Below are 57,671 nucleotides of genomic sequence, written 5' to 3' on the forward strand. Positions count from 1 at the left end.
AACAATGTAAAATATATATCACATCAAATATATAGTAAATAATCCGTGTAAAGCTTCATCATTGCAAAATACAAAGAAGGATGGGTCAATGAGCAAAATTTTAGATAAATATAATGATATAGAAGAAATAAAAGAAATGAGTATTGATCAACTCAATCTATTTTGTCAGGAAATTAGAGAATTTATAGTTATGAAAATTTTTAAAACAGGTGGACATCTTGCATCGAATCTTGGCATAGTTGAATTAACAATAAGTCTTTATAATATTTTTGATTTTAGAAAGGACAAACTCATATGGGATGTAGGCCATCAAACCTATGTTCATAAAATATTAACTGGGAGAGCGTCAGATTTTGATACTCTACGGCAATATCAAGGGCTAAGCGGATTTCCTAAAAGAGAAGAGAGCAATTTTGACATATTTGAAACCGGCCACAGTTCAACTTCTCTATCAGCTGCGCTAGGAATAGCAAGAGCTAGAAACTTAAATGGAGAAGTGTATGATGTTATAGCCGTAATTGGTGATGGTGCCCTTACTGGAGGAATGGCCTTTGAGGCTCTAAATGATATAGGGGGAGGTACGGCAAAGGTTATTATTATATTAAACGACAATCAAATGTCAATAAGTGAAAATGTTGGCGGAATTTCTTCATATTTATATAAAATAAGGCTTGCCCCAAAATATATAAAAATTAAGGGGGGAATAAAAACTACATTAAAAAAATTTACTCTTGGTAAGACTTTGGCGAAAGCTTTAAAAAAGCTCAAAAGTGGCATTAAAGAAATCATGATACCCAACATGCTATTTGAAGATATGGGAATTAAGTATATGGGACCAATCAACGGTCATGACATTAAAGAAATGAGTAAAGTTTTCAAGATGGCACGAGATAGTGAAGAATCAGTTCTAATTCATGTTATTACCACCAAAGGAAAAGGCGTTGAATTCGCCGAAAAAAATCCGGAGAAATTTCATGCGATTGGACCTTTTGATTGTAAAACCGGAGAAATGAATTCTATTACCGCAACAACTTATTCTGAAGCTTTTGGAGAAGAAGCAATTTCCTTAGCAAAAGCAGATAAAAGACTCGTAGCAATAACTGCTGCTATGAAATATGGAACTGGTCTTAATAAATTCTCTCTGGAATTCAAAGATCGTTTTTTTGATGTTGGTATAGCTGAACAACATGCTGTAACGATGGCTGCCGGCATGGCAAGCAATGGTCTTAAGCCTATTTTCGCAGTATACTCTACTTTTATTCAAAGAGCTTATGACCAGATTCTTCATGATGTTTGTTTACAAAAATTACCTGTTATATTTGCAATTGATAGAGCTGGTTTAGTTGGCGAAGATGGCAAGACCCATCAAGGAATATTTGACGTATCGTTTTTGTCGCATATTCCTAATTTAATTATTATTAATCCTAAAAATATATTAGAGCTAAAAAATATGTTAAGATGGAGTTTTTTTCAAAATGAGCCAATAGCAATCAGATATCCTAAAGGCAGTGATGACGCTTCTATTGAATTACCACCAATTATTACTATAAAAAAAGGCAAATGGCAAATATTATCAAATGAAGGAAACATAGTTATATTTGCGACTGGAAAAATGGTTCAACGTGCTATTCAAGTTAGAAATAAATTATTAGATATAGGTATAAACATTTCAATAGTAAATGCGTGTTTCATAAAACCAATTGATGAAGAATTAATTAATTATTTTGTTAATAAAGAGTATGATATTATAACTCTTGAAGATAATATTCTCCATGGTGGCTTTGGAGCAATGGTTTTAGAATACATCAACTCGCTTGATAAAAACACTAAAATATTAACATTGGGATTTAATGATAGTTTTATAGAACAAGGTAATGTAGATATATTATATAAATTATACGAACTTGATGTTGATGGAATTATTCATAATATTATAAAATTTAGCCATAAAGTATCTTTAGAAGGAGAAAAAATCTCAAAATCTGATCTTCTTTGAATAAAGTAATCTAGTTGCTTCATATCATAATATCAACTTCTAGTTATATACCTGTTTATGAAAGTTTGGGCATGATGGCACAGAGAGGAGTGCAAACAAAAACCTAGACTTCTTAAGGTTCTGAATCAGTATGTATTCACAAGGAGAAATATACTTCGAGGTCGTTTCAAAGCTTGTGTGAGTACAAAAAAACAATATCGAAATTTGATAGTAGGCAAGGCATTTTCGTAACACCATATAAACTTACTTAATGCTAAATGCGGATCCTTACAATGAGATTAAGATAGTTGAAGTGATTTACTCTACGTTCTGATCTTGAACTGTAAAAGATGGGCATATCACTTCTGATATTTTTATAATTTTGATTTTTTTACTACAATCATTTTTGGAGTTATCTCAAGTTTTCTGACTTCTGACACCCAAAGACCACAGCAAAAAATTACACTAAAAAAATCTTTTAATCCTATGCCAGACGGTCAACCCTATCATTATTAAGACCTAGGATATATTTGTCAGTTTCTTCAAAAAAGGACTATATTTCTTCTACACTCATGTCATAGACTACATTGTAGCTCTTGTTTATAAAATCTGTTGAGTACATATATAGCCGACTTAAAAGCAGACATTCTGCCGCCAATAGCTACTCTGGTTTCAGGTAGATCTTATTGTTGTCAATCTATTGCAAGCTCCTTTGTGATTATCGGATCAGTGATTTATTTTACAGGCAGAACTAATCAAACTTTACTATATATAGTCCTTCGTCATGTTTCAGAGTAATAAGCTACCAATATCCCTGGTAAAACAACTCCTAAATTTACTAATCAAGAATTATAAGGCACCTCCCGTCAGCAGTATGTTGGAGTCTTCAACTCAAAGTTAGATGAACGTTTAGAATACGTTCAAAAATCAAGATATTATATTATCAATAATAATAAATATTTTTTATCTAATTCATAACTCGGCATATGTGAGTTAAGGAAAACTAAAAAAAACACTACTTCTTAACATAGCCTTTCATTAAAAAGGAATTAAATAAACTTTTTTTAATTAATTCTGCCACTTCTATATTAGGTTCTGGTGTGAATGTTAAAGTTACCAATTTGTCATTTATTGTGAGCTTCAAAGAATTCTTTTTTAAATCATTATTTATTTCGTTCATAGCAATGCCTCCTACCTGCTAAACCGTGTGATCCGCCATAAACTCTGTCGGAATCTAATTTCTTAGATACAATCGTATAGATATGATTACTTATTTTTAGACAGATTATGCTACTCCAACTACTTAAAATCCAGAAGAATCCATGACTGACCAACCATTAATAAGAACTGCAAAGTTTTCCGGTAGCCTGTTAATAAAAATCAGGACATATTTTGCTTTCTATTTCTTCTCTCATTTAAATGTATTTTTATTAATTCTAAGATTTCCAATACAATGTCTATTTAAATTCATCTCACAAGAATGCGGCAGGACAATCTTGTCCTGCCACATGATCTCTAAAATGAATATTTCTACTTATTCTTCATTTCTGCGCTTTTATTCGACACAACATCCCAAAACGCAAAGAATCAATTGATTCTTCTATAGGGCGGCAACAGCAACGGCTATCGGTTAAACGGGCCTCATAGGAATTTCACCTCTCTCAGGATCTCTGCGAGCCGCCCCCATTGCGATGTCTGTGGCTGGACGGAAGTAGCGTTAGCACTGTCCATTTCATTGCGAAACAGTCCACCATAAACTGTTTTATGACCAGGCGTTCTCGCTCATCACCTTCGATGCCATCGGTTCGACGAATGTCTCTCACCCATCCGCAGGCAGTTCTGGCGCGCCCGTCAATGTCGCTGCCGCTTTTACACGGCTGGACAGATCATGTATTAATGCTGCCGGATATGAAGTTTTCAAGGAACAAAAGAAGGAATAGAAAAACCCCCTCACTTACTTCCACGTTCAGAGAGGGGGGTGAGCGGAACAATTTTTAATTTTCCATCAGTTTCTTTAGCTTGCAGATGATTCTTACTTTCCGGTCATGTATGGTTCTCTGTGCAATATCTGTTTCTCTAGATATCTGACGCTCGCTTTTACCTTTGAAAAACAACTCGTCTATTAATTCTTGCTCCTGTGGAGTAAGTAGTTTTAGGCAAGAAAACAGTTTTTCAATTAGCACTGCTTGGACTGCGACATCTTCAACGCTTATTTCCTCCGCTGCAAACTGATGATTTAAGTCCTTTAGCCGTTCAAAGGAATCCTCACGGCTTGGAATGAGGTTAATTGCACAGCTAACACGGTCAATGTGATAATGCTCCACCTTTAAGTCATACTGCTGGTACCCCATTTTGCGATCGCTTTTTTCCAATACCTCAATAACAGCATCACTTGCTTCCGGATACTTCTCTCTATAATTAATTCTTCTGATTCTTTTTGCCATAGGGCTTATCCTCCATTTCGTGATTTTAAAATCAAAGAATGAAGAATAAGCGGTGGTGATCTGCAGCGGGGTATATACAAAGTTCTATCAAAAGCGACTTTCGTGCTACCCTCTTTTGTAATATTAGGTCGCCAGAACTATTTTATTGTCGAAGCAAAAAAATCAGCACTACACCAGGTTAGATGCAGTACTGATTTATTAATATATTTAATTATTGGTGGTTGAAGTGTATGTACTGGGCTGTCTTTATCTCCACCTCAATAAACAGATGTTGGAATGAAGCATACAGATAACCTCTTATCTAGGCAATATGCAAAAACTGGTACCTACTTGTATAAAAGACGTTATAAAAGACAAAACCTGCCCTCAAATGAGGACAAGCGCCTTATAAATTTTTCTCACGGCTAGGCTATCATAGTGCAAGAAACACCTTAGACCCTCGGCTTTGCGCCCCCGTTTTTCAACAGGTTTGCCTTTAACATATTTTATTTTTAATAAAACTTTTTTTTATTATTACGACTACTTCTGTTCTAAATGGATCAGGGTATAATACGTATTGAACTCTGTAAAACCTGTCTTAATTACAATGTATTTGTTACAATCACAGGTATCCTTTGAGGAATCCATTTATAGCAAAGGAATACTTTTATTAATTTCTGTAACTGTATAAATTATAACATGTATACCCTGTGGAAACAATAGATGACAGCAATTAGTTTTATCGTTTAATTTACAAAACGTACCAAATATATCGTATTGGAGAATATTTTAAAAGAAATTCAACTAATAAATAAGGATAAATATATTCCTGATATATCTGTTATATTAATAATATATCTATACAATCCAATTGTTCTTTTTCTGTAAATATCTTTTCTTAGAGTGGGGAGTTCTCTTTCACGGCGCATCAAGAACCCTGGCACAGTCCATAAAAAAAGCAGAGTTTTCTCTTGGCGGAATGATGTATTTTAAGCCTATTGTGTACTTGCCTTTTTAATTAATTGGTATTTAACTAAAGTACTCATTAGAATATAGCGATTATATCATATAAAAAACTGCTTTTTATATTCTTGCAAGTTCCTTTTACATCATTTTCAGCTGTTCCATTTTTTAGTCTAGGGGGAAATCGTTATTAATATCCTATTATTGCGGGTTACTGTTCAAAAAATAGAGATTACTGCTCTTACCGCCGTTCTCCCGCCAGCGCTGCTCCTTTCGAAGGTAGCCGCTTTTCTCCAAATCTGACAATGCCCTCTTTACGGTGCTTCTGGAAAGATTCAGTTCTCTGGCAATGGTACCAATTGCTGGATAGCATTTGCGGCTCTTATCAGCCCTGTCATGGAGATATATGAATACGGATTTTGCCCGGTGAGGCAACTCGGATTGATACACAGATGTAAAATAGGCCATATTTTCACCTCCTGTCTGAATGTTGTTTTTGCTCCATGGGTTCTAAATTGATAGCAGGAATCGGCGTTTGTACTATTCCTCCCGAAGCTGATACCCTATCTTCTCTTTCTTCCGGCTCTGGTTCAAAAGCGGCATTTCGACGGTTTATTTCTTCCTCCACTTTACGGCGGTCGGCATACTTCACCTTTCTTGCGGATTGCTCCGCAATTTCATATGGCTTGCCGAAGGTAATACCCCATTCTAAGAACAGCTTAAGGCGGGTACGCATGGGATAGGCTCCGGTCTTGGTTACAATGAACCTTCCCTTTGGCATGGATTTCAGCTCATCCGGTGTCATCAATGGACGCTCAATCATCTGTAAGGACTGACTAGGGTCATTCTTTCCCCTGCTGACAGAACCGCTCATAACAGTCTGACTGCCGAGGGCCTTTGACAAAATCTGTGCCGATTCACTGTTAGGAGCAAAACCGCCGAACACTGTATCCTGGCAATTATCGGTTATAATAGCGGCACCTTCCTTGCCATAGTTTTTCTCCAGCTGCGCAAAGCTCTGGATTATGGCAACGATAGATACCCGTCGGGAGCGGCTGGCCGAGAACATCATCTCTGCCGACTCAATCTTGGGAATGGTTCCAATTTCATCTAAAAACATCATGACGCGGTTTGGCAGCTTACCGCCATACTCATCGGCTACAGAAAGAATTTCCCGATAAAGCTGCTGAACAATTAGACTGATTATAAAATACTTAGTGGAATCTTCTTCCGGCATGACGAGGAAAATGGCACTTTTCTGGGTGCAAAACCGTTCAGCATCTATAGCTGTGTCAAAGCATAAAATCTGTTCCAGTTCTGAATCTAAAAAGGCATTGAGCCGTGACAGTGCTGTGGATAGAACGCTCTGCATGGCCTGCTCTGCAGAGTTGAGTGCCGCGCCTGCAAACCACTTAGTTTTATGATCGTCAGGCAAATGCGCCATCAGAAGCTGAAACAACGTCCGGCCTTTGACACCGCTGGGCGCCAGCAAATCCTGAATAAGCTTAAACACGGATACGATATGCCGCTCCCTTGGCTCACAGAATTCGGCGATCAGCAGAATGACCGAGGTCAGAAGCCCTTCTGCTGCATCATAGAAGAAGGCATTTTGCCCTGCTGCTGCACTGTCAAAGCCTCCAGAATTGATAATGGTCTTGGCTGTAATCTTAGCGTACTTCTCTGCTCTTGCCTTGTACGTTATGCTTTCCGGGTGAGCAAGGTACAAATCCATATAGCGGTTGACCAGATGGAGCAGGTTATTGCCATCCGAACGGGTAGGATTTCGCAGGTCAATGACCGACACATGATAGCCGTAATAATCCTTGGCAATCCCTGCATAGTTTCGATAAAGGTCCCCCTTCGTGTCTGTAGTGATAAAGCTCATGCCGGAAGCACAGGCATATTCCAGATTTGGATAGAGAAAGTTGGCTGTTTTTCCGACGCCTGTCGCACCAATCATCAGACAGTGGATATCATCGTCATCTACCAGCGCATATCCGTGATGGGTTGACTTATCAAAGAGTGATGCTTTTCTCCAGCCTACAATCAACCCCTGTGCTTTGGGTAAGTTGTTTCCCTGACGCCATTTTTCCGGCTCATATCGAATTGGGGTATAGACCGTCTGAATTTCCTTTTTTGTTGCCCAGCGGGCCGTACCATGTTGACCATCACCTACAGTTTTAGATTTTATACCATTTAGGCTGTAATAACGGGCAAGCAGTGATAATGAAGCAAGTATACTAAACATTGTCGTGCCTACGACAATCAAGGTTACTATTTGTGACATCTGCATCGGTTGCCCTCCGTTTCATTGTAAAAGAAAACCGCCAAGGAAAGTTTTCAACTTCTTGACGGTTTCTGTGTTTTAGGTGATTCCTAATCACATGCTTAATCTCATATTCGCCTCTTTCTCCTGTTTTTGTTGTAACGCTTGAAACTCTAGTTCTATGAACATTTCAGTTCTGATACAGTTTAATGCCAAACGTAAGTATACTCCACCAAGCTGTTTCTGGTCAGTCTCCGTGCGGATACCAGAACTATCAATCATTTGGTTAATCTCAGTCATATCGCCCCGAATATCCTCCAGCCTGGAACGAAGCCCTCCCCTGTCTTTATGAACGCTGTAATTCGTTTGAAGTTTCTTCATAAGTTTATCCGTATTCACCGGATGTTCCATCTGACGGCACAGTTCCTTTGTTAACAGCAGGGAACACGCCGCCATATATTCTATACATTCTCTAACAGATTCTTCATTTTCCGGTATAATCTTTCCGGTACTTACCATTGGTTCCAAAGCTTGATAAGTATCTTTTAACAGATACCTGATATTCCGGCTAACACTGATTTTCTCGCATAATACAAGCAATTTCGCACATACCTGCGGAAAAAGTGTGATCTTTGGGTGTTCCTCAGAGGGAATTGGGGGCATCCCGTTTTTTGCTTTTAGATCCTCATTCCAGTCCTTGTTGATGGACTGAATTACGGTTACATCTATATAATTATATTCGGAAAGAATATCCTTCAATCGTGTATTTGCTTCGATTCCTGCTGCGTCATGATCCAGGCAAAGGAATACTTTTCTAAGCTCCGTGTTCTGTCGGAGCTGTTGGAGCAGTGCATGTTCTGTAACTCCATCTAGAGCAACATAGCTGTGTTCCTGCCAGTCCCTTGGATACAGGGTGATAAAAGACAGCATATCTACCGGTGCTTCAAAAACATAGATTCGGTCACTATTTCCGCTCCAGTGAAAACTAAATTTTGGATCACTTCCTTCTACATTGCCCTTATAAGAATCTCCTTTTGTATAGGTGCCGAGCTTATGAGCATGACGGGGTATACTGTTTTCGTCCATACCTACGAACACAGCATTATGATACTGGCTGTCCTCATAAATGAGCTTTTCATGGGCAAAAAATGATATTATCTCCCGGTCTATAAACCGCTGCTTGATGAGATATGCAAACACCCGTCGCATGTCGTAGTTTTCCTCCGGCAGCGCAAAAGCCTTGCGTGGAGGCGGGGCGCTTTTCTCTGTTTGGTTCCACTCCACGCCGGATTCCCCGCCCAGTAGGAAACATACCGCCTCCGGAAAGCTCATATCATAGAACTGCTGTACAAAATCAATGGCACATCCGCCTTCTTTGCGGGAATGGCGGAACCATTCGTTGCCCCGGACGGTTACACTGTCATATCGTTTCCAGCGCCATTCCCGTCCTGAACGAACCAGCTGTTCTCCCTGGCGCTGGAGGAAGTCCACCAGATCCACTGTATTAGCCTGATGTTTTTGTTCATCGGTAAAATATACATATGCCATCTGAAACACCTCCCTTATCAACGTTTACGTTTTCCACAGCGCATATGCCCATGCCGAGTGCAGAAAAAGGCCGCCCGCTTATGCACGGACGACCTTTGACATAATTGAACGGTTTGCACAGGCGGCAATTTCTTTTTCTGTCTCTGTGACTGCTTTCCCATGGAATACCATACCTCCTTTATTTTAGTAAATAGTGAGCTTTTGTTCATGATCATTCGGAGCGTGCCCCTGGGCAATCTTTTTTTGTCTCAGCTTTCTGCGCAGCTTACCTTCCGTTTGAATACCCGGACTACCAGAGAGTCTTTTAACTTCCTCCTGAAAAATCTGACTGATATGATGCAGTAACCTTGTTGTTGCCAAAAACATGGAGGGATTACGGAGGGAGTCCAAGTGGTCCAGGAAAAACTGCGCATAAATATTACCTTGTTCTGCTGAGAGAGTGAGCCATCGCACAGCAGCTTCCCTGTCGCGGGGAACCTCCTGTCCCAGCAGATACATTTTACCAAGCTGGTATTGGGCGTATTGATTTTCCTGTTCAGCAGATTTTGTCAGCCATTTTATGGCGGCAGCCATATCTTTTGGAACGCTTTCTTCCTGCAGATACAGATTTCCCAAGGCATACGCTGCATAAGAGTTATCCTGCTCTGCAGAGAGGGTAAATAAATCTACTGCCCTTTGTATGTTCTTTTCCATATAATTTCCGTCCCGATAGAGCTTTCCAAGAGCATACTGTGCAAGAGCATTGCCGTTGTCAGACGCTTTTGTCAGCCATCGAAGAGCTTTCTCTACGTTAGATTTACCGCAGTGCACATCCAGATAAATTTTTCCCAGCATATATTGTGCATTGACATTCCCCAGCCGAGCGGATTTTTCCAAATAGTAGATTGCCTCGTCCATGTCCTTTTGCGTTCCGGTTCCGGTGTAGAGCATCTGACCAAGGCGGTACTGAAGCTTATCATCACGGCTTTGTCGTTCCATTTGCTGAAAACCATGGAAAGATGCCTCAAAGTGCAGCTCCGCTTTCTCAGTATTCCGCGCTGTTCCAATTCCGTCCCGATACATCTTTGCCATCTCATAGTCTGCATAGGGCATTCCCTGTTTAGCAGAACTTTGGTACAGTTGAAACGCGGTATTTAAATTATGTTCTACGCCCCTTCCCCCATAATAGAGAACTCCCAAAGAATATTGAGCGTATTTATGGTTCTTGGTGGCTGCTTCCTTAAACCAGTTTGCCGCTTCCTCATAGTCCTGTTCCGTTCCAAGCCCTGCTGCATACAGCTTGCCAATGCGGTACTCTACATACCGATGTTCGTTTTTGGCTTCTATCGCCAGAAAAGCAGCAAGCGCCTTGGAGTACCAGACAAAAGCAGTATCTGTATTCATTTCCACACCTAGCCCGTCAGTAAACATCCGTCCCAAATCATGCATGGCAAGGGCATTTCCGTCCTCTGCTTCTAGCAAAAATAAGGGCAGAGCCTGTTCAAAGTCCGGCTCTGCGATATCCGTACCATAAAGATAGGTAAGGGCCTGTTTATAGCGGCTGTTCCATGCAATGTGTGGCTTTCTTGGCACTGTACCCAAGTCAGATGTCGGAGATATGTTATTAGAGAGTTCAGTGGATGATGATTCAGAGCGATGTCCAGCCCCGGATTCAAGCTCCAACGCTTTTATTTCCCCTTCTTCGTCTAAATCAAGAAAAACAGAATCGGCTTTTTCAATTGATTCTATATGATTCATGATAGCTGCTTCCTCTATAATGCTTTCTTCCTCTGGAAGCGGTTCGGCCTGTTCATCTCCTTCAAAAACGACCTCCTGATTGCACAACCTGACCGCCTCCGAAATTACCATATTTTTTATCTGCTTGAATTCCTTCTGCTGGGAAAGCGGCAGCGGCGCGGGAAGGTCATCCTTGTAAGTACGAAGCACCTCGTTCCGCAGCTTCTGCCATTGGGCATAGGCTGCCGACACACGTCCATCCTTCGCCAGCTCGTCAACAATCTGGTTTACCAGTTTCTTGACTGGTGCTTTTAGATAGCCATATTGCTTTTTGCCGGTGGTTCGCCGAAGCCGTTCCGCAAGCTGAGTCAACATATTTTCCAGCACCGGATTATCACAGTCCCCTGTCTGCATCTGCTTTAGAAGCTCCCCTAGGGTTTCCCGGCTCTGTACTGTCAGCGTTTTTCTTTGCTCGGTCTGCTCCGTATAAATCTGGAGTAGATCCTGCTGAAAGATTTCCCTTGCCAGACTGCTCCGCATAGTTTCAATTGCTGACTTAGTCACAAAACCCTCACGTGGATCGACCGAGTACACGATCATATGGCAGTGAGGGTGGTGTCCCTCATCGTGATAAGCAGCGTACCAGCGCAGGTTCGACGATGCGATTTTCATCTGTTCCGCAAAAATATTTCTTTGTTGGCGTAAGAGGGCAATCCACGCAGCGGCATTGTCGTAACCAAGCCGGGCCGCATCCTCCCGTCGCAGAGAAATAATAGGTGTCCAGATGTTGCCGGGGTGAGCTGCAACCTCCTGCGCTGTCTGTGATAGCGACAACGGGATATCCTCATCAGAGAACAGACCATGGGTATCTAACCGTTCAGCGTGGGGGCGTGTGGCAATATAGTTAACATACACTTCCTGATGCGCCAGCTGGAATAGGTTTTGATCCAATGCAGCCGAGATAAATTCAGAGGCGTTTTCCATAGTAGGATTCGCCAAATAGTCCTCATACTCAAACAGCCCTGTGGAATCCGGAAATCGATTAAGAATATCCGACACCAGAAACTTCTGCTTTTCTGTGGCAGGACGGTTTCGCATCCGCTCTGGAAGTTTTTCTACACCATCCCGCGTGGCAATGTAGGTTACCAGATTTTCTGCATGAGCTGCTGCGCTTTTTATATAACGGCATTTAAAAATAATCCTGGGCATGGTCAATCACGCTTTTGGAATTTAGCTACATCTTCAAATGTCACAGAACCAACCGAACGCTTCACGTCCTCCACACATTTACCCCTGAGCTTACGTAAAGTATTTTCATCGTAATCTGCATTGACGGCAAGAATGTTCATCATCATGCTCATTTCTACTGCCAGCTTGAACATCAACCTTGACATGCGGTTCTCCGAGGTATTTACAATCCCCGACATAGCAGAGGTAATGGCGGTGGGAAGATACTTCATTCCATCCTCTGCGGCAATATATCCACTGTAAAATCGGATTGCTTTTTCTATGAATTCACTTCGGCTCTTACAGTTATCTTTTATTAAAATCGCATCTATCCCTTTGATGGTATTAGGATAGAGCCAGAGCGGGATTCTGGTTTTTATTTCTTCGCTCATGGTTGACCTCCTTTGCTAAATATACGGGAACCTCCTGACAGGTGCACCCTTTTGAACGTCCACGACCCGCATTGCGGGGCGATGTTTTGGGCAGGCGGGCGCAAAGCGACCACCTGCCTTTAACCTGCATCATTTTCGCCCCCATGGTTCACCCCAGTTTTGGCAGTTCTGACTACTGCCAGGATTTTGGTGTTTACGGCGGCAACAGGGGCTTTTACTGTCTTATGGCGCAATACTCCGCTCCTGATAGATAAAGGCGGCACAGGGGCATACAGGCGGCAACCGGGGGGGACTCTTTCCTCCATGTTGTTACATGCTTTACTGAGTGGGTAAAATATTATCTTTTACCATTACATCTCCAGATGCATCCCCTGCTTCATTTCTCCATCAGATGCCATTGAGATACGTCCTGTTTCCGCATCATACCGATAAACCTCATTAGAAAGACGTTCTTCCTCATCAACCTGGCTTTGATTAACATCACATACAATATCCTTTAAATCCTCAATTTCTCTTTCCTTATCTTCACGAATTAAAACTAACTCATGGATGGATGAGGGAAGAATCAGATAGTTTCCGCCAAGTTCCTTTGAAGCTGCTTCCAATACATACGGACAGAACATATAAGATGCTCCCTGACTCTTTTTGCTGTTACTCAATACAAACATAAAGCTGTTTTCCATGCTGGCCTGACTCTCCTCTATTGGAGATCCCATCATATTCGCAATTACATAGTCCATGCTATGGAACTCATATGGCATAAGCTGTTTCATACTCTTTTCAGCCTGTTCATGCAGCATCTCTGAATCAATATTCCAGCACTTTAAATGATCATTATTAACTAGGACCGAACCGAAAATGCCTGCATCCTCTTCAATTAAATAGCGGTATACAACAGCCAGATCCTCTACTACCTGATGAGGGACAGCGGACAGCAGTTCCCGATTCTTATCAGCATTTATCGCACACATAAACAGGTTGTCTTTCAAATTTTCATAGTCAAAATTATGTATGCCAAGCTTCGGCGCTGTTTCCACTGACTTCAGATATTGTTCCGCAAGCTTTTTTAGGATTTCTTCCATACTGACACCCATGTTGTAAGATTGATAGGCATTATCTAAGTATATCTGCGGAGTAAGATCACTTCCAGGTATCCGTATACTCATTCCATATAACTGAATGCCATTATTTTTTAGCTGCTGACGAACCGATACCTCTTCATTTTTCCATTCCTCAGGCAGATATTTCTTGATATGCCGTTCTACTTCTTCCATAAATTCTTTATATTCCATTGTGCAAATCCTCCTGTTCTTTGTGGTTTTTACTTTTCACAGCTTTAACGGTTCTGACCAATTTCAATATTATAGGGATTAAAGCGTAAATTCCTATATATTGCCTGCTGATTCAATACGTTCCCGAACCTCTGCTGGAACATTCTTTTCATAGAGAGCCTTAAGCAAAGCCTCCATATCTTCATTTATTTCCGCGTTATTTCGATACTGCCGCAGAGCTTCCAATTTCTCTAGTTCGTAGTATATTTGGATTAGAGTTATTTTCATAATTAACCTCCATTTAAGTAAGCCAAGTTGGTGCATTCATCATAAACATCTTAAGCAACTGACTATGAATTTGAGCCAAGTTGGTGCAACCTTTTTTCTGGTTTAAACATCAGGATGCTATAAATCCTCAAATGCATTTATCAGACTGCCGGGAAGCTCCTCCAGCTGTGCTGCCACATCCTGCTCTTCTTGTGGGGGAGGAACTCTCAATGAGAGCTGATTTATTTCCTCTCGAACAGCATGCCGCACAATTTGTTCAATATGACTGTTTTGTTTAGCGGATAGAATACTGGACACCACAAATTCTGTTCGGTGACGGCTGGCCTGCTGCGTGAAAAGCCGCTCGGCTTCCTGGTGTCTGGGATCGTCCATATCAAAAGACAGATAGTATCGTTTTCGCATAGTCTTATCCCAGCAGGAGCTTGTACCCGTCCGCATTGGCAAACCGGTTCAGCATCGCAGCAATATTAATCTCATTTCCTCGCAGCCGGGATTCCAGCAGCTCCGCTCCGCCGCCTGCAAACACAGTAGGAAGCCTTAAATCCAAGCCTCGTTCCCGTAGAGCGTTCAGCAGTTCCTTGCAGTAGGCAGACACTTCATACTCCACTGTTTCTTCAATTTTCTTACGATCAGTGTGTTGAATTTTCCCTCGGATTGCGTCAGTGATTAAAGCATCCGAAAGCAGTATGCCACTTTTCTGCAGAGCGTCCTCAATGCGGCTGTAGAGGATGATCGTTCCCAAACGCAGACTAACACAGCTTGCACGCTCCAGCTTGAAATTATGGACTGTGAGAACATCCACCGTATAACCGCCGATGTCAACGAGGGTAATGCTTCTGTATTCCTGCAAACGAGGATAATACCGGCACAGTGCCGCATGTCCCTGGGCGAACACTTTACAGTCAGAAATACGACATCGGTATGCTGTACCTTCGAACTCAAAGGACACATTTTGTAGAAAATACCGCCGAAACGCATCTTTTTGTGTACCGTAGCTGTCGATGGGAAGCCCAACACCCAGCATAATATCTGTATCAGTTACACCAACACGTTTCATAGCTTCGGCAATAGCTGGCAGGGTGAGAATAAAAGTGTCCTGCTCCATTGTCTTATCCTGCTGAAAACGCAGACGTCGCTCTCCGATGGCGTAATAGCTGCCTTCATAGAACAGCTGGAGCTCCGGTGTTAAAAACTCCCGGTCACTTACAGTAAAACCGGAAGCATAAAGCATCCCTTCTGAGGATTTTGTATTGTAGTTTCCATTGTCTATTCCAAGCTTTATCATGGCAGGAACCTCCTTTTTCTTTTTCTACGGTTACAGTTACATCCCCATTGTCATACCCGGCGTTTCCCCCTGAGAGTCCTCTGATGGTGTTTCGGATGGCACGTGTTCTGTCTGTGTCTCTGCAGCTGCCTGCTCCCTCTGGCGGCGATTCTGACGGACAGGTCGTTCTGGTCGTTCTCTTGCAGGGGATGTATCCTGGCCTTCCTGCGGCGCAGGCATCTGCTCCATGTGGCTCTCCACATATTCCCGCACTTGCGCAGGAACTGCTTTTTCATAGGTTTTGTCCAGATAATCCTTCAGCTCCTGTTCAATGGTAAGCTCCTTTTTGTCCATGAAAAAACGGAGTGCTTCCAGTTTTTCCGACGGAAAAGATACCTTTAGTTCTGACATGCTCATTGCTTTTCCTCCTTTAATTTTTATTTCTATTTCCAGCAATCATGGTCTTCACTGTGCCGTATTTTTCGCATAAGGTCTTGCATACAGCACCTGTTTGTCTGCATCAAACAGGTCCCTATACACAACCCGACCTCTGGAAGATGAGGCGTCCACTACCTTGCTGTTGCCGGCATAGATGCCCACATGAGTAATATTGAGATAACGTCCGTTTACTTTGTGGCTCCAAAACACAAGATCACCTGGAGCAAGATCGGCTTTCGAAACGGTCAGACCATTGTTGACACAATATTTTCCCTGCTCGGCGGCGGTTCCAGGAAGATTAACCCTCAGCTGACGGTATATCCACTGTACGAGATAACTGCAGTCGGTATAACCTGCCTGACCGCGAAGCTCCTGTGAGTAGGGATCTCCCAGACGGGACAGCGCAAGCTGAAGAGCCTGGGAACCAGTTTCTCCGGCAGTCAGATCATAGGTGGGATTGACAAACTGTTCCGGCAGCCAATCCGACCACTGATCAAATCGGTCTCCTTCGCCTGCTGCGCTGGTTCCATACAAGGCCCGGTAATAAATTTCTGAGGCATTTTCCTGATTTTCGTAAGAAATCTTGCGTCCGAGTGTACTTTCTAAATTTTTACAAATTACTGGAAGGGAAGTAAGTGGCACCGCTGCGGTGTAGGTCTCCTCATGCTCCACTCCGTCCTCATCCGACCATGTACGAGTGCGTTCCTCATAGCGAACGAAGCAGTCGGTAAATAACTGATAATCAATCCCTCGCAAAGATTCAGCGCCGAAATACAGAGAATAAAAAATAGCCTTAACCTGTACAGAGTCAATGCTTCCATCCTCAATCATCAATGTTATTTCAGCAATAATCACCTCCAGCTCCGAAAAACTTTTACGCATGTCCTCAATATATTCTCGATAATCCTCCGGTACATGACCTGAAATAACTCCGTCATGAAAGGATAGCTGAACAGCGGCGTTGTTATGGTTCGCAGTTCCGGACAAAAGACTGGAAATCATGACAATAATGAGGATAAAAGGTGTTAAAATCGCGGCAATAAGAACACCCACCGCCTTCCAGGTTCGTTTATCTGCAACTGCCATAATTGCTGCCTTTGCCACTAGGGTAATCGTTACTGGACCAGCCATGGTCGCACCTCCTTTTCGTAAAAATACACACGGATTATCCCCAAAAGGCAGTAAAACTTATTTTTCACCACCACTTCTGTCCGAACAGATTCCCCTGCTGCGGCTCATACTGTTCCTGATCCTGTGCTAACTGAATCGATTTTTCCACTGCCTGTTCCAGAAAGTCCGTATCAAAACCAGCCGAATGATAACCTTCCAGAATGGTATTAAGATAATAATCCGAAGGGGCCCCAAACGGACGCCCATCATTCATGATATACACCATGGCTTTTACTGATCTGCCGCCCAACTCTACAGGAAACAGCTCCTTTCGGTAAAAATTTGGATATCCTTCATACCGATCAAGAGCAAGCTCGTCCTGGGGTCGAATTTTCCACAAGAGAACCGGAACCCTTGCACCGATAGAAGGTTCCACAGTTGCAACAGCACTACTGCGACTCCCCCGGAACAGCATCTCATAATCTTTCATTTCACTAGTGCCTATTACCTCGGCAGTAGGGCACCGATAAGCCATTTGAGTAAGGTTCAAATTACTGCCATAGGCAATATAAAAGGTATCTTTTTTCATTTAGGAATTCCTCCTTCTACATGGACATAGTAAGACCGGGGCTTTGCTCGTCTTCCCCGGCCTGATCTATTTCGTATTCTGTTACTGGTTCCGGTCGCGCCGAAACACCCTGCTCCTCCTCTAAATGCCGTTCTTTTTTCTGCCGTAATCGTTCTTTCTGCTGCTGGGCCTGTGCCGGGTCACGCCAGGCAATACAGCCATCCAGATGTTCCAACAGATGCAGCCTTGCGGTTTTGAATTCATCTCCAATAAGACCAAGGCGCAGAAGCCAAGTACGGAATGTATATTTTTCGTTGGTGGTTTGTGTCTTGGTTCGGCTGGCACAGCGCTGATTAAGGGCCTGTGCCGAAATCGCCATACATAGCTGAATGTACGCTTTGATCTTGCCGGCATGGGTAGTGCTGTTGAATAAACGGAACTCCACCGTACCCTTCTGGAATACACTGTGCAGATTTAAACAGTGGTAGCGGCTGTCATGGTAATGCTCATGGCTGCCATCCGTGCCGTTATACCAGATGCTGCTGACCTGATCCAGCGTTTTGGGTCTTCTAGCGTTTAGTTCCTCCAGAAAGCGGCTTTCTACCGGCTTACACCATCGGTGCTGTCTGTCAACAGTCACCTGCAGAGCCTTATAGATCATATCCTCCTTGGCTGCCATAATATTGGTGATATTCCGCAGCGTGTTAGCGTCAAAAGATGATGCGTCTATATGCACATGAATGCCGCAGGAGCTGTTGGTAATTGCACCAACCTCCCGAAGCTTGCGGATTAGCTCCTGTACCGTTTCAATGTCCTCCCAGCGACAGATAGGGCTAACCATCTCGGTTCTGTATTCACTTGGCGCGGAAACGATTTGACGTCCGGATTTTTTCTGTGCAGTAATACTGGAATCACTCATAAACTTCCATTTACGCCCCTGAGAATCCAACGCAGAATAGGTATCATAACAAGTGCCGTCGTAATGGCTGGCAGTTCCAAAATATTCGGTGGCAACCTTTGCTGCCTGTTCACGAGTCACGCCGGTCATCTCAATTTCAATGCCAAACCGCTGCTCCTTCATGTCCATGAGTCATACTCCCTTCGCCGTTTATTCCGGACGGTCATCAGCGACCGCCTGCATTTCCGAACAACTTTGCCTTATGCTCCGGTGCATGAACCATCAGGTTATAGCGCTCATTTCCGCATTTATAGAGGCACACACCCTGCTGGGGATAACGGATAAGCTCAAATTCAGATCTCTCCAGCTGAAGGGTATCCATGTAGAATTTTGCATCAATGGAGCCTGCATTAAAAAGAAACTGGTGAGTCGGGATGGAAAACAGTGGTTTGGTCAGCTCTCGGATATGCTCTACATTAAAATCCTCCAAATTCTGCGAGGCAAGAATGACGGCGCTTTCCTTTTTACGCACACGTTTCATGAAGTTGCGGATATATTCAATTGCTGGCAGGTTCGTCAGAAACAGATACAGTTCATCAATGCTGGCAGCGGTGTTCCCAGTGGTTAAAAGCTCATTGCTCATATAGGACAACACGTTGAACAGTAAGGCGTTTCGCAGATTTTTACTGGCATTCAGCACACCCTTAACACCAAAGGTTATAAAATCATTGCTGGTGATGTTGGTATGGCCGTTGAAAAACTTAGACTCCGCTCCTTTGCACATGGAATGGAGTCCAAGACAAATTTCCCGCAGAGAATCTGCTGTATAAAGCTGACGGTGACTTTCATCGAAGTTCTTGTATTCCGTTTCGATGAAGTCGTACAAATCAGAAAGGAGGGGGTAATCCGTATGCTTTAAACGGTCAAAATTGCTTCGATCGGTGATACCCCATTTCTCATAAAGCCTCCCCAGCATGATTTCAATTGTGTCAATTTCTCTGTCAGTAAAGTCCTTATAGGTACGAAAAAAATCCTTTAAAAAGCTGATGTGCTGACTGAGCTTGCTGCTCTGCCGGAATGCCTGGGGTGCCTCTGTATCTTTTGGGTCGCCGGTTTCATCCCAGCTTTTTGGCTCCAATACATTGATAATGAATTCGCCAGACATGAGGTCAATGAAGCAGCCACCGAGATTGAGGGTCAGATCCTCGTACTCCATTTCGGGATCTAGTCCAATAATGTGCATGCCGGATTCCCTCAGGTTACACAGAATGAGTTTAAGAAGGTAGCTTTTGCCTTGTCCTGAATTTCCAAGAATGAGGATATTAGCATTGGTTTTGTCATCAGCACGGCGGTTAAAATCCGCCAGTATGTTACTGCCGAATTTATCCCGACCAAGATAGAAGCCGTTGGGATCGGTCTTGCCGGAATAATTAAATGGATACAGGTTTGCGACCGAGCTGGCAGGAAGCACCCGTTCAAACTGATCTCCGAACACGTTATAGCCGGAGGGCATGGCACACTGGAATCCCTGCTGTTGGCGCAGCATCAGGCGGTCCACGTTGAGCTTGCTCCGTATGAGTTCGGTTAAAACCTCCGTCTGTAAGAGCTTCAGCTGGTCATAGTCATTGGAAGTTAGTTCTATATACACAGCGACATGAAGCAGTGGTTCCCGGCTCCGATGCATCTGTGCTACGATAGTGGCAACGTCCTGCAGATTACTTTCCGCTGTGACCGTCTGCTGTAAATCCTGCGTACTGGTACTTTGCATACGATTTTTGTTTGCAGCATTTGAGATGATTTTCTTTTCCTCTACCGGGGTAACATGACGGGTATAGAGGTGCAGCGTCACGCCGTCCTTTTCACCAAGATGACGGAGTATAGCCTGTTCATCAGTGGCAGTTGGGTATTCACGAAGTGCCCACACACAGCGGTAAGTGTTGCCGCAAATAAAATGTTCCGTATTAAATTTGACCACCGTGGGCGCGATCATATCAAGAAACTCCTGAATTCGAATATCCTTCTGCGATATACTCTCAGGATTGCTTTTTTTCGACATAAGCAAGCTCCTTTCGTTTGAACTAACTAAAAAAAACCGCCACTAAAAAGTGACGGCTTGCTGTTGAAGAATATTTAATTGTTAACTAGAAAGACCCCCATTATTACTGGAGGTCTTTCTAGTTAAAGTTGTTGTTGCTGTGTTTGTTCCTGTGAAATTGCCATTCCAAGATAGCGGTCAAGCTGCTCTACCTCTAGGGATGCAATCATATTGGAAAATGGTTTTATATCCCGTTCTACTGCATAAGCTTCCAGAACATTAAAATATTCCAGACGGTTTTCCTTTGCGATAGATATTGGCAAAAAGCCATGAGCCATCAGTTGATAGTTCATGATTAATCTAGAGGTTCTTCCATTTCCATCAGCAAACGGATGTATTCTCACAAATTCAGCATGTGTCCAGGCTGCAAGCTCAATTACATTTTCTATTGCTGTATCCTGCAAATCCATATAAAATGCTTTTACCTGACGATACATCTCGTTAGGGCTTGGTGGAGTATGAGAGGCACCAGAAATATAAACATCTACGTTCCGATATATTCCTCCAATCATAATATTTTCCATTAAATTAGCATGTAAGTCCTTAATAATATGCTCGTCCAAAGGCTTCTTTTCTGAAATACAGTCTTTTACATACTGATAGGCTTTATTATGATTGATGACCTCATAAATTTCTCGAAGTTTTTTTCCTCCTACGGACAGCCCTTCCTCCAATACCACCTTAGTTTCCAGAAGGGTAAGTGTGTTCCCTTCAATCGCTGTAGAATTATGCGTATATTGTAGTTCAAATTGCTGTGCGTAGCTTTTTACCGTTATTTCAGGGAGTGAATCTTTAATTTGTTCGTAGTCATCTCTCTTTTGAAGTAATACTTTATAATCCAAGCTATCCACTCCTTTCTTCTCTATTCCTAATATGATATTTTACCATGTTTTGGTTATTTATTCAATGCAAGACTAAGATATTAATCACCAAGTATCACCCAACGCTCACCGTCATAATCCTCAAATTTTTCGGTTGTAACATTCTGTTCAAAATAGACTGCCAGTAATCGCTTAATATCTTCCTTGCCAGCTCGTTGTGCAATGAATCCCTGCTCCCGCAAAATTTTCTCTATGCGATTTAAATAAGGGAAAACCTCACTTTCCTTTTCGTTACAAAGCCGTATGATGACGAGGAATTCCCGCGCTGTTGCCATCTGCACCTGTATTCGGTCAAGATGAAGAAGATCCAACTCCAGCAGCTTCCGCACAGCCAGTTTGTCCTCTTGCTCCATACGGCTTCGCAAAAATCGCTTATTATCCTCGTAGCTCTCCCGGCTATTGAGACAAAGGAACTCTAACTCAGCAAAGCCTTTGAGAACAGTCATCAACGCATATATACGAGCTGATATACTTTCTTCTGATAAAACAGAAATATTCGTGGGCTTAATCATAAAATACACCAGCCGATCGCTCCTGTAGGTTTCAAGACAATAATCCATCACCTCTCTGGTTCCAATCAGTTGACGGGTAACCTGACCCTGTCTTGTACTTTTCTTTTCTTTACTCATTTTGGATACCCCCATTCGTAGGTCTGCTGTTTCGTTAAAAAGAAGGCGCAGGAATATTTAATAAAGTCTAGGATGCTGATATCATCAAAACGTATCGTTAAAAAGGCATAAAGGGCGGTAATCACAATAGGGGGCAAAAGCCACAGCTGCACCAATGCATACACAGATATTAAAAGCCCCACGCCGATGATGCCAATATCCCGCAGCTGCCACAGCCAGAGCGTGGCCTTTGATTTTAAGTTATCGGGATAGATGTACATGCGTATTCCTCCTGTTCCTTTCTAAATTTAGTAAATAGGCGATTCTCCGGAGCACATGCTCCACACAGGGAATCGCTACAGTCCTTCATATAGGCTGCCGAGAGTTAACGGCTTTATCAATATCGTATTCCGGTGGAAGGCGCTTCCTCCGGCATAAATTCCTTCTGCCCATAATTTTCTCTCCTGATACTCTCCTAACTGGTATACCCAGCCGTTCGGCCTCTTTAAGCTCATCATTTTGCCACCGCCTTCACAATAGTCTTTGTAATATTCATGGCAGCCTGCCCGGCATATACGGCACTCATAAAGTTGCCTTTCGTACTGGTATCCAGCCCAAAGGCTCCGGCGATCCGGGGAATTTCTCCTGCTGCCAGCATCAGACCTAACCCCAGCAGAGCATTATCCTTAATCACCATCAGACCGGCAATGAGGATGGTGGCCTGCAGGAAAGCAGTCAGGCACAGACCTACAATCTGCTTGCACCAGCCAGTAAAGCCGTCGATGTATCCACGGGGAACTGAAAACATGTACAGACTCCCCACAGCAATCTGAATGAGCAAGATTCCTCCGCGCTTAAGATTTGCAAAAAATATATTAATTACGGCATAGCCCATCATAATCAGGATAAATAGCATCATGATGGGGCTGGTGATTATGCCCAGACCGCCGAATACGCCAACGCTGCCCGCACTTTCAAGGCTACCTGCTGCGGAAAGCTCGCTTATGATGTTGCCTGCAAGAGTGTTCACGCCGCTTCCAGAGCCCGTTATGCCCGCTGCCAGGCTGCTCTGCAGAGAAATGGACAGCTTGTAAAGCTCCACCGGAACCGTAGAAAACAGTCCTACCGCCATAAAGCCCTTTATAGCGTTAAGAGCAGTATCACGGATACTTCCTCTTCCGGACTGATATTCAATCGCACATTCAAACATGGAGACTACCAGCCCAGTACCATAGAGCGTCCAAGACAGATAAACAAAAAACAGCACAATTGACTTAACCCAACTCATCTCGAACAGCTCCGCCCCCATACCACCCATGGCAGAAAAGAAATTTCCGAGAAATCCGATAATTTGACCATAAATCCAATCAAGAATCTGACCCAGCACCGTATCGGCTACAAAGTCCCATATGAACATGACATCACCTCCAAAAAAAGAGCCCTTTCAGGCCCCTATCAATTCAACCACGCACAACATATGGGGTTGAAAAAAGGCTCCCGCAAAAATATGCGAAAGCCTTGCTATTTACTGTTATTCAAAGATCAAAGCCTCGAAAGCATCTCTATCCTGATGTAACTTCATATTCCACGTCCATAAACAAATCAACTAGCAGTATTAAAACTTTAGGGGAATAGAATCTGCGCGCAGTAAAAATAAGTGTAAGGGTATCTAGCTGCTTTTTTTTTGCATACTGGCGCAGTAGCTGTTTCGGGTTTTCTGCATCAATATGGGCATTGGGCAGTTCACTTACCAAATCGATGAACTGTAGAAGTTTCCAGTTCTCATCCGTTACTGGTACAGCAGGCTTACATGTCACGATGTGGCAGCCTTCTGGCAGTTTTGCTCCATACCGGTTTGTAGTGATTTCAATATCGCGCGGCAACAAAGTTGATAGGCCCAGCCTGTTTAGCAAAGATGCTCCGCTTTCATATCCAATTCTTTAAATAAAAAAAGCCCTCCGAGCGATTCGGAAAAGCATTGACTTGACATTTTATCTCTTCTGAGTTTACATGGTATTGGCGGGGTTTCCCCGACAATAAAAAACGTCATGGCAGGCTGATGTGTAGCGAGCACATCAACCCTGCGCTAAGGTGAATCGAGCACCCAGCACAACCGCAAAGCGGCACCACGACAAGATTATTATACTGCATCTGTCGGTGCGGCACAAGATGAAAAAACAAGCGTGTGCATGGGAAATGGGGTGTACTTACCCCCGCCTTTGCATGCGCTTTTATAATACGGGAAATTCCCGACCACATTATGAAAGGTCGGGATACTATGAATATTTTTGAACACAAATCCAGTTTTCTGGGGAGGCAGGAGGTTGAATACTCTGGAGACTCCCTCTTGTCACTGCTAAGGCTTGCCAAGCAGATCCGGCAGAGGCTTGGAACACAGGACTATTTGCTGGACTGCTACCTCTCCCTCTTTTTCGAGGGAGTCAGCACAATACTTACTTATGAAGCCGCTAGTGATGGCTTTATGGGGTGCGGTGAATTCCAGAGCCTATGCCTTCATGTACTGGACGGCACTGAGCCAGATAGTCCACACCCTCTTTACCATCAGATATTGGAAACTTATGAAGCGCAGAGAAAAAGATTATCCTTTCAGGAAAATAACACGCAATTGTATATGCTCCTGGTTTTCCTTGAAGACGAGCTGCAGGCTTATGCGACTGAATGTTTCGTAAAAGAACAAGTAAAAATCATTGATGATGTTATTGATTTCTTCCGACAGAAGGAGTTTTATAACCAAATTTCTCAGATTGTAGGCGAGCCATTTATGGAAGAACTCAACTTAAGGCTGAAAAAGCGGTTTCTGCTTGCTCCAATTGCGGTAGTGTTTGCTCAAGGCTTTACTGATGAATTAATTGACAGGCTTAGGTGCCGTGATCCAGAAACTAGCAAACAAATATTTCAGCTTATGATGGATGTCCTGTAACAGTAATAAATAACTGGAGAAGTATAAGCACAGGGAGAATCGACTCTCTGTGCTTTTCTGCTAATTCATAATGAGTTGCTTGTATCCATTTCGTCTCTATGGTAAACTTTTCTTAGATTTTCTACTCAGTAAAATATTTTTGAAAAGGTAGTAATCGAAGTTTAAGCTTAAGAAGCGAATTTATATAACAAGAAGGTGGAAAAGATAAAGAAGTCAACTATTATAGCAAATTTTTGTAGTCCAATCAAAACCGTTTGGAACATTGTTACTGACAATACAGCGTATGCTTGGCGTAGTAATGTAGTAAGAATTGAAGTGTCAGATGATGGCAATAGCTTTACTGAATTTACAAATGAGGGATTTGAAACTCAGTTTACTATTACGATGAAAAATCCATATGAACGCTATGAATTTGATATGAAAAACAAAAATATGAACGGGCATTGGATTGGGCTTTTTTCAAAAGACGGATCTGGCACAAAGATTGAATTCACAGAAGAAGTTGAAGTCGCAAATCCCATTATGAATTTATTTGTAAAGTCATATCTTAAAAGGCAACAAGAAACTTATGTTATAGATTTGAGAAAATCATTGGGCGAATAAAATGAGCATTGCACGGGATTTTGAAAAATAGTCCAACCAAATAAAATCTTACTTATCACGAAGTTGAGCCATTGCATCAAAATGAAGATGCAACGGCTCCTGCTTTGCCTATATGCCTAAGATGCCCCAGAGTATCCTTGCATAAGGACAGTGGTTCGCAACTGTTTCTATGGTAAAATGATTAAAGTACTGTTAAAAAGGCATTTACAGTCAAGCGGTATATCCCCCAGCTATGGTATTCTTCAGAAGAAGGAGGTGCTTACACATGCACGCATGGGAACAAATACAACAAACCATAGAATTTATTGAAGAGCATTTGGATGAGGAAATCGATATGGAGAGTCTTGCAAAAACGGCTTCTTTGTCACCTTTTTACTATCAGCGGCTGTTTAGTCGACTGGTAAAAAAACCGGTTGCTGAGTATATAAAACTCCGTCGTATGGCAAAGGCAACTGAGGCAGTGCTCCAAAAGGACAAGCGCATTTTGGATATTGCATCAGATCTTGGATTTTCCTCTCATGAACACTTCTCCCGCACCTTTAAAGGTACCTTTGGGATGACGCCGGATGAGTACCGTAAAAACCCGCAAACTCTCAACCGTATGACAAAACCCGAGCTTTTACTTCACTACACGCTGATTGATGAAGGGGTACCTCTGATCACTAATGGTATCGTACTGGAAGTAAACAGGCGGGAAATTGCGGAACCGGTCTATTTTACCGGTGTTAAAAAGGATATGCCAATTCAGTTTATAGACGGAATCGAATCAGGGGTTGACCCACTTGATACTCTTTGGCAAAACTTCCATGAGCAGAAACAAACACAACTTGGTCTTGCTGAGAATAATGAAGAAATTGGTGTGGCATATCCATGTTTAGAGGAGGGGTATTTTAGCTATTTTGCGGGTGCAAAGTCCATTCCTGAAGAAGTCCCAAACGGCTTTATGAACTGGGAACTACCACCAGGAAAATATATCGTTTGTTCCTTTGAAGCTGAGAACTTTGAGGCTCTCGTCATGGATGCTCTTTACAAAGCACAGCAATATGTCTACAACACATGGATGCCGAATCACAATCTGCAAACCCAGGCATTTTGTGCGGAGCGATATGCGAGCCATTCCCTTGAAACCACAAACATGGAAATATGGCTCAAACTGATATAATGGATTTACGCATATTGCACCGGGTAGTCATCATGAACTACCCGGTGCTTTTTTGCTACATGCCGAGAATAGTCCATATATAAAGCGGGCAGGTAAGCGTAAACACAAGACAGGAAAACAGAATTGCTGGTGACGCCCATTCAAACTGGCCATGTTTTCGATAATCAAAATACGTGGTTCCAAGTTTTGCAAAGAAAAACACCGCTAAAATTAAATCAATAGCTGGAAATACCACCTTGTTAACAACAGTCTTTATTTGGCTGGACGCATCATTCCATGTGCTCTCAACGGCTCCAGCAACATCACCGCTTCCAGCAGCGAGTGCAGTCATTCCAAACAGGAAAATCAACAAGAATACTATATTTAGGATTACAAGGATACGTTTTAGCTTCATTGAAATTGCACCTCTTTCTTTAATTTTAAAATAGACCACCAAGTTAGCAGTGCACTCTTTCCTTCTGCCAATCAGGGCATTACAGGAGCGATATGCCAATCGTCCCAAAGACTTCCATGAATATACACCGAGTCAGTTAGATTTATGGATAGCATACCATCAGGGGTCCAGCAGTCAAAAAGCCATGTATACGGGGTATATCTACCGTCTGGCATCCATATGGGAGTGAAATGCGTCCGCCGTTTATAAGTTGAAAATTTATTTTTCGGAAATTCAAATTTTGCATTATATCCAGACTGAGTCTGATCAAGCAGCCTCCAATAGTTCTGGTAATTAAATTCTGGTAAATAAGTCAAGGCCGTCTGTGCATTCGTCACAGCTGATGATTGATTGGTACTAACATGAGCAGTTGTAGCTTGATTGATTCCGTATCCACTTTTCAAATCTTTGTCTGAAGCAGTTGGGTCTTTTTCATCCGGAGTGATTCTCATAGAGGCCGAAAGACTTGCACTATATGAATTCCAGTCAAATTCCCACCATCCCTCATCTTCCCAATACCCATCATCATCGTCATCTCCGTCATGCCACACCCAATTCTCCTGCCACCATGGGTGCCAGACTCCCCATGACGCCGAGGTCTTCTGGGTATTATTTGGTATAGATGAGGCGGTGTATGAGTCGTTACGATCATCTGCCAGTGGATTAGGAGGCTCGTTTCCTAATAGGTCTACAATCTTTGCAGTAATTGTCCCCTTATTTACCACACCTCCTCCTGTCGCAGATACACGTATAATCATGGCCTGCGGAGTAGAAGGTGTCGTCCACCTTACCCAAACCAACTGACTATCTCCCTCCGGATAATACACACCATTTACTGTATAAGTCTGACTCCCAATAGTAAATTTTACTTTTACAGGATTATCCGGATCGGCCTGCCCACCGCTAACAGTTACTGAGGTAATAACCTCTGTGTTGATTCTATATTCGTAATCATAGTACTCAGCTTCTGGCGGTATATCTGTCTTTTTAAATCGAACAATCCCAAGGCCCAAGGCTGTTTTTATTTCCTGATTAGTTCGAATACCTGTTTTTGGTCCACTCCATGCTGGATACCCCAAATCTTCCGCCTCCAAAAACATGGAAAGAGGTAAGTTTTGAAAAGCAGACGTTGGAAGCACAGCACGTACCGCTCCTCCGGTTAATTCATCATACATGGCTGCTTCAGTTGCCGTCATTGCCATATATAATCCCTGAAATTTAACATATATAATTGGCTCTAGCAACAGCTTATACCTTCCTCCAATCAATACATCAAAATCCATTCCAGTTTGATTTGCGATACTTCGTATGACCTGTTCATCTGTGAAATAACCTTTTACTGCCTCAATGCTAGCTACTCCAAGGCTTTTCGAGCTGATAATTCTCGGAAGAGACTGACTTGGGTTCACGAACTGATATGCTTCTTTATCCAAAGCAAGGATAGCTCCTTCCGAATAAGAAATCTTGCAAACCTTTCCAAATGAACATGAAATATTGCTTAATCTCTTATTTGTAAGATCAATGGGTGTCGTGACCGGTTTTCTACTCTCAGCTTCCACCACAGTTACCCGAACCCCCTCCATTCCCGGAGTCCAACTGTTTTGTGAGGTTCCCTGTCCCATGCTTCCTCCACCATTGTCAATGTTTCCATCGCCGATTGCATAGGTTGTTACTGGAAATAAGGTCACAATAAGAATCATAAGAATCAGATAAAAAATACCTCTCATACTGCTCCCTTCCACAAAAAAAGCACCACCCGTAAATCTGAGGTGATGCATTTTCTGATAATTGTTACATTTAATCCATTGAACCAATTTTATTCCCATTTTCAAACATATCTTCAGCGGTCGTTCCAGATACGCTACCGCCATTATCTTCTACCCAACCAAAACCGGGAACATAAATTTTCCCTTCATGGTTATCTTCTGATTCTGACGATGATGATTGCGTAGGTGCAGTCGTTGATTTGACCTCGCTCTCTTCTGCCTGAACCGCAGTAGTTACTTTTTCTCCGCTTGGTGTTTTAGTCGGATCTTTTTTTGCTTCATTTAAAGGTTCGGCGGGTTTTGTTACCTCTGGCTGAATACTCTGCTCGATACCGCTTGAATCTCCGGTATCCATATTCTGTATCTCCGCTTCTGTGGAAGTAGGCTGAACGCTTACTTCTTGCGTAGTAACCGGAGTTGTCGTTTCCTCTCCCGTGACACTAAGTGTTGAAATGGTCGGAGAATCTGTAGTTGTTATCATTGCAGCGGTAGTTGCCTCTGCTTCAACAAGTGTCTCCTTCTTAAAACGGGAAACAATTGCAATTACCAGTATGATACACAAAACACTGATTCCTATGACAATACACCATTTCTTTTTCCTGTCAGATAGTTTCATTCAAATCTCCCCTTTTTCAGTATAAGTTACGCCTTTTTTCAGTAACACACATTACCACAGATACTCTCACAAGTCTATGATTCATATGTGAAAACTTAAAATAAAGGCATATATTTAGCCTTAACCTTCAAATTTATTGTCATGGGCGGAAGGAACTTCCATCCAAAAGATACCGGAACTTCCAACCGGATTATCGTATCAACCAAAAGACCATTGGAATTGTCAGGAATGGCAGGGGCAAACGGCATGTTATCTAAACTGACAGATAGAGCTGACAATCGGAACTCGGCTGTGCTTCCCGCATATTTCACATGATATCCCTTTTCCTGTCTTAATCCAAGCACTTGATCCAAACGACTGTAAATATCACCATAATCCAGACTTTCCTCAAAATCATCCGCAAACGGCTGATATGCTCCCGAGTAACCTTCCCTTACGCCGTGATATACGTCATCATAGCTGTCATTTACAGTCGAAATCACAGCGGACTGTACTGCATCACGAACACCTTGTGCGACAATCATCAATCGGAGGCCCTCCGAAATAACACACAGAAGTAGTAAAAGGGCAAGTGCTGTTGCAACAGTAAGAGGAAAAGACGAACCTTTCTTACTTTTTAGTATATCACCGACTTTAACAGTTGTCACTTCCAATACACCTCACTTTTACCAGATGACTTAGCTGCCAGAGTAATAGGAAAACTGCCGAAACCTCCGAAAATCCCGATATCTGTCTGCATGGTTAAAGTTACCGTAAACTCTTCATTCAGCTGAATTTTTCCAGTCTGGGACCATGAGATATCCGGTTTAAGACCTGTCTGTTCCGTTAATATCTGTGCTCTACGGGTGGTTTCCGTCCCAACACCTCCTGCTACTTCTGCTTCACGGCAAAGCTCACTTGCATAGATGTCCAGCTTATTTTTGGAGATAAATACCGGCAGAACACTGACCCCGACGGCAATCACCAGCATAACACACAGAACCAGTACTGCCACATCAACATATCCCTCCCCACACTGAGATCGCAGAAGTTTTTGTATAGATGTACCACCTCGTCTAAGTTTTATAACATAGTGTCCTCCATCTCTCCCACTCTCTGAACGTGATACGCCATAGCACATGCTCCCACTACCCTCTTTCTGTCTCTTTTCATCTTTAACCATAAATCCCTCCTAAAACATGCTGCCTAAAGAGTCCATAATCTGTATTGCAATGATGACCAGATAGGTTAGTAGAAAGCACATCAGCATCACAAAGGAATACACACGGATCTTCGGAGGGACTTTCTGTGCCTGACCTTTTAAACGCTGAAGTTCCAGCGCTTTGAAGTCATGAGCCAGCATTTGAAAATATACAGCACTATCGTCTCCCCTTAGGACGCCAATGAGTCCTCTGACTACATCGGATAACATGGGGGAATTAAATCTTGCCTCAAATCGAGTCAGTGCTGCTTCATAGTTGGAGGAACGCATATCGGCCGTCAGCATATCCAGCTCCTGAGCAAAAGCAGAGCTGGCGTTCTTCTTGTATGTTTCCAACATCGCCAGTACATCACGACTGGCTTTTAAGGTCTGCTCTATGGTTGCCACGAACCGCGGCAGTTCTCCTTCAATCTGATCCCTTTTTACCTTCAGCTGTTCGTCCGCCTTTCGGATCTCTTTGAAATATGACAGTACCGCAAGGAACACCACAATAGGGATAAGTAACGGAATCAGGATCAGACAAGGAATAATTCCTGACAGAATAGATCCGGCCTTTGTGATGGCATATGCCTCATATACTTCCGGAGTCACAGAATAGCCTGCCGCTTTTAAAACATTGCTCATACGACTGTGCTTATATTCATCCAATCGAATGTATTTCGACACCTTTACTGCACCGGACATCAACCAGGCTTCCACTGTTCCAGAAGCTCTTTTACTGCTGCTTCCTGCTCCCCGCATAGCTTTTGACGTACTCAAAGTGGGGAGTTTCAAAACATCTGCCAAAAGAAAGAACAGTCCTGCCGCAAGTAAAAATCCAACAAAAAATAGTTGTCCCATATCTCATCACCTCCTGTACTCTACGGGCTTTGTAAGCTTAATCACAAAGGCTGTTGAAATAAAGATTGCTGCTGCACATACCGACAAAACAATTTGTCCAACTGCCGTATGCGTCAAAGTATAGTACCAGTCTCTGTTTAGCAGGTACATAATGGGAATATTGCCGACTACAAGGAGTGCCATCATTATAAATTCTTTTCTTGGTTCGAACACCATATACTCCAGCTCCGCGTTAACGATTCGCATATCGGACAGCTTGCTTACGATAGGAGTCAGAGTCGTTTTTAAGCTCCGGTCATACTGACACGCTGCGATAGCATCACACCACTCATGGAATACTTCATTTTCAATTTGTGAGTTCATGCCATGAAGTGCCTCTACAATATCCGGATTAACCAGTTTTACCTTTGTCAAAAATCCGGCGAACACGCTTTTTACAGGAGGATTTAAGTAAGAGACGCTTTCCTCTACCACAGTAACGATATCTTCATTCCGAAGGTATGCTGAGGTAATAATAGATAAAGCAGTTTCTAACTCATCCGCAATGTTTTTTTTGTAATGGCTGGCGGTCAGCCTTATATACCAGAATGGCAGAAACATCATACCGACAGCCAGAACTGGAATAAGAAATACATTATTCATAAGTATAGCAAGGCTGACACCGGTGGCGAAGCCTAACAGTGAGGCGGCACAGACAAGAGAAAACCATCCGCTCCGTTCTGTAATCTTTAGAATTTCCTGTATCTCTGTAATCTCCCGCCGGAAAAGAGACATCTTTTTCCGCTTGGCCGCCTCGTTGATTTCGGAACGTATGCTCTTATTCTTTCTTGTCAGAAATCCAAACAGGCTATCTGTAAATTCCATGGGAGTTAAGCCTAACAAGAGGAAAAAGCCGGCTATTAACCCGATACAGGAGGCTAAAAGAATTGTGGTCATGCTATGTCACCTCCCAGCCCAAGAATCCGTTTTAAGGTATCCTGCGGCATCCCATTTTCAAGAAAGCGTTTCTGCAGACTTTGAGAGATGCCTTGTATTGCCTGATGGCTTCCACTTATAATAAAGTTTCCGTCCTCTACACGGTTTTCCGTGATTTGAAACTGAAACAGGCTCCGATAGTTTCTTGTGCCATCCGGTAGGATTTCACACTCCATGATTTCCAACATACGCCGTTTTTTATTTTCAAGCTGTTTTGCAAATACCACGATAGGAAAGGCTTCTGTGACCAGATCCATGAGGGTGTTATCCGCCATATCGTATTTCCGCTTGCAAAGGGTAACCATACGGCGCCAGGTGGCTTCACAGGAATTTGAATGAATGGTGGTCAGCACCGTATGCCCGGTCCTGGCAGACTCCTGTGCGGCATAGGCTTCCGGCCCACGCATCTCGCCCACACAGATAATTTCAGGATTAAAGCGCAGGGCCATATCCAGAAGAATATCCTGATCAATGTTCTGTTTTTCATTTTCACTGAACCGGGTCAGAGTATGGATTACACTGTTAGTAACTTTGCCGTTCTTTTTACGGATCAGTGCCAGTTCACGGGAACCGTTTTCAATGGTAAAAATACGTTTATTGTCTGGGATTGTGGTAAGCAGCCAACCGGCCAGTGTAGTTTTACCGGAACTGGTAGCACCAGCAACGCATACGGAAATACCATACCGCAGACATTCCGTAAGAAAATCCAGCATAGGTTCCGTGGCTGTGCCACCCTTGATAAAATCAGCTTTTTGCATACTCTGAGGATTTACAATACGAATGGAAGCGGCTACGCCTACCTCCTCATCTACCACCGGGGATTTTAAAGCCGCAATTCGAATGTTTTTACTTAAATGTCCCAAGATGGCGGGGCTTGCATTATCTAAAACCATACCGGAAACATGAAGCATGCGTCGTACCACATTGACCGCGTGTGCCGGACTTTCAAACTGTTCATCTAGTTTTTTGGTCACTCCGCTGCTATACTGCACCTCGATATCATTCCAGGCATTAACATCGATTTCCTCAATTCCTGCACCAAAAACGTATTTAGTCAGGAAAGAAAACTCTGCCATCTCAGTGTAAAGGGCATCAACCAGCTGGGATTGTGACATTTCGGCAACTGCCAGGCGGTAATCTTGAACATATTTGCTGATATAGCGCTTTACCTGGGACTTGACTTCTTCGCTATCTCCATCGGTGATAAGTGTCGCATACTTGCTGGAAATATAGGACTGTACCTCTTTGAGTACCTGCCGGAACTCTCTTATCGACCCTTCCGCAGAAAAAAACAGTTCCTGATTACCGTCTGTGATTTGATTCAACAGGATATCCGTTTGTACGTGTTCTTTTCTCATACACCGAACACCTCCTTTGCGATTTCTGCTATCTCCTTCCGAAATCCCCGGCTGTCCTTAAGCGAAAGATCGCCAAGGAGGTTCCCATCTAATCCCAGCTTCTCAAGTTCATCAGAATGCGGAAGTTTAAAGGTTACATTGCCAAGCACCTGCTCAATATGCTCGCTTGCCTGATTTGGTTTTATATCTGATGCAACCTTATACTGTTTATCCGCATCCCATTTCTGATCCTTTAGGAGTGGGAGCTGGCTGGACAGATAACTGATGGATTTCAAATCGCAATTTACCAGCCGAAGAACCGAATCAGCCTCCAGAAGAGATACAGCGGAGAGAACATCATAGGCAATGTAACTGCTACAATCGATGATTATATAAGGAGCAATATTCCGAAGACGGTCAATTAATTCCGTTGCCAACTCCGTGGTATAGGGCGGGTAAGTATACATATTTTCCCCCTTCTTCATTCCGATGATGGTCAAATACTCCATTTTTTTGAGGGTAATACAATTTTGACGAATAAGCTCATCTGTAATATGAGTTGCTGCCAAAATACTTCCGAGGGAACGTTCACATTCCAGATCTGTCGGCGGACATATGCATGGTAGCATCGGTGCCGTCATGTCACATAAAAGCAACAACGCATTGCGTTTATGAGCAGCCAGATATTTGGCAAGCCGTACACTGACCGTGGTTTTTCCACTGCCAGGACTGCCCCACACCGCTAACACCTGAACATCTGGATTTAAGTCCTCCTGGGATGGCTTCATCTGATTCCTGAAAAAAAGACTTCCTTTCATAAAATTAATCATTCATTCCCCCACTTTCCAGTTCTACAACAGAATTGGCATATGTGTCCGTTTCAGAGCTGTCATTTGATGATGTATCACCAGAAGAACCATCTTCTGGCACTGTACTGTCTGCCTGAGAGGTACTGTTCTGACTTGGGGAAGGATACAAAGCCTCCAATAGTTTACTTTGAATATCTAAAAACTTATCTGCGTTTTCTTTGCTGCCCCGATATGCAAGAGAAAGATGGATATTTCCCTCCGATTCCAACTCTGCCAGGATTTTCGCCTGATCCGGCGAAGCCAATAGGGTCACAGAAGCAGGTAACTTCTTTTCTTTTTCTGCCAATTGATTGGATTCGGTGTTATTCTGATCTGTATCATAACCGGAGCTTGCAGTTACCCCAATGACCTTGATATAAGTCAGTTCTGGTGGAATCACAGTTGCCCCCTGTTTTTTATAATCTGATGCTATGACACTGACAATATCGCCGGATGCCAGTTTACCAGATAGCCCTTGTGCAAAGTTTTTGATACTGACTGATATAGCCTGTTTGTTTCCATCGAGGTCATATAAGTAATTGTTTTCCTCTGCTGGAACAGCCGTCAGTTTTGAGGCGAGAATATAATCACCAGGTGACAATGCCGTTACGGCGTACTTACCAATGGCAGAATCCATTTGCCGAACCACCTGCTCCGGTAGGTTGTAGCTACCTACTTCTACCGATTGAACCATATCTTTAGTAATCTCCTCTCCGCTTCCAATCTCTTTTACCACCCGGACAATGGTTGCTTTCTGCGATATACTCTGGTTATAGAGAGGTGTAATTCCAAAACAGATAAGTAATGCCAGCATAATACAAATAATACCAAGTACTGTGCGGTTCTTTAAAAAACGCATGAATGTTCCTCCTAACATAAAAAATAAGCTGCAAGACAGCCAATTGAAAGAAAAGGTGCAAGGGGATATGATTTTTTTATATCCTTCCTGTGCCGTTTTAAAATCAGAGTATAGATCATATGGAAAGCCAGCATCAGAATCAGTCCTAAAATCATACCGGTCATGCTCTTTTGAAAGCCCAATACCAGACCCACTGCGGCCGAAAATTTAATATCGCCTCCGAATAAACCACCCAGGAAAAGCGCGAGAAACAGAAACACTGCAGCGGTTAACAGTCCAAACAATTTTTCCGGTGTAAAGTCCAAAAGCCCGGTTAGAGCAATTCCAAGACAAATCACGTCAGGAATGATCTGTTTTTTTGCATCCCATATGGTAGCTGCAACCAGTAAAGCAATAAAAAAGCCGCCCTGCAGCAGATGCGACCAATCACTTACCATAGTTGAACATATCCACAATGCGCTCTTTCAAAGTCGGGAGTACCGTTTCTCCAAATAGGGCATAGAGTCCCGACAACACCAACGCACCAATGACTACAGAAATTAGAATCTTAATAGCAGTATCCACAAAACCTTCTCCACGTTGGGAGCTAAGAAGCTTCCATGCGTTTGAAACAGTCAGAGTATTTTTTGATTTATCAAATAGGAATACCAGCTTACTTTCAATAGTTGCAGAAATACCTGACATTTTGTATCTTACCTTATTTAATTGATTTCTCATGACAATTTCCCTCCAAAATAATTATTTAATAACAGATGATAAAATGTTGAACCTCAAAGCCCTGCCATTTGTATGCCAGTATTCTGTTCTGGCATTTGATCCGAAGTAGGCATCTCGGTTTTCCGCTGGTTTTGTTCATGATTTTGTTTTAGAACAAGATCATAAGCCTGGAAAACTGCCTGATTTAGTTGTTCCCGAAATTCTTCGTAACCGGAAAGCAGATATCCTTGTATTCGCCGCTCCCTGCCTTATAACTTGGCATTGCAATGAACAGCCCCTTAGTACTGTCAACAATTTTTATGTTGCGAATGGCAAAACAGTCATTCAGATTAACGGATTCATAGGCGCGAACATTACCGTCCGGGTGAATAGAGCCGATCTTCACGTCTATTTTCATAGGTGTTGTCTGTGAATCCATTTGAGTTCCTCCTTTTTCTAGAATAAAAAATGCAGCCTTTCAACTGCAATGCTTGTAATTATAAATTCATTTGCGGTTCCTGACCTTGCTCCTGTTGCGGCTCCTGAAAAGAAATTTCTTTGAAACCACAGGTATCACAGTAGTAAAATGCACAGCCATTTTCATCGTACAACTCCAGCACATCGGACATAGAAAGGCTATGTCCCTGGTAGCCGGGTGGGTGGTCGATATTAAATTTCGTATAGAGTGCTTCCAAATCATTAGTCTCCACCTCGCCGTCATACACTACCTGATAGCTGGCAGAGTCCGGCTCCCCAAAGTGGCTTTTAAATGCATCATATCCGATGAATTTCATCATAACGTCTACTTCGGGTGCAAGCTGCCACACGCGGCAGCGCTTGAGCAGTACTACCTTGCCCTCCTGATCAATTGCTCCTGTCGCCAGATGATCAAAGGTTCCATACCTCCATTCTACTTCAAGCCCTCTCTTTTCTGTGAGATAGGATTTTAGTTCATCGATCTGAAACATGGGATCTACAACAGCTTTTTCCCCGGAGAGGTAGCCCGCTGTGTTACCGTAATAGAGAATGCGGTTATTCCTAATTTGGACTGCTTCCATAGAGATCTCCTTTCTAAGTTTTGAGCAAAAGAAAAGAGCGACCATATTGTGACCGCTCAGAATTGAACTATGAGATTATGTAATATCCATTTTCCTTTTCCTTGATTTTTTCCATGAATGACAGTTTCTTTAAATGTCTCGAAAGTGTAGCTCTTGTTACCTGGAGTTTTAAAACCATTTCATGTGCCGAAATTCCTGCATGATTAGTAATAATCTCAATAATTTGTTGATCTAGCTGGCTTAGGGAAATATGACTACTAAATGCATATAAGTTTTGAATAGCTCTTATTCTTTCCTCCTGATCATCATTGTTTTTATATACTTCAAATAATTTAGAGTAGAGTTCCTTTAATTCATTAAAAATTTGCGGAATTACTTTTTGATCATCTGTACTATGAACTAATGCATTTCGATATCTCCGAAGTTCATCAATTTTTTCATATAGCTGTCGATTAATTATTTCATTCATCACTAGAATATCAAGAGCTTGAAATATTTGCATACGTCCATTTCGGTATTTTAAATTTAATGTTCCTTGTAAATCTTTGTCCATTAGTTCTGTTGCAAACTCGAAAATGAGGGATTCTAATTTATTGTAATATGCCACAAATGGCTTAAAATCATCATCCATTAAATTAGAACCATATCCATCCTCTATTTCTTTCTTTTCCTCTTTGCTTATTTTTTCTAGCGCGTTAGGATTTAATAAAGAGCATCCGAAATATAAAAAACAAAGTATACTGAAAAAGCCAAAAATAGAGGCTTGGCTAATCAGTATTGAAAATAGTTTGTCAGACACTTCAGTATACAAGTTTATCGTTAATAGAGATGATAAAATTGTGATTGCGCAGATTACAGATAATACTATTATGTTTTGAAAATATCTGGACCTTAAAGTGTCAACATAATCGGAAGATTGCTTACTTTGATTTCCAATATCTTTTAGCTTCGGGTCTATAATTGCATATGCTGCTAATACTAGACCAAATAAACCTGCAATTACTTGTGCTAATGTTGACATAGCATATAATATCTGATTCTCGTTTAGATATACAACAGGGGTAGAACACAAAGAAATTATTAAATTGGCAATGAGCAAAACAACTACACTCCGTATTTTTATTATTGACTGCATATTTCTCTCCTTGTAATTCTACAAAATAATACTAATTATATCACCACTCTCAACAAAATTCACCACAAATATTTACTATGATCCTTACAACGTACCGAACTCTGTGAGCAGTTCCACGCAGTCCTTTGCGCCCTGCCATTACTCGAAGTAAAACTCAACACTGTAGGTAATATTGCTCTTGTTGTACATGCAATTGTGATTTGTGTAGTAGTAAAACTCCAGCTGACTGTAGATGCCGGGCGAGATGGAACGGCTAAAGGTGATGCCGTTTGTGGTGGTTCCGTAATCCAGCTGGTCCCAATGTCCGGTGAGGATGTTATAGCCTCGGACACGGCCATAGTCATTGCCGGAATGTCCGGATACCGGCGGCACAGTAAAGGTATAGTTGGTGATGGTTGCACCGGAAATACCCTGCTCCAGAATCACTGACTCCGGACCGGTCAGGGTCATACCACCACCGCGGTTTGGGTCAGCTACAAAGAATACTATGGCTGCCCAGGAGGATTCGGCTCCGGTAGAATCTACTGCTTTTACTCGCACCACATTTTTGCCCAGCGGATATGCTGTGCTGGTTTCAGCAGGGCGTCCCTCCCAAATGTAGGTAATGGCATCACCATCTGGGTCTGTGCTGTAAGCAGTAATGGTGACAGGAACACCAGGGGCTATACTGTTTCCGTTTGGTGTACGGGTAATGACTGGAGTGCTGGGTGCAGAATTGGTTACGGTAAAGGTAATATCCGTCCAGTTGGAATACAACCCCCATGCATCTTTGGCACGTACCCTGACAGTATGGGTACCCACAGCATAGTAGCTATCAGCAGTGTTACCTGAGTATTCCAGCGTTACTGCATCGCCATCCGGGTCTGCAGCTGATGCAGTAATGTTTACCAACAGCTTACCGTTCCGAGCAGTTCTATAGACTGAGGCATATCCTACAGGCTTGTTCGGCGCATTATTAGTGACCGCAAAGCTCTGGGAATAGCTGAAGGTTCGGCCCACGCTGTCGGTAGTGCTGGCAGTCAGGACATAGCTTCCTGTGACATTGATAGAAATATTACCTCCGCTGTTAGATAGGTTTCCGGTATAGCTGGCGGTACTGCCTCCTTTTGTTAATGACCACGAAAGGATTCTACCGTCCAGTCCGGTAGCTGACGGCAGGGATACTTGAAAATCGGAACCAATGTGAACGTTAGATGGAACTGTAAAAGGGAAACTGGCAATGGGCTTGATGGTCCCGGTATTGGAAGTAAAGGTGAATTTCCGACTGTTGGAATCAGTTACCTCTGCCACCAGCTTTACAGCTATTGTTTTGTCTGTAGAGATACGCAGATTTCCGCCATCCGCAGAAAGAGAGCCATCAGCATGCTGGGTATAGGGCTTTGCTGCCCCACCATCCACTGAAAGGAGCCATGCTATACTCATATTATCCAGCTCGGAACCTGTGGCATTGACCGCCATAGAATCTCCGCTGTAGGTCAATGCTGGAATACTTATGTTCATATCAGGGATTGGGTATACGGTAAAGCTTTGGGCTCTTTCGTAGGTACGGCCGGCAGGGTCTGTCATTGTCAAAATCAGCTCATACTTCCCCTTTGCAGGGAATGTAATTGTACCGCCCATTCTGGTTAGGGTTCCGGAGGCGTAGATCTCATAAGGCTCCAAGCCTCCTTCGTCCTGAATAATCTTCCAGCTGGCAGTGAGATTCTCCAGGTCCGTACCGCTGACGGTGACTGTTCCGGCTTCACCTGTATACCAGACGAGAGGTACATTTAGCGTTATCGTAGGAACTGGATAGACTGTAGTACTGGCACTGTAGGAAAATATCCGCCCCAATGCGTCCGTCATAGAAGCTGTCAGGGTATAAGTTCCCACTTCTTTAAAACAGATTTTCCCGCCATAGGCATTCAGGCTGCCCTCCATCGCATTGGTAAGTTCCGCAGGATTTCCCTCCTTTGTGAGCGTCCATTCTACCGGCAGTGTGTTATTGTTACCGCGGGTGCGCAGGTCAATCGTTTGGTCGGTGTGAGTCGCTTCCGGAAGTTCGAAGGAAAGAGACAGTACCGGAAGTACTTCAATTTTTCCTCCAGTTTCATACAGGAATACACGCCCGGTTTCATCGGTGATTCTTGCAATGATCTCATAAACTCCGGCGTGCTTAAAGCGTATCGTGCCGCCGCTATTTGTCAGCTTACCATCAAGATAAGTCGCAAGATTCTGGAATCCAAAGCTATTCTCTAACAGCCATTCCACAGTTAAGCCATCCAAATCCATGGTTTTGGGAATCACAGAAACGGGGGTATCCGTATGGGCTGTTTCCGGCAGCTGGTAGGTAATACCTGGAACCGGATAAACCTTAATGGGTGAGGTATAGCTGTAGCTGCGTCCGGCAGGGTCTGTAAAGGCGGCTTTTAAAACATAATCTCCCTTTTTCTTAAAGCGGACGGTACTGTTTTTATCGGTCAGTGTTCCTTCAATATAATCAGAAAGAGTGATATCTTCACCGTTTCGGGTCAGTGACCACTGGATTTCAGAAGTCCCAAGATTCTGGAATGCAGCTTCTATCTGAACACTTTTGTCCGTGTGCGTAATCTCTGGCAGGTAAAAACCTACAGAGCCTACCGGGTAAATAATAATGGTTTGCGAAGCATCAAAGACTCTGCCGGTTTCATCAGTTAGCGTTCCGGTGATCCGATACACGCCCTTGTCCTTAAATCGAATCTTTCCACCCGCATTGGTCAGGGAACCTTCCAGCTCGTCTTTGATTTCAGCCGATCCGCCGTTTTTCATTAAGCTCCAGACCACAGGTAATCCATCTGCATTCGTTCGTGCTGCAGTAACTTCCAAGGCGGTATCGGTGTGAGACGCTTCTGGAATCGTGAATGCAATCTCCACGACGGGATAGACTCTTGTTCTTTCCGTATGGATAAAGATGCGCCCGGTTTTATCCATGATCGTGGCAGTAAGGGTGTATGTGCCCTTGCTTTTAAAGACAAAGCTTCCTCCCTCATTAGAGAGAGTACCGTCCAGAATATCGGCTGGCTGAACCGCTTCTCCGTCCTTTTCTGCTGTCCACACAATGTCATATCCATAGAGTGCTTCCAAAGAATAGTCCAGCGTAACAGATTTGTCTGTATGAGTCGTTTCAGGGAGGGCAAAGGTCAGGTCAATCGTCGGATAAATGGTTACTGTTTTAGCGAGCAGAGTTTCTTTTCCTCTGACATTTTTTGCAGCTGCAGTCAGGGTGTATTTCCCTGGCTCCCTAAACTGGAGCGTTCCTCCCTCCAGACCGAGAGTGCCGATACCTGCAAGCTCCATTGGCTGTTCGGAGCCATCCGCAGCAGTTTTCGTCAATGACCAGGAAAAGCTCTCCATGTATTTCCATACCGGCATGATTTTAATTTCAGTATCGGTATGAGCGGTGACGGGAAACTCAAAGCGCACCTGCGTATCTGGATAGGAATAGGAGCCACCGCTGGAATCACCGTGGTCATCCGAATCCCGGCCGGGTTTTGGTGTAGGTGTAGGCTTCTCTGGCTTAGGCGTAGGCTCCGCCGGCATTGGCTCCACGGGAACAGGCGTACTGAGCTCTGAGGTTGGTTTGGGTATTTCTGAGGTTGGAATAGGCAGCGGTTTTGTCTTATCAATCATTTTCTCTGCTTCTCCCTTGGTGATTGGTTTATTCGGCTTCAATTTGCCGCCATCTTCATCTCCAATAATATCATCCTCCCTGCCGATGATGACGTAGCCCTTGTCACTATATTTGATATCCTTGTCATCGTCATATTCACTGTGGCCTTTGGTATTCTTGGCTTCCTCATCCCTTCCGCTTATACGCACCAGCATCTTGATAATCTCAGCTCGGGTAATGGGTTCATCTGGTTTAAAGCCGTCCGGATAATCAGCAGGATCAATAATCCCCACATTAATGAGTGCCTCAATATACTTCTCCGACCAGTGACCGCGGGTATCCGGGAGACTGGCTGTATCCTTTTTTGCATCCGCCGTATCCAGCGGAATGTCCCGTACTAAAATTGCGGCAAATTCACCGCGGGTAATGATTTCATCCTTCGGTATAAACAATTCCGGACGCTCCTGGGTATAAATAAAAAAAACGCCGCCAAGCAGCAGGAATAGAAGGAGGATGGCAAGCACGCCGACCCTCTTCTTTTTTTTACCTGTCATGAGAGTACCTTCCTTTCATTTTTTTGATAGAAGCAATTAAAGTATGTAATCTTCATAGCTTAAACTCCATACCGCCATTTTGCTCCTGTTCCTTTTGATGTGCTTCCAGCATTTCCTGCGTTGGATACAGGAGCTTTCCCTCCTGCATCTCAAATACACAGAAGTCATTCCGGTCGCAGATCATAATTCTATGCTGGTAATCCATCTGCATTTCTATAAATTCCTGCATTTCCTTTTGGCTGCAAAGCCATATGCCGGAGGTGTAGCGACCATCTGGCAAAAAACAATAACCGCTGTACTGCGGTTGATGGCTTTTTAAATCCAGCGCTCCTGCCGGGCGTATCTGACTAAGCTGGAGCCTGGCATGGTCTGTTAGGATTTCCGGCTTTGCAATCCCCATGATATCGCTGCGGTTCCAGCGTGTTTGCTCCCCATTTTCCAGAGACACGACAAAAACCGCCCGTCCGCTGGGATTGGGCTTGCTGCCGAAGCCTCCGGTACAAAAATACAGCTGATTCTCCGCACTTCTATCATTTTCAGGCAGAGAGGAGGCGCAAAGAATGACAACTTTGCCGGCAATAGAAAAGTCATATCCAATCTTCCGGCAATCCAGAGGGGTAAAAAGCATATTTTCTTTCAAGACTTATTCCTCCTTTCGTTGCTTCAGTAGCTCAGTCAATTCACCAATCAGTCCAAGACGTGTGCCGTCCGGCATCTGCTTAATGGCTGCACGGACGAAGGCTTCCGCCGCTTCCGGGGACTGGTCTCCCACCTCGATGAGCTCCACCTTTTGAATACTGACTGCACCCTGGCGGACATTCATCTTTACGATATCGCCATAGTCCAATCCAGACGCAGAGCGCATCTCCTTTGGAATCAGTACACGGCCCTTGCAGTCAATAATTCGGTATGTTTTTTTTGAATTCATAAATAGTATCCCTCCTTCCTCATTACCTCTCGAATGGTATCAGAGTGAATGCCAAGCTCCTGAAAGAGCCCAGCTAGTTCCTCCGGCAGACGGTTCAAGATATCCGAGGCTAAAATAACAATAGCACCATCGCCGCAGATGATTTCCAGATCACTGTCGGCAGAAATCCCCGCCCCCTCCAGCACCTCTCCGGGAAGATTCAGACTGTCCTCATCCTCTGGTTCATCCTTCTCATCCAGCGTATCCTCCTCCGGCAGAGCGCACAGTGGTATGGCAACTTCAATCCCTGCCTGCGTAAGTAAAAGAAGTGGAGCTGCATCATCTCCCCTGGATGCAAGCACCACTTCAACCTGTTCACCAGGGGTAAGTCCGGCAGGAATCACAGGAATAGTCAGAAGCCCATGGTGGTCGACTGCCGCTTTTGTTTTCATAATTTTCAAAATAAGTTCCTCCTTCATATTTGTTTTTTCCGGTTAAGACTCACTGAAAAATAGTTCAGGATCAAAAAGATTCATTTGTATTGGCCTATCCCTCAGCCGTTCCCCGGTGTCATAGTTGGATATGAATACCTCCGCGTATTCACTTCCGTTGTCATAGCGCTGTGCCAGATTGTTAAGACGTCTGACGGCTTCTATATGAAAGTCCTGGTACAGTTCCCGGATAAATTTGCAGTCATTGTAGCTGACCAAAAACTTACCCTTGCAGACTGTCAGCGTATCCCGCAAGCGATAATGATCTTCCTTTCTGAACTCTACCGTATAATGTCCTTCTGTCTGGTAGTAGGGAGGGTCACAGTAAATAAAGGCATTCTCCCGGTCGTACTGCCGGATGAGATCTTCAAAGTCCTTGTTTTCAATGACAGTGTCCCTTAAACGAATGTTGGCTTGCCAGAGCAGATGGAAGGTCTTTCGAATATCAAAAGGCTGACAGCCGAAGCTGGTACAGCCGCTCCCATAGCTGTAGCGAATGAGCTTAAAAAAGGCAGCGGCACGCTTGACATCATTCATTACCGCATGCTCCGTTAGAATCTGCTGTATGTCCTTATAATCAGGTGGAGGTAGGTGACGCTCAGCAAGATCCAGCTCCTTTGAAAGATACTCGCTGGTGAATTCCTTCTTTGAGAGATACCTGCGCAGTACACTAAATTCATCCCGGCTGTTCAGCGGCAAAAAGTTCAGCTCCCGAACTAGGTCAAGAGTCTGTTCCTTTGCACACTTAAATAAATTTGCCAGGTCGGAGTTGAAATCGTTATACACCTCCATGGCAGTATCCATGGGGCGCCCAAACAACACCCAGCCACCACCGCCGAAAACCTCAATGTAACGTCCAAACTCTTTGGGCATTCGCTGATAAATCAACTCTCGCAATGCCTTCTTTCCGCCCACCCAGCTGATAATGCTGTTCATTTATTCACCTGCCTTTGCTGCGGCGGTTGATCGCATCAACATCCGTTTTCATACAGGTTCCATCCGGACTCCAGCAGATGAAACCGACATGGGGGTAAGGGCAGCCTTCACAGCGTGAGAGATCCTGTGGAAGTGAGACACCATAGCGTTTGGGCAAACTGGTTGCTTCCGCACCTTTTCTTTCTGTTGGCTTTGTATTTTGATTCATGCTTTGCACTCCTTTCGAGGAAAATAAAAAAGGCGCCATCTTTTTTTCAAAGACAGCGCCCATTTTTTATTATGTTGTTAAGGTGGTAAAAAAAAAGAGCGTCCCTCAGTTTCTATTGAAACCAAAGAACGCAAATTTATTTATTTTCAGTAGGTGAAACTGGTTATCCAAGCTGTATACCTGACATCTGCTGCCCCTGTTCCAGCTCATCCAGCGTTAAGATACTCCAGTCGAAGTTTCACCTCTGTTCGAAGCCTTCTCCAACCTCCATCAGCAGCCTGACCAATGATTATCTCATTAAGCAGCTGAAGTTCTTCCGCGGTCAGTTTCCCGCTTACCCGACACTCAACTACTCTCATATACTCTGAGTTGCAGTATTGACCAGTTTTACATAGACCAACTTCAGCAATATCTTATACAACTATTCTAAGAAAAAATTTTGAATTTTTATGATCCATGTTTAGTTCACTCAGTTATCCTTTTCATTGTAAACTATACAATAACCATTGTATCAAATGGAAATACCCTATGGATTAGAAAAAGCATCTCGACGGATAGTGAAAAACCTTTTCTCGTTTCTTATGTTATTAATTTCAAGCTATTTATAAAATTATCTCTTTTTTTCTCCCATCTTACATCAGTAATAGTGGGTAAGTCAAATTCTTCTAACAAGGTGTCTTTTAGCTGACCTAATCTTTCTTTTACATCTGCTTGGTCATTGTCTAATTTTAAACCGATTTTACGCGGATTAATTGCTCCTTTTATTTCTATAAAATTGAAACCTGGAAGTAAAACAGTTGTAAACTTACTCTGCAATACCCAAGCTGCCCCCATTTCATTCATACAGGCAACACTTTTATAATAATTTTCAGATAAAACAAATATTACATACACATTATATTCATTAAATTGCCTTTTCAAATATTCATAAATATCTTCATCTAATGGGATACCAAATCCTGGTACAGAAGTACAAAATATTTGATTTTCGTTTAGGCCAATTGCCTCTAATAGTTCAACAAATAATGATACATAATTTTTATCTAGAGTTGCATGGCTAACGAAAACTTTCGGACTTCTTAGTATCATTCTATGCCCCACCTTTGTTTTATTATTTCTCGAGAACGTTTGAGAAGGGTAATATTTGTCAATATTCTTGAAAATAGCAATTAAACCACCTGTTAGTTCATTAAATGAGCGTTCATCTTTCCAACCATTAAAATCCTGTTTTAATGCTACTAAAGTATTCCAAATAAACTTATCTTTCGTTCGGTCATATATATCTTGCAATTCAAATTGCAATTCCTGCTTCCATGTAGAAAATTCAGAAGTATCATAGATAATATTGTTGCTTGGAATTCCATTTTCGCCACATATATGAAAATTTAATTTTATGGTATCAATTTGTTGTATCAACTCCAATAAATCACTTTTCATCTGTTCTCACCTCACCATTGCTCATTATTAATAAATAGAAATAGTTAAAAATAAGAGTATCTCTTTTGTGTTATCTTTTAATATTTATATATCATTTAAGGCGTGATTGGGTCTTGACGTAGCGTTATTATTCCCGGCCAACTGGACAATGAACTTCTCTTTATTGCCCTCTATTGTACTCATAACCTATTTATCAAGATTACATAACGCTAAGGACTACGCCCGTGACCATCTTTATTATATATTGATGAAATATTACTTCAACCTCTCCTTTGCATATTCCTTAATCTTATAAATCCTAATCGTGTTCCAGAGCCAATTATCTCCTTGTTTTTCTCGTACATCAGGAATTTTCTGTTCTACATGAAAAAATAAAGCATTCATTTTTTTTGCTACTTCTATTTCAATATTATCAAATAATGGATCTGCCTCTAAAACTCTTCTTTCTGTTTGAAACATGAACTCCGTTACAAGTGTTGGTATCGCCTCTTTTTCTATATTGTTATCTATTAATTTATCCAAATAATCACATGCAATATTCCATGAATCTTTACTGCTCCATGTCTCTCTTTCTATAGACAGATTTGTTAAGTTAAAATAACCTCTATCAAAAGACTCTAAAACTTTTTTTTCTTCCCATATTCTTAAAATATTATATGAGTAGAGTGCTTGATCCAAAATATGAAATACAACTTCTTTGATATCGAAATACTGTGGTTGGCAAAATTCTTTTTTCACCATTGAAATAAAGTTAATTAAAGTTTCTGCGTTGCTATTTCCTTTTACAAACCCCTCCAAAGGATATTTATAAAGAAGTTTTAATATATTATCGCTATATGTATCTACGCTATATACATATTCAGGAAAGTAATTATCAATATCTTTAAACATCAGTTTTAGAACACTTTTTAAATTTGCATACCCATAGAAAATTGCTTGCTTCTCTATGCTTTGTACCTCGTTTTTTATAAAAAGCAAATCTTTATCTAAGATTTTTTTATTTTCTACTGTCTCACTAATAATTTTTTTAATCTCATGATGCACTGATTCAAGATTAGTATCATGAATAATTGGAGCCATAGTAACATTAGAGATCAATGCCTTTATTGCCTCAACTCTATTTCTATTATCTCGAAATTGGTTCTTTTTAAGATATTCTAACACCACTTCATAATAATTTAAATTTTTCGTAAAACTAATCCCTTCTTGTATGTAATCAATTAAATAATTTTCTTTAAGGTCTTTTTTTTCAAGATCATTAATAATAATTTGATGCCTACTCTTATCAAAAGTCAAATCAATTGCATACAATTTAAAAACCAACAGATCCAAAAGTCCTTTTTCAATTTCATTTGAATCCATACTATAATTAGAAAGTACTACAGAAGTTATATCATTCTCCTTCACCATTTCATATATTTGAAAATTACCTGTATTAACCAACTTTTCATACTCTTCATTCAAAAAACACTTTAAAAATGAAATTTCAAAGATATCAACAGTCCAATTACCTTTTGTGAATTCATTTTTTTGGTATTCAGGATTAGAAAACCAATTATGGAATACAACTGTTAACACATTTTCTATATCCTGCATAAAACGTCTAATTTTCCTTGGATTTCCGGTTCGCTGATGTACCTGGCTCACGGTGGCTTGTAATTTTCTTATTCTTTTATTTATTTCTAATTCACTTTCTTTACTAATGTTATCAACATGTAAATTATTTATATTATTTTCCAAATCACTTTCTATGCGTTTATTAATGTTTTGATAATAATTTAAAAACTTATTTTTCATTTCATCAATCAAATTACAAAAATCCAAATTTTTTCCCAGCTTAAAATCATCATTCAAAAATGAATTAGAAATATCAATATAAATTTCTTGAAATGATAAGGCATATAATTCTATATGATAATTTATATATTTTTCAATAAAGTTTTTATTAAGATATTTAGTCTGAAAAGCTTTATAATCTACTAAAAAAATAGTTACACAATTTTTCAAACATACACACTCACGTATAACTTCAAAAATTTTCTCTCTTTCTTTTGGATTTAGTCGATCCAAATTATCTACTATGATATATATTTTTTTCTTAGTTAATCCGTAAAATACCTCTAATTTTTGATTTAATAAATCCTTTTTTTCCTTATATCCAGATTCATTGTCTTCAAAAATAGTCCTAATAAGATTTGCTGCAAATTCATTTCCCGTTCCCTCTATCATATCAGCTGCTTTATTAAAATATGAACGTATAAAAATATTCCTTTTTATACATATTCGGTTTTTTTCAAATATATCTTCTATTTGTTTTGCAATATCTTCCAACATTTTTCTTGGTTTTGCTTTAAAGCCGCCTTCCACCCAAACAAATTCAGCATTTTGAATCTTTTTTTCAAAAACATTAATAAAACTACTTTTTCCACTCCCCCACACACCTGATATCATGACTGCAAAGGAATCATTCCCGATAGCCTCCACAGTATGGCAAAAACTTTTTAATTGTGTTTTTCTTCTAGAGAACAAATCCGCTTCATCCATAATTGGAACATCTTTTCTTTGTCCACATTTACCTGCAGCTGCTTTTTCCTTCCCTTCTGCAATGCCTTTTATCCATTCAGAAATACAGTTAAACGTAATAGCCAATATTACCGCTGCAATCATTTCAATACCATCTAAACGGTTCATGAGCATTAATAAGAACACTTCTGCCAAAATTAAACTATGAAAATATAAAAAGACTCTACCAACTGACTCCTCTTTGCTGTTAACATATAAAACACTTTCAACAATATAAGACGCTACAATTATGACACTTACTAAACAAAATACAAAAGCAGGCATATAATTAATAGTAAATGATATTTCTAAACCACTAAATTGTAATACCATCCCCATTGTAATTATAAAAAATATGAAGGCTAAATTTTTTTTTGCAATCTTATTGAATCTAGTTAAATCAATTCTCTTCTCAACATACAATCCTCCCATTATTCCGATACCTAAAATGCAAATACAAATTAATATCTGTAGTCTATTTGAAAAATAAATACCAAAGCATTTTTCTAAATTTAAAATTTCTATAATATTCTTATCCATACTCCCTCACTCCCAATATCATTATTCAATTATTATAACAAACTTTTATCCTTTTCACCACTCTATCCTTTATATCATATTTAATACTTATAAAAAAACGGTTTAAGAATGCAATGAATTTTAATTTAGCTTCAATGTATGGAGCTGCTTTTGAATCACAGAGAACCAATCCTCTCCAGGGATAAGAGTAAGAATACGTCCATTATCCTAATCCATGGTAGCCTAAGTTAATCCGAATGACATACATTGAGCACCTCCAAGACCTTTTTGGGTATGCTTTTAAAGTCTATAATGATAATGCTCGAGCTTAGCTGTCACCTATAATTAAAGGGAATATGGACCTCTTTCAGAATGCTGTAATGTTCCTTTGAAATTTTTTTAGCTCCCAGATCAATCACACCTTATGGAGTTAGAAAGAAGTTTCCCAATGCTCACCAGATGACTAAAGGTCAAGTGATACGATGCCAAGTACAATATTTCCAGTATTGCGTCCCGCATAATGACCGGTGGCTCTAAGAATTCAAGGCTATCATCCAGATACTTCGTGTCATAGGTTTCCACAAGAGTATCTTGTGACATTCTTAGTACCTCACTAGTGTAGGACGCACCCTCTGGGTTGCAGGACTGATCCAGTTTTACAAAGCTAAGCGGCGACAATATCATATTCATCTGTTCTATGAGAAGAAAGTGTTTTGTAAATCTTTACTGTTCATGTTGGTTTTTTCATTTAATTGTTTTTTATCTATAATAAAAAATCATAAAAAAGAGAAGTATCATCTCCTTTTGAGAAAATACTCCTGATTTTTATTCTTATTAATTTAGAATGGAATTTTCTTTAATTCTTCCATGCACTTATCTTCTGTATATCCCATGTTTCCAAGAATTTTATACTCCGCAATTTTACGAAGTCCACCCACATATCTACACAAAACCATTTCCTGTCGAGATGACACTCTTACATTTATCAGACACTCTTTGACGATTTTCAACTTAGTAATTGCATCAACATCATTTATACACCCTACACAATTCCATGTCGCACTGGTAATATTACTATCTCTCAATGCTTTCCTATACGGTTCATTTCTGTACCTCTCGTCCTTATCTAGGATATTAGCAAGAATTCTATCCGCTAAAATTGACTCTTCAATCAACATTGTTCTGGCAGGTCTTTCCTCCCAAGGATGTGCTCCAACACCTAGTCCACGATCTGCTCTAATGCTGGCTGTCAGTTTTTTATGCACATACTTGATAATAATCTGCTGCCATTCCTCTGGATATTCCGCAGCTGTAAAAGATGAAAAATAATTATCCAAGTTACTGCTTTCCATAGAATATGCATAGTCCAGATCGTTATGGAACCTGTAATTATCTTTTGTCATAACTCTATCATGTTGTTCTGCCATTACCTGCTCAACAGAATAATCCATCTCCCCTACAGCAAGTTCGTGCGCTGGAATATTCCTCATGATGTTAAGAGTGAATTCCTCCGCCTGTCCCCCAAGTTCTGAGACTATTTTTTTTAACTCCTTATCTATACCACTTTCATCTTCCGGTTTGAATGCTTCTAAAAATTTTTCTTTTATATCTTCAAGAAATAGTTCTTCTGGAAGAATAATTTCATCCGGATCCATTGTTGGAAAAAGTATGCAGTGGCTTGATGGATCCAATACATCTAATCCTGTAGATATAATGTTTCCTTTAAGATCCTTAAACAACTCGCTGTATGCAGCCATATCTTTACGTATTGCTAATCGTGCGTCTTCATATTTTTTCTTTGTAATAAAGACACCTTCTTTCTTATACAAAAACACAACTTTGCTGGTTGCAACATCTGCTTTAATCTCTGTCACAACTTTACGTAGTGTCTGTGACTCATCTCCATTATCCGGTTTTACTAAAAACAAATAAATATCAGATTTAGCAATTTTGTTTGCCTCTATATTACCAGAAACGCCTGGCGTATCCACAATCTCAACACTCCCAAGGCCACACTCTCTGAGAATCTCTTTACAAAAAACACTCGGTCTCTGAAAAGTGTCAATATATGTATTACTGTTCTTCCGATTCGGGTGTCCTTCTTCTACTGTTCTAATTTCCCTAATGACACGCTCAATCTCATTCATCTTCTCGATATCATCCTGTAAATAGGTGTGGTCAACCAGAGTAGATACTCTCTCTTTTAATTCCCTAAGCTCGTCATCTCCATCATCTGACTGATAAATACTATTGAAATCAGTATGAAATATATAATTCTCCAATGTGATATACTCAGAGATCTTTACATAAATCGGGCAAGCAGTTTTATCACTGTTATTACCACAAAATAAATTAACAAAGCCTGTTCTATCAAATACGAATCTTGAATTAAAAAACGACTTTCCACCACGCGCTCGTCCAATTATTGCAATGCGCTTTGAAGACATGTTACCTGTTGAGATCACATCGTATTCATCATCGAATTTCTTTTGAAGGTATGTAACAATATCCTCCGCTTTCCATATTGGACCAGCAGACGTCTCAGTATATGGAGCAGGGAACTTTGAATCACGATTCCTCCAATTTGAAACGTTGCTATTACTAGTCCCACAAAATTTTGCTACATCGCTTAATGCTAACAATTCCTTTTCAATAATCACTGCAATACCCCTCCCGTTAACTTTATTCACTTTCACTGTGAACTTCATTCACATCGAATGTGAATATAATATACATCAGAGAATGGTATATGTCAATCCCCGAAAATAAATATACCTGACAAATATAGCTGCACTTTTACAACCATATCTATCAGGCACTTAGTGAATACCAGTAGTCACATATTAATATTACTAGATAAAAACAAAAATCAGGTTAATTTATCTAAGTTATCATCAACATAATTTAAAAAGGCAATCGCACTTTCCAAAATGCTTATAAATGTTTCCGCATAGTTTTCCTTTTGTACATCAAATACATTCGATATTTTTTTATAACCTTTTCCTTTCCTATGTCCTGTTCCGCTAGAACGTAACTCTTGTAAATTTCTTAAGAACTTTATATGGTCTTGAGAGTCCGGGAGTTGCTTTTCTTGAAACCAGGCTTCTAATTTTGATATACTGCCTATCAATTTTTCATATGTTCCTGTTAATTGCTTTATAATATTTTTTTCATTTAAGGAATCCAATAAAACCTTAACTAAAGATAAAATGAGCATATCCATTTCAACAATAGAATTATTTATAGGTACACGAAGTCCCTCAAAATTATATAAATCTTGTTCATCAAGCTCTAAAAATAATGACCACCCAAATTTCTTGTCGAATAAGCGATTGACTCTTAAATATGTATTTTTGAAAATGAAGTCTATCGACTGGGGATTTGTAGCTTGAGCCATAAAATCCCTTTTGTATTTAACTTCACTTAGTTTTCCGTCAATTACTTTGTTAAATCCACGCCAATAGTGTAGTTCTTGTTCACTTGGTAAATCTCTCCCTAAGTCTCCAAGATATGCCGAAACATAACCCTTATTCTGGTTATCAATATACAGCGACCATAAAGAACCGCATCTTATAATACAATCTTCAACTTTGTATATTTCAGGTTTAGAATAATATTTATTAAGAACAGCACTATCAAAAAATACTGGTGTCAAATAATGTGGTGCAGTAGGATTGGCCCCAAAATAATTCTGAAGTTTACTTGGATCACAGGTATGGTATATTTCTTTTCCGTTATCATCAATTCCTATTATAAAATCAATATACTTTTTCTCTTCATTATAGGGCCAAATATTGCAGTCTTTTAATTCACAGCCAAATAAAACCTTTTTACCAAATAAAATAGAGTCATTTTTCTGCCCAATTCCTCTCTGGCATTTTCTAATATTCAACGTATAGTAAACTGTATTATCTTCATTACGATATTCTAATACACAATCGGGAAATTCTTCATCACAGTCACACTTTACACATCGACTATCTATGTGCATGATAATAGCCATTTCTTTAATTGCAAGATAGCTTTTAAGATATTTCTTATGAATATTGACACAATTATTATGATCTACTTTAATAACAACTACTTCATTTTCCAAATCGATATATTCTTTTGTTTGTGAGTTATAATAAAGATTAAAAAGGAACCTAAATTCTTCAACAATCTCAACATTATCATTTGCCAGACCATTAAAATTGCGTTTAATTACAATTGGTTCGATATCGATGTCATTACACCATTTATGGTATATAGCTTCTCCAGAATCCCATGCACCATAAACAGTAATTCCGGGTGATAGAGAACCATGAAAGTCATAAGTGTCTGTTTCTAATTGCTCATATACTTTAGTTATGGGAATAAGATAGCTCTGAAAAAAAATGTCCCAATTTTGATCTTTTTTGCTCCCATATAAAGGAACAAATATTTCTTTACCCCAATCATTTTCTATCCACTCTCTAATAGGAGCTTGGTATATGTAATCTTTATCCATTTATATTTCTCCTTTATACATATCACAACACTTCCCATGACTGCTACTACAAGCCTAGAAGTTAGACACTTAACTACTACTCATATACGAACCAACTTTTTTCATAGTATCACTAGACCCGTATATTATCTCAGCTAATACTAACAATTATATCATACCATTCCAATATTAACAGTATATTTCATTAAATTTAACCAATTATCTTAACATGCTTTCCAGAGCCAAAACTTTACTATAACTTTAAGATTATCTGTCTAAAATAAAAATCGAGGCGAAAAAACTTTTTAGACGCACCCCCGATATTTTCCACTCCCAGCTAAGCAATACCCATCCTTTTTCCCATCTCTAAAAGCATTTTAGACAGATTTTACCTTTAACTATCCTATGTCATCCGTGGAAGAGCCAAAAAAACGGGGCTAAAAATCGCATTTTTTAGCCCCATTTTTTGCTCATTTTTCAGTCAAAAACCACAACATCTTGTGGTCTAACCCCTGTTTTTCTTGTTCAAACCACAATACGTCATCATTATCACCGCTTCAACATGTGTCGTATAAGAAAACATATCTACTGTTTTCTAAAATGCAATCGTTAGTTCAATTTAGATTAAGGGCAAAAAAGGCACATTTTCAGTTTTGAAAATGTGCCTTTTTCGCCCTTGATTTACCAAGTGTCCCGTCCCTATAAGTTATAATCTAAGCCACAGAATTTCATGCCTGTGGCTTATTGTTTAAGTGGAGATAGTGGGATTCGAACCCATGACCTCTTGAATGCCATTCAAGCGCTCTCCCAGCTGAGCTATACCCCCGTATGGTCGAAAACCCTTTATTTATCTGGGTTTCCAGCATTTTACTTTTTTAAAACCACTTCTTCTTTGAGGGGTCGTTTACCGGACATCTCGCGCTCCCAGCTGAGCTATACCCCCATATGGTCGAAAACCCTTTATTTATCTGGGTTTCCAGCATTTTACTTCTTTAAATCTACTTCTTCTTTGAGGGGGCGTTTACCGGACATCTCGCGCTCCCAGCTGAGCTATACATCTTTTTCATGGGGACGCACGCGAACTAAATATTTTCACTGAATTATAAAGTAAAGCTTATCTTTACCATCCCTGTCAATCAATACAGCCCAGTCTGGGTTATAAGTATCAATGAGGTTGCTATGTTATATTCTTTACTTAATTCCATGGTTGAACTTCTGTTTTTACGGCTACATGCGGCTGCTTTAGAGCTTCCTGCATCAATAAGAAAAAATAGTTATCCTGGCAGCCCTCTGCAAAGGAATAAAAGCTGTTACCAGTCAATAGATATTCTTTCATTCCAAGGAGACAGCGTAACATGGCAACTTCATCATCCGTAAACCGTTCCCTTGCAAAAGGATTCCTGTAGAGACATTCCCCCCCAAGATTAATGGAATAGGTGGACAATGTATTAATGTCCTGGGTAATCTGAAAGGTTTGAACTAACGGCTGGTTATCTTTGGTCAAGCTGCGTACAATATCATCATCCATTTCCCCACGAACCCCTTGTATATTTAGATGACGGGTTCGGATTTTGGAACGGTATTGTACATTAGACGCGAAATCATAAAAAGCTACTTTTCCGCTTTCAAATTCTATGCTGTATCTTGACCGGCCAGCCATGACCACCTCTCCCTCTGTCTTAATTCCATCTCTGGAGTCGGTGACCGTCACAGGAAATTGATAGTTTTTACCATTTATTTGGGCTTTTTCGAATCCAACTCCTAACAGCCTTCGAATTAAGCTGACACCGTGATAGTCATGAGCCCAGGATATGGATAAGTTATGAACCTCGCCTAAGATTCCTTTTTTTAGAGCCTTTAATTTCGCCTCATAAAGCGGCTGTAAAAAATACTGTTCCGCGATCTGAATCTTGGCATCTTGTTTTATAGATATGTCCCACAGGGAATGAAGATCATTTAAGTTCATGGCAGGCGGTGTCTCCACTAACATTGGGATGCCATAAGGGATTAACCGTTTTACCATCTCAGTATTTCCAGCCCTTCCAATGGCTATCACCACAAAATCAGGGTTTGTAGATAAGCATTCCTTTATGGTCAAAGCTGTTGGAACGGAATGGGATTGGGAAAATTCGGCTGCTTTCTCTTTCTTTCGAAAGAAAACAGAAGTTACTTCAAATTGTGCAGATAGAACAAGGCCTATTCTTAAAAAAGCCATTGCCCGAAATCCATTTCCTATTATAGCATATCTGATTTTAGTCATGGGGCCCTCCTTTGATCATTAAATAACAAAACTGCAATAAGCCTAGGACTTTTTACTATTGTCCATTATTCTTTTGGTTTCTAAAAAATACACCTTCATAGTAACACTGAAATCCTCCATCAATCTGCCGTTAACTGGTTCTGCCGCAAAGACATAGGACTGGACATTGAGTGCGTATCCGTTTCGAAATCAATGTTATTCATTGCTTGTTTCACCCAATTGGAGTCATTAAAGACAGGCCTTCCAATACCAATTAAATCTGAAACATTATTTTTCAGAAGCGATTCTGCTTGTTCTAGTGTTCTAATACCTCCAGTCACTATGACAGGAATTGAAACAGCATCCTTAACAGCTTTTGCCTGTTTAATAAAATATCCCGCTTTTTCTAAGTCTGGTACTGTGTAGCGACACATTCCGCCGGATATATCCAGCATATCAGCACTTTCCTTTTCTAATTCCTTTGCCACTGTAATACAATCATCTAAGCTAAGTCCGCCATCCATATTGTCCGTAGCACCAAGACGAAATAAAATAGGAAAATTATTACCAACAACATTACGAATTGCTCTCAATACTTCAATATGGATAAGAATCCTGCCTTTTATATTGCCTCCATATTTATCGTTTCTCTTATTAGTAAGTGGTGACAAAAACTGGTTTAATAAATAACCATGACAGGAATGTATTTCAACTCCATCGAAACCAGCCTGTTTACCCCGTAAAGCTGCACTGGTAAAATCACTTATGATTCTTTTAATATCATCACATTTCAGCTCACATGGAAGCTCTAGATTTGATTTTGAAGGGTTTATAACAACTGATGGAGCAATGGGTTGAGAGCCAATAAACTCCTCTTTCGTACCACTTCCCGCATGGTTTAACTGTAAAATAACAGGGCATCCATTGTTATGAATGACATCGGAAAGCTGGCGCAAACCGGAAATCATACTATTATCTGCGGAAGAAATTTGATGAAAACTGATTTTCCCATCTGCTGAAACAAAAGAATGTTCTGTAATTACCATACCAAAGTATCCGTCACGTGTTTTTTCATCATAATATTGTAAAAGAGGTGTAGTTATTTCTCCGTGCAATCCTGCTCTTGATGTTGCCATAGGAGGCATAACTAGCCTGTTTTTAAGTTCCAGATTCCCGATTTTTAAGGAAGTAAGCAAACGAGCCATAGTAATTACCTTCTCTACTTATTAATTTTATCTTTTCAACTGTTAAGTAACTCGGTAAAAACAACATAAAAAAAGAGTTTTATTACGAAGCTTTTAATTTAGAATTCACCTAAATC

Annotated in this window: 57 protein-coding genes, 1 tRNA gene and 1 riboswitch (1 of these 59 running past the window's edge); of the genes, 4 read left to right on the top strand and 54 right to left on the bottom strand. The window is 41.2% G+C overall.

Going from position 1 to position 57,671, the window contains the following annotated elements:
* Window positions 1–88: 88 nt before the first annotated feature.
* Window positions 89–1,996 carry a 1-deoxy-D-xylulose-5-phosphate synthase gene (gene dxs, locus BET01_RS08835; RefSeq protein WP_120196442.1) on the top strand — a complete coding sequence of 636 codons (1,908 nt, stop codon included), beginning with the start codon at window positions 89–91 and terminating at the stop codon, window positions 1,994–1,996.
* Window positions 1,997–2,990: 994 nt separating this feature from the next.
* Here the strand turns inward: dxs and BET01_RS21535 are convergent.
* The 22 genes from BET01_RS21535 to BET01_RS08930 form a co-directional block, all read right to left on the bottom strand.
* On the bottom strand, window positions 2,991–3,155 hold the full coding sequence (locus tag BET01_RS21535) for a hypothetical protein (RefSeq protein ID WP_158585012.1): 165 nt from the start codon (window positions 3,153–3,155) through the stop codon (window positions 2,991–2,993).
* 814 nt (window positions 3,156–3,969) lie between these two features.
* Complete coding sequence (locus BET01_RS08840) at window positions 3,970–4,419, bottom strand: sigma-70 RNA polymerase sigma factor region 4 domain-containing protein (protein WP_120196443.1); 450 nt, start codon at window positions 4,417–4,419, stop codon at window positions 3,970–3,972.
* Window positions 4,420–4,815: 396 nt separating this feature from the next.
* Window positions 4,816–4,903: riboswitch (cyclic di-GMP riboswitch) on the bottom strand.
* 659 nt (window positions 4,904–5,562) lie between these two features.
* Entirely contained in the window at window positions 5,563–5,829 is a 267-nt protein-coding gene (locus tag BET01_RS08845) for a helix-turn-helix domain-containing protein (protein WP_120196444.1), read from the bottom strand.
* Window positions 5,830–5,833: 4 nt separating this feature from the next.
* Entirely contained in the window at window positions 5,834–7,654 is a 1,821-nt protein-coding gene (locus tag BET01_RS08850; RefSeq protein ID WP_120196445.1) for a VirD4-like conjugal transfer protein, CD1115 family, read from the bottom strand.
* A gap of 87 nt (window positions 7,655–7,741) precedes the next feature.
* Window positions 7,742–9,175, bottom strand: coding sequence for a DUF3991 domain-containing protein (locus BET01_RS08855; protein WP_120196446.1), 1,434 nt, complete (start codon window positions 9,173–9,175; stop codon window positions 7,742–7,744).
* Between the two features lie 183 nt (window positions 9,176–9,358).
* Entirely contained in the window at window positions 9,359–12,100 is a 2,742-nt protein-coding gene (gene mobP3 / locus BET01_RS08860; RefSeq protein ID WP_120196447.1) for a MobP3 family relaxase, read from the bottom strand.
* Between the two features lie 2 nt (window positions 12,101–12,102).
* Window positions 12,103–12,510 (bottom strand): hypothetical protein, encoded by a 408-nt coding sequence (locus BET01_RS08865; RefSeq protein WP_120196448.1) that lies wholly within the window; start codon window positions 12,508–12,510, stop codon window positions 12,103–12,105.
* A 350-nt stretch (window positions 12,511–12,860) separates the two neighbouring features.
* The gene (locus BET01_RS08870) at window positions 12,861–13,802 is read right to left on the bottom strand and encodes a DUF5688 family protein (protein WP_120196449.1); all 942 of its coding nucleotides are present in this window, start codon (window positions 13,800–13,802) and stop codon (window positions 12,861–12,863) included.
* Between the two features lie 93 nt (window positions 13,803–13,895).
* Window positions 13,896–14,069, bottom strand: coding sequence for a DUF6103 family protein (locus tag BET01_RS21715; protein WP_166428723.1), 174 nt, complete (start codon window positions 14,067–14,069; stop codon window positions 13,896–13,898).
* A 117-nt stretch (window positions 14,070–14,186) separates the two neighbouring features.
* Window positions 14,187–14,471, bottom strand: coding sequence for a plasmid segregation centromere-binding protein ParR (locus tag BET01_RS08875; protein ID WP_243117166.1), 285 nt, complete (start codon window positions 14,469–14,471; stop codon window positions 14,187–14,189).
* Between the two features lie 4 nt (window positions 14,472–14,475).
* A complete protein-coding gene (locus BET01_RS08880; RefSeq protein ID WP_120196451.1) occupies window positions 14,476–15,354 on the bottom strand; it encodes a ParM/StbA family protein in 879 nt (292 codons plus the stop codon).
* 36 nt (window positions 15,355–15,390) lie between these two features.
* Window positions 15,391–15,750, bottom strand: a complete 360-nt coding sequence (locus tag BET01_RS08885) for a DUF6103 family protein (RefSeq protein ID WP_120196452.1) — start codon at window positions 15,748–15,750, stop codon at window positions 15,391–15,393.
* A gap of 48 nt (window positions 15,751–15,798) precedes the next feature.
* Window positions 15,799–16,902 (bottom strand): C40 family peptidase, encoded by a 1,104-nt coding sequence (locus BET01_RS08890; protein WP_120196453.1) that lies wholly within the window; start codon window positions 16,900–16,902, stop codon window positions 15,799–15,801.
* Window positions 16,903–16,966: 64 nt separating this feature from the next.
* Window positions 16,967–17,470 carry a gamma-glutamylcyclotransferase family protein gene (locus tag BET01_RS08895; RefSeq protein WP_120196454.1) on the bottom strand — a complete coding sequence of 168 codons (504 nt, stop codon included), beginning with the start codon at window positions 17,468–17,470 and terminating at the stop codon, window positions 16,967–16,969.
* A 16-nt stretch (window positions 17,471–17,486) separates the two neighbouring features.
* The gene (locus BET01_RS08900) at window positions 17,487–18,536 is read right to left on the bottom strand and encodes an amidoligase family protein (protein ID WP_120196455.1); all 1,050 of its coding nucleotides are present in this window, start codon (window positions 18,534–18,536) and stop codon (window positions 17,487–17,489) included.
* 37 nt (window positions 18,537–18,573) lie between these two features.
* Window positions 18,574–20,403, bottom strand: a complete 1,830-nt coding sequence (locus BET01_RS08905; protein ID WP_120196456.1) for a VirB4 family type IV secretion system protein — start codon at window positions 20,401–20,403, stop codon at window positions 18,574–18,576.
* 122 nt (window positions 20,404–20,525) lie between these two features.
* Window positions 20,526–21,284 (bottom strand): Fic family protein, encoded by a 759-nt coding sequence (locus tag BET01_RS08910; protein WP_120196457.1) that lies wholly within the window; start codon window positions 21,282–21,284, stop codon window positions 20,526–20,528.
* Between the two features lie 80 nt (window positions 21,285–21,364).
* Complete coding sequence (locus BET01_RS08915; RefSeq protein ID WP_120196458.1) at window positions 21,365–21,952, bottom strand: hypothetical protein; 588 nt, start codon at window positions 21,950–21,952, stop codon at window positions 21,365–21,367.
* Window positions 21,949–22,212, bottom strand: a complete 264-nt coding sequence (locus BET01_RS08920) for a hypothetical protein (RefSeq protein ID WP_120196459.1) — start codon at window positions 22,210–22,212, stop codon at window positions 21,949–21,951. Before BET01_RS08920 ends, BET01_RS08915 begins: the two co-directional genes overlap by 4 nt.
* A gap of 75 nt (window positions 22,213–22,287) precedes the next feature.
* Window positions 22,288–22,449: a hypothetical protein gene (locus tag BET01_RS21540; protein ID WP_158585013.1), complete on the bottom strand. Its 162-nt coding sequence runs from the start codon at window positions 22,447–22,449 to the stop codon at window positions 22,288–22,290.
* Window positions 22,446–23,348 (bottom strand): conjugal transfer protein TrbL family protein, encoded by a 903-nt coding sequence (locus tag BET01_RS08925; protein WP_120196460.1) that lies wholly within the window; start codon window positions 23,346–23,348, stop codon window positions 22,446–22,448. The genes BET01_RS21540 and BET01_RS08925 overlap by 4 nt, the downstream gene beginning before the upstream one ends.
* Window positions 23,349–23,493: 145 nt before the next feature.
* Complete coding sequence (locus BET01_RS08930; RefSeq protein WP_243117167.1) at window positions 23,494–23,844, bottom strand: hypothetical protein; 351 nt, start codon at window positions 23,842–23,844, stop codon at window positions 23,494–23,496.
* Between the two features lie 365 nt (window positions 23,845–24,209).
* On the opposite strand from BET01_RS08930, the gene BET01_RS21850 reads away from it, so the two are divergent.
* From BET01_RS21850 to BET01_RS08945, 3 genes are all read left to right on the top strand, one after another.
* Window positions 24,210–24,872 (top strand): hypothetical protein, encoded by a 663-nt coding sequence (locus BET01_RS21850; protein WP_207667591.1) that lies wholly within the window; start codon window positions 24,210–24,212, stop codon window positions 24,870–24,872.
* Window positions 24,873–25,067: 195 nt separating this feature from the next.
* Entirely contained in the window at window positions 25,068–25,475 is a 408-nt protein-coding gene (locus tag BET01_RS08940; protein WP_330512637.1) for an SRPBCC family protein, read from the top strand.
* 265 nt (window positions 25,476–25,740) lie between these two features.
* Window positions 25,741–26,637: an AraC family transcriptional regulator gene (locus BET01_RS08945; RefSeq protein ID WP_120196461.1), complete on the top strand. Its 897-nt coding sequence runs from the start codon at window positions 25,741–25,743 to the stop codon at window positions 26,635–26,637.
* 55 nt (window positions 26,638–26,692) lie between these two features.
* Here BET01_RS08945 and BET01_RS08950 read toward each other — a convergent pair whose 3' ends face one another.
* From BET01_RS08950 to BET01_RS09090, 32 genes are all read right to left on the bottom strand, one after another.
* A complete protein-coding gene (locus BET01_RS08950) occupies window positions 26,693–27,031 on the bottom strand; it encodes a DUF3852 domain-containing protein (protein ID WP_120196462.1) in 339 nt (112 codons plus the stop codon).
* A gap of 71 nt (window positions 27,032–27,102) precedes the next feature.
* Window positions 27,103–28,797, bottom strand: a complete 1,695-nt coding sequence (locus tag BET01_RS08955) for a hypothetical protein (protein ID WP_120196500.1) — start codon at window positions 28,795–28,797, stop codon at window positions 27,103–27,105.
* Window positions 28,798–28,867: 70 nt separating this feature from the next.
* Window positions 28,868–29,452, bottom strand: a complete 585-nt coding sequence (locus BET01_RS08960; protein ID WP_120196463.1) for a DUF6550 family protein — start codon at window positions 29,450–29,452, stop codon at window positions 28,868–28,870.
* Window positions 29,453–29,547: 95 nt separating this feature from the next.
* Window positions 29,548–29,976: a hypothetical protein gene (locus tag BET01_RS08965; RefSeq protein WP_334295068.1), complete on the bottom strand. Its 429-nt coding sequence runs from the start codon at window positions 29,974–29,976 to the stop codon at window positions 29,548–29,550.
* 119 nt (window positions 29,977–30,095) lie between these two features.
* Complete coding sequence (locus BET01_RS08970; protein ID WP_120196501.1) at window positions 30,096–30,491, bottom strand: DUF4320 family protein; 396 nt, start codon at window positions 30,489–30,491, stop codon at window positions 30,096–30,098.
* A gap of 132 nt (window positions 30,492–30,623) precedes the next feature.
* Entirely contained in the window at window positions 30,624–31,493 is an 870-nt protein-coding gene (locus BET01_RS08975; RefSeq protein ID WP_120196465.1) for a secretion protein F, read from the bottom strand.
* Between the two features lie 6 nt (window positions 31,494–31,499).
* Window positions 31,500–32,429, bottom strand: coding sequence for a type II secretion system F family protein (locus tag BET01_RS08980; protein ID WP_120196466.1), 930 nt, complete (start codon window positions 32,427–32,429; stop codon window positions 31,500–31,502).
* Window positions 32,426–33,826 (bottom strand): type II/IV secretion system ATPase subunit, encoded by a 1,401-nt coding sequence (locus BET01_RS08985; RefSeq protein WP_120196467.1) that lies wholly within the window; start codon window positions 33,824–33,826, stop codon window positions 32,426–32,428. The genes BET01_RS08980 and BET01_RS08985 overlap by 4 nt, the downstream gene beginning before the upstream one ends.
* Complete coding sequence (locus BET01_RS08990) at window positions 33,823–34,635, bottom strand: AAA family ATPase (protein WP_120196468.1); 813 nt, start codon at window positions 34,633–34,635, stop codon at window positions 33,823–33,825. Before BET01_RS08990 ends, BET01_RS08985 begins: the two co-directional genes overlap by 4 nt.
* On the bottom strand, window positions 34,628–35,512 hold the full coding sequence (gene cpaB / locus BET01_RS08995) for a Flp pilus assembly protein CpaB (protein ID WP_120196469.1): 885 nt from the start codon (window positions 35,510–35,512) through the stop codon (window positions 34,628–34,630). Before cpaB ends, BET01_RS08990 begins: the two co-directional genes overlap by 8 nt.
* 11 nt (window positions 35,513–35,523) lie before the next feature.
* Window positions 35,524–35,949, bottom strand: coding sequence for a prepilin peptidase (locus tag BET01_RS09000; protein ID WP_120196470.1), 426 nt, complete (start codon window positions 35,947–35,949; stop codon window positions 35,524–35,526).
* Window positions 35,939–36,229 (bottom strand): DUF6133 family protein, encoded by a 291-nt coding sequence (locus BET01_RS09005; protein WP_120196471.1) that lies wholly within the window; start codon window positions 36,227–36,229, stop codon window positions 35,939–35,941. The genes BET01_RS09000 and BET01_RS09005 overlap by 11 nt, the downstream gene beginning before the upstream one ends.
* Before the next feature lie 184 nt (window positions 36,230–36,413).
* The gene (locus BET01_RS22305) at window positions 36,414–36,647 is read right to left on the bottom strand and encodes a SpoVG family protein (RefSeq protein ID WP_330512644.1); all 234 of its coding nucleotides are present in this window, start codon (window positions 36,645–36,647) and stop codon (window positions 36,414–36,416) included.
* Window positions 36,648–36,705: 58 nt separating this feature from the next.
* Window positions 36,706–37,266: a YodL domain-containing protein gene (locus tag BET01_RS09015; protein ID WP_120196472.1), complete on the bottom strand. Its 561-nt coding sequence runs from the start codon at window positions 37,264–37,266 to the stop codon at window positions 36,706–36,708.
* 67 nt (window positions 37,267–37,333) lie between these two features.
* On the bottom strand, window positions 37,334–38,401 hold the full coding sequence (locus BET01_RS09020) for a hypothetical protein (RefSeq protein WP_120196473.1): 1,068 nt from the start codon (window positions 38,399–38,401) through the stop codon (window positions 37,334–37,336).
* A gap of 138 nt (window positions 38,402–38,539) precedes the next feature.
* The gene (locus tag BET01_RS09025) at window positions 38,540–42,583 is read right to left on the bottom strand and encodes an S-layer homology domain-containing protein (protein ID WP_120196474.1); all 4,044 of its coding nucleotides are present in this window, start codon (window positions 42,581–42,583) and stop codon (window positions 38,540–38,542) included.
* 52 nt (window positions 42,584–42,635) lie between these two features.
* Window positions 42,636–43,223: a hypothetical protein gene (locus BET01_RS09030; RefSeq protein WP_120196475.1), complete on the bottom strand. Its 588-nt coding sequence runs from the start codon at window positions 43,221–43,223 to the stop codon at window positions 42,636–42,638.
* A gap of 3 nt (window positions 43,224–43,226) precedes the next feature.
* Entirely contained in the window at window positions 43,227–43,511 is a 285-nt protein-coding gene (locus BET01_RS09035) for an AbrB family transcriptional regulator (protein ID WP_120196476.1), read from the bottom strand.
* Window positions 43,508–43,951: a hypothetical protein gene (locus BET01_RS09040; RefSeq protein ID WP_120196477.1), complete on the bottom strand. Its 444-nt coding sequence runs from the start codon at window positions 43,949–43,951 to the stop codon at window positions 43,508–43,510. The genes BET01_RS09035 and BET01_RS09040 overlap by 4 nt, the downstream gene beginning before the upstream one ends.
* Window positions 43,952–43,984: 33 nt before the next feature.
* A complete protein-coding gene (locus tag BET01_RS09045; protein WP_120196478.1) occupies window positions 43,985–44,917 on the bottom strand; it encodes a DNA adenine methylase in 933 nt (310 codons plus the stop codon).
* Between the two features lie 4 nt (window positions 44,918–44,921).
* Window positions 44,922–45,125, bottom strand: coding sequence for a hypothetical protein (locus BET01_RS09050; protein ID WP_120196479.1), 204 nt, complete (start codon window positions 45,123–45,125; stop codon window positions 44,922–44,924).
* 206 nt (window positions 45,126–45,331) lie between these two features.
* On the bottom strand, window positions 45,332–45,484 hold the full coding sequence (locus tag BET01_RS21545) for a hypothetical protein (protein WP_158585014.1): 153 nt from the start codon (window positions 45,482–45,484) through the stop codon (window positions 45,332–45,334).
* A 220-nt stretch (window positions 45,485–45,704) separates the two neighbouring features.
* Window positions 45,705–46,562, bottom strand: coding sequence for a toll/interleukin-1 receptor domain-containing protein (locus BET01_RS09055; protein WP_120196480.1), 858 nt, complete (start codon window positions 46,560–46,562; stop codon window positions 45,705–45,707).
* A gap of 255 nt (window positions 46,563–46,817) precedes the next feature.
* Window positions 46,818–49,664, bottom strand: a complete 2,847-nt coding sequence (locus BET01_RS09060; protein WP_120196481.1) for a P-loop NTPase fold protein — start codon at window positions 49,662–49,664, stop codon at window positions 46,818–46,820.
* 390 nt (window positions 49,665–50,054) lie between these two features.
* Entirely contained in the window at window positions 50,055–50,243 is a 189-nt protein-coding gene (locus BET01_RS21445) for a hypothetical protein (RefSeq protein WP_147422803.1), read from the bottom strand.
* A gap of 239 nt (window positions 50,244–50,482) precedes the next feature.
* Window positions 50,483–52,303: a hypothetical protein gene (locus BET01_RS09065; protein ID WP_120196482.1), complete on the bottom strand. Its 1,821-nt coding sequence runs from the start codon at window positions 52,301–52,303 to the stop codon at window positions 50,483–50,485.
* 209 nt (window positions 52,304–52,512) lie between these two features.
* Window positions 52,513–54,132, bottom strand: a complete 1,620-nt coding sequence (locus tag BET01_RS09070) for a hypothetical protein (protein WP_120196483.1) — start codon at window positions 54,130–54,132, stop codon at window positions 52,513–52,515.
* 732 nt (window positions 54,133–54,864) lie between these two features.
* Window positions 54,865–54,937 (bottom strand) — tRNA-Ala (locus tag BET01_RS09075).
* Between the two features lie 266 nt (window positions 54,938–55,203).
* The gene (locus BET01_RS22505) at window positions 55,204–55,281 is read right to left on the bottom strand and encodes a restriction endonuclease (protein ID WP_408610158.1); all 78 of its coding nucleotides are present in this window, start codon (window positions 55,279–55,281) and stop codon (window positions 55,204–55,206) included.
* Window positions 55,282–55,306: 25 nt separating this feature from the next.
* Window positions 55,307–56,371 (bottom strand): Gfo/Idh/MocA family protein, encoded by a 1,065-nt coding sequence (locus BET01_RS09080; RefSeq protein WP_120196484.1) that lies wholly within the window; start codon window positions 56,369–56,371, stop codon window positions 55,307–55,309.
* 119 nt (window positions 56,372–56,490) lie between these two features.
* A complete protein-coding gene (locus tag BET01_RS09085; RefSeq protein ID WP_120196485.1) occupies window positions 56,491–57,555 on the bottom strand; it encodes an NADH:flavin oxidoreductase in 1,065 nt (354 codons plus the stop codon).
* Between the two features lie 98 nt (window positions 57,556–57,653).
* A protein-coding gene (locus BET01_RS09090) for a nitroreductase family protein (protein WP_120196486.1) crosses the window boundary here: on the bottom strand, window positions 57,654–57,671 show its final stretch. 819 nt of this gene lie beyond the right edge of the window; the window shows 18 of its 837 coding nt (coding positions 820–837); its start codon lies off the right edge, out of view; it ends in the stop codon at window positions 57,654–57,656.

Origin of the sequence: Lacrimispora algidixylanolytica, from assembly GCF_003609635.1 — a bacterium.
In the GTDB taxonomy this organism is placed as follows: domain Bacteria; phylum Bacillota; class Clostridia; order Lachnospirales; family Lachnospiraceae; genus Lacrimispora; species Lacrimispora algidixylanolytica.

Excerpts from the sequence above, each read along its gene's own strand:
- dxs (WP_120196442.1), top strand. The coding sequence starts at position 89 with ATGAGCAAAATTTTAGATAAATATAATGATATAGAAGAAATAAAAGAA.
- BET01_RS21535 (WP_158585012.1), bottom strand. The coding sequence starts at position 3,155 with ATGAACGAAATAAATAATGATTTAAAAAAGAATTCTTTGAAGCTCACA.
- BET01_RS08840 (WP_120196443.1), bottom strand. The coding sequence starts at position 4,419 with ATGGCAAAAAGAATCAGAAGAATTAATTATAGAGAGAAGTATCCGGAA.
- BET01_RS08845 (WP_120196444.1), bottom strand. The coding sequence starts at position 5,829 with ATGGCCTATTTTACATCTGTGTATCAATCCGAGTTGCCTCACCGGGCA.
- BET01_RS08850 (WP_120196445.1), bottom strand. The coding sequence starts at position 7,654 with ATGCAGATGTCACAAATAGTAACCTTGATTGTCGTAGGCACGACAATG.
- BET01_RS08855 (WP_120196446.1), bottom strand. The coding sequence starts at position 9,175 with ATGGCATATGTATATTTTACCGATGAACAAAAACATCAGGCTAATACA.
- mobP3 (WP_120196447.1), bottom strand. The coding sequence starts at position 12,100 with ATGCCCAGGATTATTTTTAAATGCCGTTATATAAAAAGCGCAGCAGCT.
- BET01_RS08865 (WP_120196448.1), bottom strand. The coding sequence starts at position 12,510 with ATGAGCGAAGAAATAAAAACCAGAATCCCGCTCTGGCTCTATCCTAAT.
- BET01_RS08870 (WP_120196449.1), bottom strand. The coding sequence starts at position 13,802 with ATGGAATATAAAGAATTTATGGAAGAAGTAGAACGGCATATCAAGAAA.
- BET01_RS21715 (WP_166428723.1), bottom strand. The coding sequence starts at position 14,069 with ATGAAAATAACTCTAATCCAAATATACTACGAACTAGAGAAATTGGAA.
- BET01_RS08875 (WP_243117166.1), bottom strand. The coding sequence starts at position 14,471 with ATGCGAAAACGATACTATCTGTCTTTTGATATGGACGATCCCAGACAC.
- BET01_RS08880 (WP_120196451.1), bottom strand. The coding sequence starts at position 15,354 with ATGATAAAGCTTGGAATAGACAATGGAAACTACAATACAAAATCCTCA.
- BET01_RS08885 (WP_120196452.1), bottom strand. The coding sequence starts at position 15,750 with ATGAGCATGTCAGAACTAAAGGTATCTTTTCCGTCGGAAAAACTGGAA.
- BET01_RS08890 (WP_120196453.1), bottom strand. The coding sequence starts at position 16,902 with ATGGCTGGTCCAGTAACGATTACCCTAGTGGCAAAGGCAGCAATTATG.
- BET01_RS08895 (WP_120196454.1), bottom strand. The coding sequence starts at position 17,470 with ATGAAAAAAGATACCTTTTATATTGCCTATGGCAGTAATTTGAACCTT.
- BET01_RS08900 (WP_120196455.1), bottom strand. The coding sequence starts at position 18,536 with ATGGACATGAAGGAGCAGCGGTTTGGCATTGAAATTGAGATGACCGGC.
- BET01_RS08905 (WP_120196456.1), bottom strand. The coding sequence starts at position 20,403 with ATGTCGAAAAAAAGCAATCCTGAGAGTATATCGCAGAAGGATATTCGA.
- BET01_RS08915 (WP_120196458.1), bottom strand. The coding sequence starts at position 21,952 with ATGAGTAAAGAAAAGAAAAGTACAAGACAGGGTCAGGTTACCCGTCAA.
- BET01_RS08920 (WP_120196459.1), bottom strand. The coding sequence starts at position 22,212 with ATGTACATCTATCCCGATAACTTAAAATCAAAGGCCACGCTCTGGCTG.
- BET01_RS21540 (WP_158585013.1), bottom strand. The coding sequence starts at position 22,449 with ATGATGAGCTTAAAGAGGCCGAACGGCTGGGTATACCAGTTAGGAGAG.
- BET01_RS08925 (WP_120196460.1), bottom strand. The coding sequence starts at position 23,348 with ATGTTCATATGGGACTTTGTAGCCGATACGGTGCTGGGTCAGATTCTT.
- BET01_RS21850 (WP_207667591.1), top strand. The coding sequence starts at position 24,210 with ATGAATATTTTTGAACACAAATCCAGTTTTCTGGGGAGGCAGGAGGTT.
- BET01_RS08945 (WP_120196461.1), top strand. The coding sequence starts at position 25,741 with ATGCACGCATGGGAACAAATACAACAAACCATAGAATTTATTGAAGAG.
- BET01_RS08950 (WP_120196462.1), bottom strand. The coding sequence starts at position 27,031 with ATGAAGCTAAAACGTATCCTTGTAATCCTAAATATAGTATTCTTGTTG.
- BET01_RS08955 (WP_120196500.1), bottom strand. The coding sequence starts at position 28,797 with ATGAGAGGTATTTTTTATCTGATTCTTATGATTCTTATTGTGACCTTA.
- BET01_RS08960 (WP_120196463.1), bottom strand. The coding sequence starts at position 29,452 with ATGAAACTATCTGACAGGAAAAAGAAATGGTGTATTGTCATAGGAATC.
- BET01_RS08965 (WP_334295068.1), bottom strand. The coding sequence starts at position 29,976 with ATGATTGTCGCACAAGGTGTTCGTGATGCAGTACAGTCCGCTGTGATT.
- BET01_RS08975 (WP_120196465.1), bottom strand. The coding sequence starts at position 31,493 with ATGGGACAACTATTTTTTGTTGGATTTTTACTTGCGGCAGGACTGTTC.
- BET01_RS08980 (WP_120196466.1), bottom strand. The coding sequence starts at position 32,429 with ATGACCACAATTCTTTTAGCCTCCTGTATCGGGTTAATAGCCGGCTTT.
- BET01_RS08985 (WP_120196467.1), bottom strand. The coding sequence starts at position 33,826 with ATGAGAAAAGAACACGTACAAACGGATATCCTGTTGAATCAAATCACA.
- BET01_RS08990 (WP_120196468.1), bottom strand. The coding sequence starts at position 34,635 with ATGATTAATTTTATGAAAGGAAGTCTTTTTTTCAGGAATCAGATGAAG.
- cpaB (WP_120196469.1), bottom strand. The coding sequence starts at position 35,512 with ATGCGTTTTTTAAAGAACCGCACAGTACTTGGTATTATTTGTATTATG.
- BET01_RS09000 (WP_120196470.1), bottom strand. The coding sequence starts at position 35,949 with ATGGTAAGTGATTGGTCGCATCTGCTGCAGGGCGGCTTTTTTATTGCT.
- BET01_RS09005 (WP_120196471.1), bottom strand. The coding sequence starts at position 36,229 with ATGAGAAATCAATTAAATAAGGTAAGATACAAAATGTCAGGTATTTCT.
- BET01_RS22305 (WP_330512644.1), bottom strand. The coding sequence starts at position 36,647 with ATGGATTCACAGACAACACCTATGAAAATAGACGTGAAGATCGGCTCT.
- BET01_RS09015 (WP_120196472.1), bottom strand. The coding sequence starts at position 37,266 with ATGGAAGCAGTCCAAATTAGGAATAACCGCATTCTCTATTACGGTAAC.
- BET01_RS09020 (WP_120196473.1), bottom strand. The coding sequence starts at position 38,401 with ATGCAGTCAATAATAAAAATACGGAGTGTAGTTGTTTTGCTCATTGCC.
- BET01_RS09025 (WP_120196474.1), bottom strand. The coding sequence starts at position 42,583 with ATGACAGGTAAAAAAAAGAAGAGGGTCGGCGTGCTTGCCATCCTCCTT.
- BET01_RS09035 (WP_120196476.1), bottom strand. The coding sequence starts at position 43,511 with ATGAATTCAAAAAAAACATACCGAATTATTGACTGCAAGGGCCGTGTA.
- BET01_RS09045 (WP_120196478.1), bottom strand. The coding sequence starts at position 44,917 with ATGAACAGCATTATCAGCTGGGTGGGCGGAAAGAAGGCATTGCGAGAG.
- BET01_RS09050 (WP_120196479.1), bottom strand. The coding sequence starts at position 45,125 with ATGAATCAAAATACAAAGCCAACAGAAAGAAAAGGTGCGGAAGCAACC.
- BET01_RS21545 (WP_158585014.1), bottom strand. The coding sequence starts at position 45,484 with ATGAGAGTAGTTGAGTGTCGGGTAAGCGGGAAACTGACCGCGGAAGAA.
- BET01_RS09055 (WP_120196480.1), bottom strand. The coding sequence starts at position 46,562 with ATGAAAAGTGATTTATTGGAGTTGATACAACAAATTGATACCATAAAA.
- BET01_RS09060 (WP_120196481.1), bottom strand. The coding sequence starts at position 49,664 with ATGGATAAGAATATTATAGAAATTTTAAATTTAGAAAAATGCTTTGGT.
- BET01_RS21445 (WP_147422803.1), bottom strand. The coding sequence starts at position 50,243 with ATGTCACAAGATACTCTTGTGGAAACCTATGACACGAAGTATCTGGAT.
- BET01_RS09070 (WP_120196483.1), bottom strand. The coding sequence starts at position 54,132 with ATGGATAAAGATTACATATACCAAGCTCCTATTAGAGAGTGGATAGAA.
- BET01_RS09080 (WP_120196484.1), bottom strand. The coding sequence starts at position 56,371 with ATGACTAAAATCAGATATGCTATAATAGGAAATGGATTTCGGGCAATG.
- BET01_RS09085 (WP_120196485.1), bottom strand. The coding sequence starts at position 57,555 with ATGGCTCGTTTGCTTACTTCCTTAAAAATCGGGAATCTGGAACTTAAA.